Origin of the sequence: Pseudomonas sp. MEJ086 (assembly GCF_030209025.1) — a bacterium.
Classification (GTDB): Bacteria; Pseudomonadota; Gammaproteobacteria; order Pseudomonadales; family Pseudomonadaceae; genus Aquipseudomonas; species Aquipseudomonas fulva_A.
In genome coordinates this window covers 1-56,288 of sequence record NZ_JARVSV010000017.1, presented here as the reverse complement: position 1 = coordinate 56,288, position 56,288 = coordinate 1, and the positions used below count along the sequence as shown (strand labels likewise).

The following is a 56,288-nucleotide window of genomic DNA, read 5'->3' as shown; positions in this document are numbered from 1 at the left end:
GATCAGCTCGCTATTGGCCTTCGCTGTCACGCTGGTGTCTGCCTTGCTGCTGTCACGCCTTGGCCCCCTCACCCTGGCTGGAGTAGTCGTGGGCAGCGCCACCCTGGCCTTGTTGTGTGTGACAAGTGTCGGCCGTGGCACCACGCCCCTCTGCACCGCACAAGGATGAGCAACATGGTCCATGACATCAAGAGTCTGCGGATCATCAGTGAGTCGGTCTGGACTGCCGGGCAGCCCAGCAAGACGGAGCTTGTGGCACTTCATGAGCTCGGCTTTGCCCTGGTGATGAACATAGCGCCTATTGATCCTCGGTACTCGTTGCCTAACGAGCAGGAACTGGTGCAGAGCTTAGGGATGCGTTATGTGCATCAGCCGGTCAGCTTCCAAAACCCCACGATCGCCGACTTTGAGCTTTTCGCCGCCACGCTGGATGAGCTGAGGAGTGAGCGGATGCTCATTCACTGCGCCGCCAACTATCGGGTCAGTGTGTTCTACGGTGTGTACGCCATGAGCGCACTGGGGTGGTCCGCGCAGCAATGCCAGGCGTTGATCGGTGACGTATGGAATATCGAAGAGTTTCCCGTGTGGGATGCATTGGCTCGAAAACTCATGGCACTGCAGGAGCAAGCCTGATGAATGAAAATCGCAAGAACTGGATTGGAGCGGCCATCGAGATCATCGAGCCGTTCTTGTTGCGTGCTACCGGTGACCGCTTTGAAGAGCGGGGGCGCAACGCACTGGCCAAGCAGCTTGCAGTGTGCTTCGACCAGCAGCGGCCACTGCGTCTATTGTTCCCCGGATTTCCCTGCAAGTCGCCCAATAGCCGTGACAAGAGCCTGGGAGTATTGCCCGACTATGGCGAGGTCATGGCCATCCAGCGGCTAGACCAGTTAGGCAGCGCCCTGGCGGATCATCATGCGCCAGGCTGCATAGTGACCATCGTCAGTGACGGCACAACCTTCAACGATATCGTCGGTGTCGATGACGAATGCCGCGAGAAGTACAACGACGCCCTACGCGACTTGTGTCACACCCATACCATCGTTTGGGCGAGTCTGGCCGACTGTTTGCCAGCGACTGATTCACCGGCGCAGCAGCGGCGTGAGCTGCTGCGCCACGCCCAATTACCCTATGCATCTATCGACAGGCTGATGGCTCTGGGCAAGCAGGATCATGAGCTGGCGGCAAGTCACGATAAGCTATGCAGCTACCTGTACAACGATCTGCGGCTGGGCAAACAGGCCGATCAGTCAGAAGACCAGTATCTGGAGGATATTTCCACTAAGGCCTGGCAAATGATGCAGCGCGGGCACGCACTGAATGCTGTCCTCAAGCGCGCGTTCCCTGATGACATTCGTCTTTCAGTCCACCAATACGATAACGCGGGCCCTAAATATACCGTTTCTCTGCAGACTGGCCTGCAACGACCTGTCAGTCCTTGGCATATGGTCCCGGTGTGCGGTCTGGATGGCCCCCAGGCACTGCGATGCCGCAATCAGGTCGATGCGCAAAAACATGTGTTGGTGACTTATCAAGGTCGGCCCTGGCTGTATCACCAGGTGGATGATCCCCGGGCTCTGGAATTCGAGTACGAACTCCAGAAGCTGCCGCTGTTCGGGTTGGCGGTACGAGACCCGCTTGGAAAAGGCTTCGATACGTTGTCTAGCGTTCTTCTCGCCTCGCTGACCGAAACTTTCGGTTTTGTGTGCCTGAGTGGCTACGCGTTTACCGATCAAGAAGCCTTCACTCGCCGCTGTGAAGGATTCGGAAAAATCTACCAGTGGAAATTTGGCGCCGTGCATGTGGTCAAGCCCGAAGATGAGCCGGAAGGGTTCGTGCATTCGCTGGAGAAAACGCCTTTGCATTGGGATTTGAGCATGTTGCCCTTGACCCATGAGGACGTAGTTGGAAATGAAAAATTCAGCGCCAGCAAGTTCATGCTCTATTGCAAGACACCACCATGTGTGGGGGAGGGCCAAACTACGATCGTCGACGGCCGTAATGTATTGGCTAAGGCCGGGCTGGCAAAGGTGCGCGAGTGGGCTAGAACCCGCGTCACCTACTTTACGAAAATGACTTACTTTGGAGGCAATCCGCGCAGCTACCCACTGGTCGATACGCACCCCTTCGATGGCCGGCTGATCTTTAGATATCAGGAGGGCAGCGATTCGGCACTGCAAACCTTCGACTTAAACATTGATGATATGTCGACGGCAGAGCAACGCAGCATCCTCGGCGAAGTGAACAGCCTGGCTTATGACCCCGATTGCATTATCGAGCACCAGTGGGCGCAGGATGATCTGGTACTTATCGATAATTGGCTAATGCTCCATGGCCGTCTGCCGATGACCGAGCGTTCGCGGTCGCGTGAACTGTGGCGCATCCAAATCTATTGATCGTCGAACCGGCGAGGTCCGCGTAACCAGCGCTTCAACTCTCGCAGGCTTCGAGGAATTGATATGCCAGCAAAAAAAATACTCATTTTCGCTGAGGCCGTCACGCTCGCGCATTTGGTTCGCCCCTACCAGTTGGCCAAGGTACTCGTGCAATCTGGCTACCGGGTGCACTTTGCCAGTGCCGATCGATTCCAGTTCGTATTCGACCAGCCGGATATCGAGCATCACTGGATTGAGTCGGTAGCGCATGGGCGCTTTCTAGAACGTGTAGAAACCGGCCGCTGCCTTTACTCGGCCCAAGAGCTTATCGACTATGTGGGTGAAGAGGTCGAGTTGATCAGGCGGCTGTCGCCCGACCTGGTCATGGGCGACTTCAGGCACTCGTTATCGATAAGCACGCGTCTGGCTCGCGCCCTGTATATCAACCTGATCAATGCCTATTGGAGCCCTTGGCAGCATCAAATGGTGCTGCCCGTTCCACAGTTGCGACAGGTTGCGCTACATCGCATTCCCGGTATGAAACACGTAATGCCACTGATGAGCAGAATCATATTCCATGTTCAAGGCAGGGCCTTGAATCAAGCCCGTGAGCACTTCGGCCTCCCGCCGTTTTCACATTGCTTGCATGGTTGGACTTTCGGCGACCATACGGCCTACTACGACGTGCCTGCGCATTTCGATTTGCCAGCGCTACCTGCCAACCATCATTTCATCGGTCACGTGCCGTGGCAGCCGACCGCGGTGCCTCCTTCGGATCAATTGCTTGATGGGCTGGCCGACCCCTTTGTGTATGTGGCACTCGGGTCATCGGCGGGGGCGGGAGTGCTTGGGGCGGTGGTCGAGCGCTTGATGCGCTTGGGGCTCGAATTAGTCGTCAGCGGTGTTGCCAAACAGGATCGACCGGCTAGCTGGGATCATAAAGTCAGGTCTGCGCCTTTGGTCGCTGGTGAAGTGATCGCCAGACGCGCCAGCTTGGTCATTACCAATGGCGGCAGTCCTTCGTCTTATCAGGCTCTGGCCGCGGGCACGCCTGTATTGGGAGTTGCGGTGAACATGGACCAGTTGTTGGCCATGAGCAACCTGCAGCGCCTGGGAGGTGGATATCTGTTGCGTCCCGGCGAAATCGCCTCCGGCCGTTTCGATAGCCGGGTGCAGTCATTGCTCAATGGCGAATGCCAGCACAGCGTGCGAGTCCTGGCCGAGCAACTAGGGTCTATGGACTACCGCCAGCAACTGCCGCAGTTAGTGCAGCGTGTCATCGATTTCGATGATGCATCCGCCAGCAGAGAGTCGACGGATGCTTCGAAACGTGCAGAGCAAGCCAGCCTCAGCGCCGCATCATGGACGTTGCGCCCCATTTTGCGCAGCAGTCTAATCAATGCACCAATGCGCGAAGACGTACACTGACGCCTTCGGCGACGTGGTCGAAATATGCCATATCGTCCAGGGCGCGTGCGCCAATCATCGCGCCATTGAGCGATGCAAGTATCTGTGCAGCTATCTTCCCTTGTTCGTCACGGCTGAGTGATGAGGCCATGTTGAGGATGATTTTTCCGATCCAATCCAGGTTCAGCCTATAAAAGTTCTTCAGGGAACTGACAACGCTGTCAGGGAGTATCTCGATATCCGCGCCCAACATCATGCACAGTGTCATGGTTCGATGGCTGGTAATTTCTTCGCGGTACATGTTCATGTAGCGCTCCGCACGTTGCAGCGGCGTACCGGGCTGGCTGTCAAGGTTGTTAAGAGCCAGCTCGAAGCGGGCCAGATAGCGCTTCATGACCGCTTCCACCAGGTCTTTCTTTGCGGGGAAGTGATAATGAATACTGGCGCTCTTGATGCCGATGATCTCGGCAATTTCTCTGAACGCGAACCCTTGATAGCCTCGTGAACGGATCAGGCGCTCCGCAATGTCGAGAATTCGTTCGGCAGTATTGTTCATGTCTTCATTGGCTCCAGACCCACAGTTTCATATCTGACTCGAGTTCAATGCGAGTTTATGGCCGGGCGATGCCCATCATGCGATCCGGATTGGCTTTCTGAGGCCGCCAGCATGGGTTGAGTGCTGGCGATTTTTTTGTCAGTGGCGGCTGGTTGGCGCCGGCATCGCCAGCAGCTGCTTTTCCTGATTCCAGTCGAACGGTTCGTCGTTTTCTTCGGCGTAGAAACGACGCTCGTCGAGTTGCTGATACAGTTCGATCTCTTCGTCGGGCATGAAGTGCAGGCAGTCGCCGCCGAAGAACCACAGCAGGTCACGGGGCACCAGGTGGGCGATCTGCGGGTAGCGCTGGAAGATCTGGCTGATCAGGTCCTGACCCAGGTACTGGCTGCGTTCGAAATCCACGGGCAACTCGGCCAGCAGTTCGTCATAGCGCTCGAGGAAGTTGGCATGGCTGTCATCGAGAATCTGCTCGGCTTCGCCCAGGGCGACCAGAATGGTGCGCAGGTGGTTGAGCAGGGCGATGTGGTGATCGAGATGGGTGTTGGCCATGTCCGGTGATCCTGAAAGTAAAACGGGCGCCGGAGTATAAAGTCCACGGTGCCCGCTGTCGTGCCTGCAGTATGCCTACCTGACTTTACCCTCGCTCGGCAGCAGCTCTTCCTTGCTGAAGTCATCGACATCGATCACCACACGACGGGCGACCTCGGCCCGTTGCAACTGCTGGCCTTCCTCGGCGGTGAGTACGCCGGCAGCGACTGCCGTTTCGATCTCGTTCTGCCCCGGCGTTTCCCGAACCTGCCCGGCCTTGACGGCCTTGTGCAGCTTCTTCTGCAGCGGTTGGGTTTCCTGCAGCAGATTGAAGGCGTGTTGCAGGGCGCCAACCGGATCGTCCGTGGCGCTTGGGCGGAAGCAGCCTTCGAGCAGCTCTTCGAGTGCCGGATCGCCAGCATTGCGGCCGATGATCGCTGCGACCTGAGCGTCGAGGTGATCGTCTGGGCCCTGGTGACGACGGCCGAAGGGAAAGACCAGCAAGCGCAGGGCGCTTCCCAGCAAGCGATTGGGGAAGTTGCTGAGCAGGGCGTCGATGGCGTCCTCGGCCTTGCCCAGGCTCTCCTCGAGCGCCCAGTGCAGCAGCGGGCGGACATGCTCCGGGTAGTCCTGATCGTGATAACGCTTCAGTGCCGCGGAGGCCAGATACAGATGGCTGAGTACGTCACCCAGGCGTGCCGACAGGCGCTCGCGACGCTTCAACTCGCCGCCCAGCAGCATCATGCTGAGGTCGGCGAGCATGGCGAAGGCGGCGCTCAGGCGGTTCAGGGCGCGGAAGTAAGGGCGGCTGATGCGGTCGCCCGGCACCTTGCCGAGCATGCCCAGGCTGAGGCTGAGAATCAGCGTGCTGGCGGCATTGCTGACGGCGAAGCCGATGTGTTGCATCAGCAACTCGTCGAACTCCACCAGCGCCTGGTCGCGGTCTTCGCGATTGGCCAGGGCCATTTCCTTGAGTACGTAAGGATGGCAGCGGATCGCCCCCTGGCCGAAGATCATCAGGTTGCGCGAGAGGATGTTGGCGCCCTCGACCGTGATGAAGATCGGCGCCCCTTGCCAGGAGCGGCCCAGGTAGTTGCTCGGGCCCATGATGATGCCCTTGCCGCCGTGCACGTCCATGGCGTGGGTGATGCACTCGCGGCCACGCTCGGTCAGGTGGTACTTGAGGATCGCTGAGAGCACCGAAGGCTTCTCACCCAGGTCCACCGCATTGGCGGTGAGGATGCGTGCGCTGTCCATCAGCCAGGCGTTGCCGCCGATGCGTGCCAGGGCCTCCTGAATGCCTTCGAAGGCCGAGAGCGGCACGTTGAACTGCTCGCGTACCTGGCTGTACTGGCCGGTGACCAGGCTGGTGTACTTGGCGGCGCCGGTACCGACGGCGGGCAGGGAGATGGAGCGACCTACCGACAGGCAGTTCATCAGCATCATCCAGCCCTTGCCGAGGTAGTCCGGCCCGCCGATGAGGTATTCCAACGGCACGAATACATCCTTGCCGCAATTGGGGCCGTTCATGAAGGCAGCGCCCAATGGCAGGTGGCGGCGGCCGATTTCCACGCCAGGGGTATCGGTGGGAATCAGTGCCAGGCTGATGCCCAGTTCCTCCTTGTCGCCGAGCAGATGATCCGGGTCATAGGCCTTGAAGGCCACGCCAAGCAGTGTCGCAACCGGGCCGAGGGTGATGTAGCGCTTTTCCCAGTTCAAGCGCAGGCCGACGACTTCCTCGCCGTTCCACTGGCCTTTGCAGATCACACCGCTATCGGGCATGGCGCCGGCGTCGGAGCCAGCCAGTGGGCCGGTCAGGGCGAAGCAGGGGATATCGTCGCCACGCGCCAGGCGCGGCAGGTAATGGTTGCGCTGCTCTTCGGTGCCGTAATGCAGCAGCAGTTCGGCCGGGCCGAGGGAGTTGGGTACCATCACCGTGGAGGCGAGGTCACCGCTACGGGTGGCCAGCTTCATCGCCACCTGGGAGTGGGCGTAGGCGGAAAAACCCTTGCCGCCGTATTCCTTGGGAATGATCAGGGCGAAGAAGCCATGTTGCTTGATGTGCGCCCAGGCTTCTGGCGGCAGATCCATGCGCTGGCCGATTTCCCATTCGCTGACCATCGCGCACAATTCTTCGGTCGGGCCGTCGATGAAGGCCTGCTCCTCTGCGGTCAGCCTGGCTTTCGGGTAGGCCAGCAGCTTGTCCCAGTCGGGGCGGCCGCTGAACAGCTCGCCGTCCCACCATACGGTGCCTGCTTCGATGGCGTCCTTTTCGGTGGCCGACATCGGCGGCAGCACCTTCTGGAACCAGGCGAACAGCGGCGCGGTGAAATGCTTGCGGCGCAGCTCCGGTAGCGCCAGGGGGATGGCGACAGCCAGCCAGAGCAGCCAGAAGATCACCAGCAGCCAGCCAGGCGCATGGCTGTAGGCGCCCATCACGAGCAGGTAGGCGGCAACTATTGCCAGGGCGGGTAGGGGCGCCGTGCGGCGGTGGGCCAGATAGGCCGTACCGATGACCAGAACGAGCAACCAGACAGCGAGCATGCAGAATCCTCCATGATGGCGATGGCAGAACGACTACCGACGCCATAATCGTAGTCGGCAAGCGCAAAGGCTGCCGACAGGGGCGTTACAGATCACTTCCGGGTGGTCACGACCTGCCGCGTTCACGATAGTGACCCCTACCGAGGCCGCGTAGTTCGGCTAACAAATTGCGTCTGCGGATGACCTGTTGGTCAGCTCATGAATGGCCCGTACTCGGGCTACATGAACGGGGTCGATAGCCAACATCAGTATGTCTGGCTTTCTTCTTGCGGGCAGAGTGGTAGGGTTGTCAGCGTCTCGGCTGGCGGGATTCTGATAAGGACGATTGGCATGCTGAAAATATGGGGCCGCAAGAACTCCAGCAACGTGCGCAAGGTGCTGTGGTGTGCTGAAGAGGCCGGTGTCGGCTATCAGCGGCTGGATGCCGGTGGGGCGTTCGGCGTGGTCGATCAAGCGGAGTTTCTGGCGCGCAACCCGAATGGGCGGGTGCCTGTGCTCGAGGATGGTGACCTGGTGCTCTGGGAGTCCAACAGCATCGTGCGTTACCTGGCCGCGGCGTATGCGCCGGGCAGCCTCTATCGTGAAGATCCAGCCAGCCGGGCGCAGGGCGACAAGTGGATGGACTGGACCACGTCCACCTTTGCCGGTGAATTCCGCGATTTGTTCTGGGGCACCCTGCGTACCCCTGTGGAGCAGCGCGACGTGGCGGCGATCGACGCTGCCCGGCAACGCTGCATCGCGCTTCTGGCGTTGCCCGAGCGGGCACTGGGCGAGCATGACTACTTGTCCGGCGAGGCCTTCGGCATGGGCGACATCCCGCTCGGCAGCTTCATCTATGCCTGGTTCGAGATGCCCATCGAGCGACCGCCACAGCCCAATCTGCAAGCCTGGTATGCGCGGCTGCGCGAGCGACCCGCCTACCAGAGTGCGGTGATGACCGCCCTGACCTGATTGCACAATGTCGTTGCAATGCAGGTGCTTCACCCCCATCTAAACCCTGTCACTTTTCATGCGTGCGTATCCTTTATGAGTACTGCTCTGTCGATCCGACAGCTGACCAAAACCTATGGCAACGGCTTCCAGGCCTTGCACGGCCTCGATCTCGATGTGGCCGAAGGGGATTTCTTCGCCTTGCTTGGCCCTAATGGCGCTGGCAAATCCACCACCATCGGTATCCTCTCGACGCTGGTGAACAAGTCCAGCGGCACGGTCAACGTGTTCGGCCATGACCTGGACGCCCAGCCTGCCGCGCTCAAGCGCTGCATCGGCGTGGTGCCTCAAGAATTCAACTTCAACCAGTTCGAGAAGGTCTTCGACATCGTCGTGACCCAGGCCGGCTACTACGGCATTCCGGCGCGCCTTGCCAAGGAACGTGCCGAGCAATACCTCAACCAGCTGGGGCTGTGGGACAAGCGTGACGTGGCCTCGCGGGAGTTGTCCGGTGGCATGAAGCGCCGGCTGATGATCGCCCGCGCGCTGGTACATCAGCCGCGGCTGCTGATCCTCGACGAGCCGACCGCCGGTGTCGATATCGAACTGCGCCGCTCGATGTGGAGCTTCCTCACCGATCTCAACGAACAGGGCATCACCATCATCCTCACGACTCACTACCTGGAAGAGGCCGAGCAGTTGTGCCGCAACATCGGCATCATCGACCACGGGCGGATCGTCGAGAACACCAGCATGAAAGCGCTGCTGGGCAAGCTGCATGTCGAGACCTTCCTGCTGGACCTGAAGCACGACCTGACTGCCGTGCCCCAGCTTGTCGGCTATCCGGCCAAGCTGGTCGATCGTCACACGCTCGAAGTGCAAGTGGACAAGAGCCAGGGCGTCACCGAGCTGTTCCGCCAATTGTCGGCACACAACATCGAGGTGCTGAGCCTGCGTAACAAGAGCAACCGTCTGGAGGAGCTGTTCGTGTCACTGGTCGAGAAGAACCTGTCGAAGGTGGCCGTATGAATCGCGAGCAGTCCGAATTCAGCGCCAACATGGTGGCGTTGCGTACCATCGTCTACCGCGAAGTTCGCCGCTTCATGCGTATCTGGCCGCAGACCCTGCTGCCGCCAGCGATCACCATGGTCCTGTACTTCGTGATCTTCGGGAACCTGATCGGTCGGCAGATCGGCGACATGGGTGGCTTCACCTACATGGAGTACATCGTGCCGGGGCTGATCATGATGTCGGTGATCACCAACGCCTATGGCAACGTGGTGTCGAGTTTCTTCGGTAGCAAGTTCCAGCGCTCGGTGGAGGAGTTGATGGTCTCCCCGGTATCGCCGCACACCATCCTGATCGGCTACGTCACCGGCGGCGTGCTGCGCGGCCTGGCCGTGGGCGTGATCGTGACGATACTGTCGCTGTTCTTCACCCATCTGCAGGTGCATCACCTTGGGCTGACGGTGCTGGTGGTGTTGCTGACGGCGACCATCTTCTCCTTGGGTGGCTTCGTCAACGCGGTGTTCGCGCGCAACTTCGACGACATCTCGATCATCCCGACCTTCGTGCTGACGCCACTGACCTACCTGGGCGGCGTGTTCTACTCGATCAGCCTGCTGCCGCCGTTCTGGCAGACCGTGTCGATGGCCAACCCGGTGCTGCACATGGTCAACGCCTTCCGCTACGGCATTCTCGGCGTATCGGACATCCGTATAGGCACGGCAATCGGCTTCATGCTGGTCGCCACGGCAGTGCTCTACGTGCTGTGCGTCCGTTTGCTGGTCAGTGGGCGCGGCATGCGGCAGTGAGCATGTCGTCGGGCCCCTTGCTTGGCGTCAGGCCCGAAAATCGCCGGCAAGCCGGCTCCTACGCAGCAGCGCTGCCACCCATTCTGTAGGAGCCCGCTTGCGGGCGATGCGCTGGCGGCCATGCCGCAGCAACGCGTCAGGCACGGGAATCGCCGGCAAGCCGGCTCCTACGCGACAGCTATGTCACCCATTCCGTAGGAGCCCGCTTGCGGGCGATGCGCTGGCGGCCATGCCGCAGCAACGCGTCAGGCCCGGGAATCGCCGGCAAGCCGGCTCCTACGCAGCAGCGCTGCCACCCATTCTGTAGGAGCGCGCTTGCGGGCGATGCGATGGCGGCCATGACTCAGCAACGTGTCAGGCACGGGAATCGCCGGCAAGCCGGCTCCTACGCGACAGCTATGTCACCCATTCCGTAGGAGCCCGCTTGCGGGCGATGCGCTGGCGGCCATGCCGCAGCAACGCGTCAGGCCCGGGAATCGCCGGCAAGCCGGCTCCTACGCAGCAGCGCTGCCACCCATTCTGTAGGAGCGCGCTTGCGGGCGATGCGATGGCGGCCATGACTCAGCAACGTGTCAGGCCCGGGAATCGCCGGCAAGCCGGCTCCTACGCGACAGCGATGCCACCCATTCTGTAGGAGCCCGCTTGCGGGCGATGCGCTGGCGGCCATGACTCAGCAACGCGTCAGGCCCGGGAATCGCCGGCAAGCCGGCTCCTACGCAACAGCGCTGCCACCCATTCTGTAGGAGCCCGCTTGCGGGCGATGCGTTGGCGGCCATGACTCAGCAACGCGTCAGGCACGGGAATCGCCGGCAAGCCGGCTCCTACGCGACAGCTATGTCACCCATTCCGTAGGAGCCCGCTTGCGGGCGATGCGCTGGCGGCCATGCCGCAGCAACGCGTCAGGCCCGAAAATCGCCGGCAAGCCGGATCCTACGCAGCAGCGCTGCCACCCATTCTGTAGGAGCCCGCTTGCGGGCGATGCGCTGGCGGCCATGCAGCAGCAACGCGTCAGGCCCGGGAATCGCCGGCAAGCCGGCTCCTACAAAGCAACGCAGCCAGCAATTCCGTAGGAGCCCGCTTGCGGGCGATGCGATGGCGGTCATGCTGCAACAACGTCTCAGGCCCGGGAATCGCCGGCAAGCCGGCTCCTACGCGACAGCGATGCCACCCATTCTGTAGGAGCCCGCTTGCGGGCGATGCGATGGCGGTCATGCTGCAACAACGTGTCAGGCCCGGGAATCGCCGGCAAGCCGGCTCCTACGCGACAGCGATGCCAGCAATTCTGTAGGAGCCCGCTTGCGGGCGATGCGATGGCGGTCATGCTGCAACAACGTGTCAGGCCCGGGAATCGCCGGCAAGCCGGCTCCTACGCGACAGCGATGCCAGCAATTCTGTAGGAGCCCGCTTGCGGGCGATGCGCTGGCGGCCATGACTCAACAATCCGTCAGGGCCGAAAATCGCCAGCAAGCCGGCTCCTACGCGACAGCGCTGCCACCCATTCTGTAGGAGCCCGCTTGCGGGCGATGCGCTGGCGGTTATGACTCAGCAACGCGTCAGGCCCGAAAATCGCCGGCAAGCCGGCTCCTACAAAGCGACGCAGCCAGCAATTCCGTAGGAGCCCGCTTGCGGGCGATGGATGGCGGTTATGCCGCAACGTCAAACCGTGGCCTCCATTCTCCGGCATGTCGGCTCCTGCGGGGTTGGCTGCAGGGGCCATCTACAGCCAGCCGTAATGGCGGAAGCTGGCGTACAGGCCGACGCAGCCTGCGCCGATCACGCCCAGGACCGCGAAATAGCCGTACTGCCAGGTAAGCTCGGGCATGTTGTGGAAGTTCATGCCGTAGATGCCGGCCACGGCCGTGGGAAAGGCCAGTATGGCTGCCCAGGCGGCAAACTTGCGCTGTACCACGCTCTGTCGGGATGACTCCAGCAGCAGGCCGATCTCGATGGCGTGGTCGGCCATCTCGCGCAGGTTGGTGAGGTCTTCGAGCAGGCGATTGACGTGGATGGCGACGTCACGAAAGTACGGGCGCATGTTCTTGTCGATGAACGGGAAGTCCAGGCGCTGCAGTTCCTGGCATATCTCCGCCAGCGGACCGATGTTGCGGCGCAGGCGCAGCAGGTTGCGGCGCAGATGCTGAATGCGCACCACCTCGGCGTGGCTCATGGCGCATTCCAGCACGGCCTGCTCGAGCTGCTCCAGTTCGGCGTAGTAGATGTCCATCAGCGGTCGGTAATTTTCGATGATGAAGCTGAGCAGGGCGTAGAGTACGAAGTCTTCGCCGTGCTCGAGCAGCAGCGGCCGTGCCTCGCAGCGCTGGCGCACCCGGGAGTAGGGCGCGGACTCGCCATAGCGAGCGCTGATCACGTAGCCCTTGCCGGCGAACAACTGGGTTTCCACGAAGGTCAGTTCATCGCCGACCTGCACCGGTGAATAGAGCACCAGAAACAGCGCATCACCGAAGGTTTCGAGCTTGGGCCGAGTGTGCCGTTGCAGCGCGTCCTCCAGGGCCAGCTCATGTAGGTTGAACTGCCGCTGCAGGTTGCCGAGCTCTTCGCTACCGGGATCGTGCAGGCCTATCCACACGAAGTGCTCGGGTTTGTTGGCCCAGTCGCGCCCCTCGTCGAGATTGATATCGCTGACCTTGTGGCCCTTGCTGTAAACGGCTGCTGCGACGACTTCGCCCATGGTGTGCCCCGTGCGTTACCTGTTCGCGGCAGCTTACCTGCTTATCTCGCGTCGCTCAGCCCCTTTACGCCGGCTTCGACGTGCTCGCCAATTCGGCATCCATCGCATCGATGCAGGTCTGCATGCGCGAGCGGCACGTTTCGATCAGTTGCGGCAGGTCATCCATGCTCAGGCCGGCGGTGGGGATCTCCGGCAGTGAGCGGATCATCACCCGGCCGCTGTTCCAGGCATTGAGGCGCAGACTGCGTACGTAGCTGCTGGCACACACCGGGATGATCGGAACACCGGCGGCAACGGCCATCTGGAAGGCGCCTTTCTTGAACGGCAACATCTCGCCACCACCATTGCGGGTACCTTCCGGGAAGACCCAGATGGAAGTGTTCTCATGTTGCAGCGTATGGGTGGTCGCCAGCATCGAGCGCTTGGCCTTGCGTGCGTTGCCGCGGTCGATCAGTACATTGCCGGCCAGCCAGTACAGCTGGCCGAACAGGGGCACCCATTTGAGGCTCTTCTTGCCGATGCTTACCGTGCGTCGGGGCACCACGCAGCCGATGACATAAAGGTCGTAGTTGGACTGGTGGTTGGCGATGATCACGCAGGGGCGGTCATGTTCGGCCAGATTGCGCGTATCGGTCTGGACCTTGATGCGCAGCAGGCGCAGCGCCGGCAATGAATACAAGCGCGCGCACAGGCGGCTGTTGTCAGGGTGGAATGGGCGACACAGGCCCAGCAACAGCCCAAGAATGCCTGCGCCGATGAAATGCACGCCCATCATCAGCATGCGCAGTACGAAGAGCATGGTTGCGACCCACTCGAAAAAGGTCGCGCAGTGTAGGGGTGGCCCGGTTTTTGGGCAATTGCCAGGCCATTACCAGTGATTGCCGACGTTCAGGCATGCAGTCGATCGGGCGAAAGCATGCCTGAAACCTTACAGGGCGTGCTGCTTGTCCAGTTCGATGGACTGGGCGAGGGTTTCCAGCAGCGCAGCACGGACCTTGAGCTTGGTCTTGCGGTGGGCATTCATGTTGATCTTCTTGAACTGCGCAGCGACGGCCAGTGCAGTGACCACCAGTTGGTCAGCCGGTACCACCTTGTCGAGGAAGCCCGCATCTACTGCGCTCTGCGGGTCGAACATCTCGCCATTGATCACCGAGCGGTGAAAGGCCGACTTGCGCAGGCGGTCGCGGGCCAGTTCGATGCCCACGTGGTGCATGGTCATGCCGATCTGCACTTCATTGAGGCCAATGCTGAAGGACCCCTCGACACCGATGCGGTAATCGCTGGAGAGCAGCAGGAACGCACCCTTGGCCACCGCATGGCCCGGGCAGGCGACGATGATCGGGTAGGGGTGAGCGAGCATGCGCCGCGCCAGGGTCGAACCCGCGGCTACCAGGTCGATGGCATTCTGCGGGCCGGAGGTCATCACCTTGAGGTCATAACCGCCGGAGAGAATCCCCGGCTGTCCGGTCAGGATCACGATGGCCTTGTCCTGGGTAGCGCGATCCAGGGCCTCATTGAACGCCTCGATCACCGCAGGGGAAATGGCATTCACCTTGCCGTTGTTCAGGGTCAGGGTGGCGATGCCGTCATCGAGTTGGTAGCTGATCAGGTCGCTCATGGTCGACTCCTTGTTCTGGATATGCGGCTGACGTTACCCATCGGACGAGGTCAGGTAAAGCACGAAGGGTGACCGTAGAGTCAGGCTTCAGCCTTGGCGAATGCAGGGCCCCGTCCCAGCGTGGCGCCGATGATGGATCGCGCGGATCTGCACTGCCGTCACTCCCTCATGTGCCCGACTGCAGTCGGCACGCCCGCCTTGAGTCGGTCTTGCGCGCTCTAGCAGCATGCCGTTTATCCTGGGTCATGGCTTAAATGCATGAATCTGCTGAAAAAAGTTTGCCTTTGGGAAAACCTTCGATTACATTAGTGCGCCTCGACAGACAGCATGTCTGGCGAGATCCGGTGAAGTGTCCGAGCGGTTGAAGGAGCACGCCTGGAAAGTGTGTATACGAGAAATCGTATCAAGAGTTCGAATCTCTTCTTCACCGCCACTTTCGCAATACCTGAAGCCCTGAAAACGTCACCGTTTTCGGGGCTTTTTGCATTCCGGGTCAGGTAGCCGTCAAAGCAGTGTCGAACGCACCTTGATCACGTGCTCGTCCTGCGGCACCTAGTAGGCGAGGCGGTGCTGGACGTTACTGCGCCGCGAGCACGCGCCGTTCAGGTCCTCTGCGAGCTTTTCGTAAGTCGGTGCTGGAGGGTGGAAGAGGCCGCACTCGTCCAGCAAGGCTGCAGTCCTGCCCTGCAAGCTGCAGCAAAAGGCTCCTTGGCGTTTTCTTCAGCTTCCTAAGGCTCATACCACTTTCGACCTGGGGTAGCTCTTCTGGTAGCGCGTCAGTTCGTCTTTGCCTGGCTCGCGGTAAGGCGTGCCCGGGCCGTCATTGGCGATGAAGAACGTGTCCGATGAAGAATGCTTTGCCGCTGCCTTGGAAACCGTATCGAGCGGAGTCCAGGGCAATACGACTGAACCCTTTTTGAAAGAGGTGCAGCCGTTGATCGAAGCGAGATAGAGGGTTTTTTCCGGCGCGCCAGGTGTGGTCACCGTCACTTCACGCTCTTCGAGCAGCCGTTTGGCAAGCGCCGCACCAAGCAGTCTTGCAATGGGCACGGTGAGGTTATCGATGTTGCCAGGAACCGCCACCAGCACGTCGTCATTCTTGTTCATGGCTAGGCGCAGAACCCGGGCGAATTCGTCTGCGAAAATGCCGTGTTTGATCGTGTGATACATCATGATCCGCATCCTTACGTTGATGTTTGAGCACTCAGGCTAGAGCAGGATTGCTGGCGCTTCAAATAGATTGGCGTGTATCGACCCTCGCGAGCTCGTACGCAGGCAACAGCCATGGTTAGCTGCGACGAGCGGTTAGCCGCAGAATTGGAGCGAGCTCAGTCGTGCTGCTTCTCGGAGAATAGCTGCTAAAGCTAATGCCTTCCCGGATGCAGCAAGTTTTGTTCCAGGAAATGCAGGGGTGGCGCATGGTCTGCTGCTGCGGCAGCCTTTGCCGTGTGCGTCGATGGCGGGTGTGAGCAGGCGGGATGAAGCGAGCAATAGCCGAAGCATGGCCGTTCCTTGGCTGGTGTTATGGCAATAAGCTACTACTAACGTGGCTAGTCTGGGTAGCTGGGCTTTCATACAGCCGACCGTTGGTAACTGCGCGGGCGACTGGGTAAAGAGAAATACGCCAATGGCCAGGACGATCTTGTCCGTTTCAGGGCGCTGCTGTATCGTCCGCGCCCTGCCATGATGCGGCCTGTGGCAAGCTGAAAGAGCGGGGCGGCGTACGAGTCCCGTCTTCACAGCCACTTTCGAACAACACCAAAAAAGCCGAAAACCGACCGGTTTTCGCTGGCTTCGGGCTTCTGGTGTCCGGCTTTCTGCGGCGCCAACCCTCTCCGAGCATCCAGCACTCAGCCGAGCACAGCTCGCAGGCGAGAGTCTGCGCCTCTGCGCTTCAGGTTTCGATTGCTGCCTGTGCAACGGCACGGCACTTCCAGTTTCAGTCACCTGCCCATGGCGGGGGCGGACTCCTATCATCGTTTCTGAGGTTTTTATGTCGCAACTGCTTGGCATGGCGCTGGGGCCCTTGCTCGGTTTATTCATCATCAGTATCGGTAATGGCTTCATTTCCTCACTGACCACGCTGCGTCTGGATGCGGCCGGGGTGTCGGCGACGGTGATCGGCATCGTGTCCGCGTCGTACTTCATCGGCCTGACCCTGGGCGCGCTGTTCAACGACCGTTTGATCCTGCGCATCGGTCATATCCGTGCCTACAGCAGCTTCGCGTCGCTGACCGCAGTCAGCGTGCTTCTGCAGGGTTTGTTCTTCGATCCCTGGGCCTGGTTCGTCTTCCGGCTGATCGCCGGTTGGTCGATTCTCGGCGTATTTCTGGTGGTGGAGAGCTGGATGCTTCTGGCTGGCGATCAGAAGGTGCGCGGCCGCCTGCTGGCGTTGTACATGATGGCGTTGTACGGCTCGGGCATGCTCGGGCAGTTGCAGCTCGGTGCCATCGACGCCTGGGGGGAGACCGCTCCCTTTATGGTGGCGGGGTTGCTGGCCTCGTTGTCGGTGTTGCCGATGGGCATCATTCCTCGGGTGACCCCGCTGGTCGAGAAGGTCGAGCCGCTGTTGCCGCAGCAACTGATCCGCATGACACCGACCGGGGTGATCGGCTGCTTCGGCTCGGGTATCGCCATCGCCGCCGTGTATTCACTGCTGCCGCTGTATCTGCAACGCGTGGGCATGAGCGTCAGCGAAGTCGGCCAGATGATGGCCAGCGTGATTCTCGGCGCCATGCTGCTGCAGTACCCGGTGGGGCGCTGGTCGGACCAGTACGATCGTCAGGTGGTGCTGATCGCGTTGAGCATCTTCTGCCTGGCGATCTCCGTGGCCATCATGGTGTTGCCATCCTCGCCGCTGTTGCTGATGGTTCTGCTCTTCCTGCTCGGCGGTGGGGTGTTCGCCGTCTATCCGGTGGCGGTCAGCCACGCAGCGGATCGGGCACCTGCCGGTGCTCTGGTGCGCATGGTCCAGGGCTTGCTGTTGATCAACTCGCTCGGTTCGGCGATCAGCCCGCTAATGATTTCACCCCTGATGGAGCGTGATGGCGATGCCGGGCTGTTCATGGCATTCAGCCTGCTCAATGGTTGCCTGGTGGTGCTGTTCTTCTGGCGTCGCAAATTGCGTCCGGCGCCACAGCCTGTGGCACCATTCGAGCCGGCGACCCCTGCCTCGATGGTGGGGGCCGAGCTGCGGGTGACCGAAGACCTGGTGCAGGGCGCGCTCGAACACGAGCGCATGGAGGATCTCTCCGACGTGGTACCCGGTGTCGAGGTCGCCGAGCCCGTGGGCGATCCATCCCAGGGCGATCAGGTACGCAGCGGTGGTGGGCTTCAGGCCTGAAATGATCGAGGCCCAATGAAGGAAGTGCTGCGATGAAGTGGGACATTTTCTGCCGCGTCGTCGATAACTATGGCGATATCGGCGTGACCTGGCGACTGGCGCGGCAACTGGTGGCCGAGCACGGCGCCGAGGTACGTCTGTGGGTCGATGATCTGGTGGCGCTGACGCGGATCTGCCCAGAGGCGGATGCCGAGTTGGCGGTGCAGCGCCTGAGTGGCGTCGAGGTATGTCACTGGGCGCTGGCCTGGCAGTCGATCGAGCCAGCCGATGTGGTGATCGAGGCGTTCGCCTGCGAGTTGCCGGCCGATTACGTCGCGGCGATGGCGGCAAGCCCCACTGCCATCCTCTGGCTGAACCTGGAATACCTGAGCGCCGAAAACTGGGTCGAGGGTTGCCACGGGCTGCCTTCGATGCAAGGCAATGGCTTGCAGAAATTCTTCTTCTTCCCCGGTTTCACCGCGGGCACCGGTGGGTTGCTGCGTGAAGGCGATCTGCTGGGCGCCCGTGACGCGCTGCAGGAGGACGCTGACGCCCGTCAGCGTCTGCTCGAGTCGATGGGCGTGCGACCCGCTGCTGGTGCGCGTCTGATCTCCCTGTTCGCCTACGAAAACGCTGCACTATCCGGCTGGCTGGATGCCCTGGCGAGCGATGCCTCGCCCAGCCATTTGCTGGTGCCCGAGGGGCGGATTCTCGTTGACCTGCAGCACTGGCTGGGTCAGCCCATCGAAGCAGGCACGCTGGCCGAGCGGGGAGTACTGAGCGTGCAGGTGCTGCCCTTCATGCAGCAGGATCAGTACGACGCGCTGCTCTGGTGCTGCGACCTGAATCTGGTGCGCGGCGAGGATTCCTTCGTGCGCGCGCAGTGGGCCGGGCGGCCGCTGGTCTGGCACATCTACCCCCAGCAGGAGGGCGCGCACTGGGACAAACTGGAGGCGTTCATGACGTTGTACTGCCAAGACCTTTCAGCCGAGGCCAGCGCGGCGCTGCAGGGCCTGTGGCGCGCCTGGAATGGCAGCGAGCCCATGGCGCAGGGCTGGAGCGCATGGCTGCAGTGCCGCGATGAGCTGACTGCCCATGCCCAGGCCTGGGCGAAGCGCCAGGCGGTACGTGCAGATCTTGCCGCAGCGCTGGTGCAGTTTTACCGAAATTGGCTATGATACGCGGCCTCGAATTTTGTAAATCCATTCAGATCCGGATATTCGTATGAAAACCGCACAAGAAATGAAGCCTAACAGCGTGGCCCTGATCGATGGCCAGCCATGGCTGATCCAAAAGGCCGAGTTCACCAAGTCCGGTCGTAACAGCGCCATCGTGAAGATGAAGCTGAAGAACCTGATGAACGGCTCGAAGACTGAAACCGTCTACAAAGCCGACGACAAGATGGAACCGGTCATCCTTGAGCGCAAGGAAGTGAACCTGTCCTACATCAGTGGCGACGACTACGTTTTCATGGATCCGGAATACAACTCCTACGAGCTGCGCGCCGAAGATCTGGAAAGCGTTCTGCCATTCATCGAAGAAGGCATGAACGACGTCTGTGAAGCCGTGTTCTTCGAAGGCAAGGTCATCTCCGTCGACCTGCCGACCACCATCGTGCGTCAGTTGGCCTACACCGAAGGTTCCGCCCGTGGCGACACCTCCGGCAAGGTGATGAAGCCTGCCAAACTGAACAACGGTACCGAAGTGAAAGTGGCTGATTTCTGCGAAATCGGTGACTGGATCGAGATCGACACCCGCACCGGCGAATACAAGTCCCGCGCCAAGGCGCCGGTCTGATCGTCAGGTTAGCTGTGTGTTGAAAACCCGGCCTTCGAGCCGGGTTTTTTACATCTGTGATTCAAGGGGAGTGCGCGTCGGGCTGCCGAGCGCGGCGGATCACTCGTCGCGGCCGTCCATCATGGTGCGTTTGAGTATCACGTAAACCGCACCGGTGCCGCCGTGTTTGGCGACGCATGAGGTAAAGCCAAGCACCTGCGGGTGCTGGCGCAGCCAGGTGTTCACGTGGCTCTTGATCATCGGTTTGCGGCCGTCGGTGCGTACCGCCTTGCCGTGTGTCACGCGCACGCAGCGAACTTCCAGCCTGGTGGCCTCGGCGAGGAACTCCCAGAGGGTGTCGCGGGCCTTTTCCACGTTCATGCCGTGCAGGTCGAGGCTGCCGTCGAAGGGGATCTGGCCGAGCTTGAGCTTGCGCATCTGGCCGTCCTGCACGCCATTGCCGACCCAATACAGGGCGTCTTCGGCGCCGACGTCGATGACGAACTGATCGGAGAGGCCGTCGACCTTGATGGTGTCGGTGCGCAATGTGGCAGCCTGGCGCAGGGTAGCCAGGCGAGCACGGTCGCTCTTCGGCTTGCCGGTGTCGGCACGATCATGCTTGATCGGCTTCACGCCTTGCAGCTGTGCCTTGAACAGGGAAAGGTCATCGTCTTGCATTGGAGCCTCCGCAGGGGGCGACAAGTTTACCAAGCGGAGAAGGGCGGGTCAGTCGCGTTTCTTCATCAGGTGCGGAGACATGGCCAGGTCGGCCCTGCGCTGGCGCATGCGACGTCGGCATTTGCGCCAGCCCACCACGCCCCCGCAAAGCAGTACCAGACCAAGCATCAGCAGAACGCCCGCATCGCTGGTGGAATCGTTCAGATTGCCAAGTGCAGGTGGTCTGCCCAATAACGTTGCAGTACCCGCCATGGCCAGCAGAATACCGAATGTCGCGAAAAGCGCCGCCAGGGCGGCGGCAACGCGCAGTCGCCAGTGGCCCGATCCTCTCGGGCGTAGGCGTCGGGCATCGAAACCGTCTGATTGCTTCATGGGGCGACACTTCCTCGAAGGATCTTTTCGCTATGACTGGCAGGAACGAAGCGGGTTCAAACCAATGCGGCGCCTGGCGCCGCATTGGCAGCGGAGTTACAGCAGCGCGCTGGCGTCCGGAACCCAGGCCGCGAAGTTGTCTGCCAGGGCGATCATCTCGAAGCGGTGCATCTCGGCGGCGCTGATCACGTTGCCATCCGGCGTTGGCAGATCGCGGGTGGCACAGGCGGCGTCGACCACGGTACAGCGATAGCCGTAATCCTTGGTAGCGCGAATGGTGGTGCTGATACTGGAGTGAGTCATGAACCCGCAGACGATCAGGTCGAGGTGCCCCAGAGACTGCAGCTTCTCGTGCAGGTCGGTACCGGAAAAGGCGTTCGGCATGCGTTTCTCGACGACGATTTCGCCCGGCAGTGGTGCCACTTCCGGGAGGTGCTCGCCACGTGGGCCGCGGGGGTCGAGCAGGCCGCCAGGGATCCCCAGGTGCTTGACGTGAACGATGGCGCCACCCTGGGCGCGAACGGCATCCAGCAGCTTGGCGATTTCCGCCAGGGCTGCATCCAGGCCAGGCAACTGCACCACACCACTGCGATATTCTTCCTGGGCATCGATGACCAGCAGAGTCGCATTGCTCAGGTTGGCAGGCGCGTGGCCACGACCAGTGAGCTGATAGAACGTTTGCGGGTGGGACGACATGTACGACTCCTTGCTGGCGCGGTTAACGGTGCATATTGTCCGCCTCTATGACGCTGCTGTGAACCTCTCTGTTGGTTGTATTGCAGCGTAGCGGTCTCGGTAGCCCAAGTGAATCGTTTCAGCTCCCGGGCTCCGTTAGCCGCCGGCCCACCCAACAGGTGGCTGGCAGCGCTGGATTGCCGGGGTAGGCCTGCTAAACTAACGCCTTTTGCCCGGAGCCAAGTTGTGACCGATGCCCGCCCAGCCCTGAACACCCGCCTGCGCACCTTGCGCGATTACATCCGCTGGGCCGTGAGCCGCTTTCAGGCAGAGGAGCTGTTCTTCGGCCATGGCACCGACAACGCCTGGGACGAGGCACGGCAACTGGTGCTCGGCGCCCTGCATCTGCCCTGGGAAATCGCCGACAGCTATCTCGATTGCCGCCTTGAAGAAGACGAGCAGCAACATCTGCACGCCTTGCTGCAGCGCCGCATCGCTGACCGTGTTCCCACCGCCTACCTGCTCGGCGAGGCGTGGTTCTGCGGTTTGCCTTTCATCGTCGACGAGCGTGTGCTGGTGCCGCGCTCGCCGATCGCCGAGCTGATCGAGCAGCGTTTCAGCCCCTGGCTGTCCGCAGAGCCGGCGCGGATTCTCGACCTGTGCACCGGTTCGGGCTGCATCGGCATTGCTTGTGCTTATGAATTCCTCGACGCCGAAGTGGTGCTCGGTGACCTGTCCTACGAGGCATTGGAGGTGGCCAACCGCAATATCGAGCGCCATGGCCTCGATGAGCGGGTGTATACCGTGCAGGGTGACGGTTTCGCTGGTCTGCCAGGGCAGCGCTTCGATCTGATCGTTTCCAACCCGCCCTATGTGGATGCCGAAGATTTCGCCGACATGCCCGCCGAGTATCAGCACGAGCCGGAAATGGGCCTGGCCTGCGGCGATGATGGGCTGGATCTGGTGCGCCGCATGCTGGCCGAAGCGGCCGATCACCTGACCGACAAGGGTCTGCTGATCGTCGAGGTGGGCAACAGCCAAGTGCACGTCGAGGCGTTGTATCCCGAAGTGGATTTCGCCTGGTTGGATTTCGCCCGCGGTGGCCACGGCGTGTTCATGCTGTCGGCCGAGCAGTGCCGCGAGCATCAGGCGCTGTTTCGCGGCCGCTGCTGAGGCGACATTACGTTCCGTTAGCTCGAGTCACGGGCCCGCTATGTGACGTAAGCGATCGTAAGGCCACTGCCTGTGGGAGCGGGCCATGCCCGCGAAAGATCACGGGCATGGCCCGTTCCCACAATGAATCGTCAGGCGCTTGCAGTCGAACGCTCAGGTAATGCACGGCAGGTCATGAATGGGCCGCGGTCGGAGTCCGTGAGTCTGGCTCAGGCCTCGCGCCCGCCGCGGCGCAGTAAGTAGCTGTCCATGATCCAGCCATTGGCCTGGCGTGCGGCAGCGCGGGTCGTGACGATTTGCTCGGCCACTTCGGCCAGCTTTCCTGAGATAAGAATCTCGTCCGGCGTGCCGACGTAGGCGCCCCAGTAGATATGCAGATCTTCGCCCACCACATGGCGATAGCTGTCCTGCGCATCGAGCATCACCACCACGCTGTCCACGCCCTCTGGCCAGCCTTCGCGCAGGCGGCGGCCGGTGGTGATCTGCACGGCACGGCCGATCTGGTTCAGCGCAATGCGGTGGCGCGCGGTAAGCGCCTGGACGCTGGTGATACCGGGAATCACCTCATAGTCGAGCGGCATGCCACTGGCGATAACGCCGTCGAGAATGCGAATGGTGCTGTCGTACAGTGACGGGTCGCCCCAGACTAGAAAGGCACCGGTTTCGCCCTCCTGCAACTGCTCGAGCAATTGCTCGAACACGGCCTGCTTGTCACGATTGAGACTGTCGATGCTGGCTTCATAGTTGGCTACATCGCGTTCGCGTTCCGGATTGGTCGCTTCGAGGATTCGATAATTGCGACCAGGCTCGATATAGCGATCGAGGATCAAGCGGCGCAGGGCGATCAGTTTGTCCTTGGCTTCACCCTTGTCGAGGATGAAGAACACGTCGGCGCGATTGAGCGCCTTGATCGCTTGCGTGGTGAGGTAGTCAGGGTCACCGGCACCGATGCCGATGATCAGGATGTCTTTCATGCTGCGCGTCTCGTACTTGCAATGACGCGCAGCATATCAGTTGCAGACCGCGGAGCAGGGTAGAACACCACTTGTGGGTGCGGGCGGGGACGCTCAGTCCATGCCCACGAAGCTGTCGCGGGCATGGCCCGCTCCCACAGATCTATTAACTTGGCTCAGCCGGCCGCCAGCTTCAGCACCGTCTCTTCCTCCGGCTCGGCGACGCCGGCGAGGAACTCGTCACCCCAGCGGCGAATATCGTTGTAGTTGACGATATCGAACAGCTCGCGCATCCGTGCACGGGCTTCGGACTTGGGCATGTTCAACGCCAGGTAGCAGGTGTGCGCCAGGTCGGCGGTATCGTGGGGGTTGGTCAGCAGCGCGCCCTTGAGCTCCGCTGCAGCACCCGCGAATTCCGAAAGCGCCAGCACGCCCTGGCCTTCGAGCAGGCCCTGGGTGGCGACGAACTCCTTGGCCACCAGGTTGAGGCCGTCGCGCAGCGGCGTGATCCACATGACATCGGCCATGGCGTACCAGGCCACCACTTCGTCGAACGGAAAGCTGCGGAAGAAGAACTGCACGGGCGTCCAGCCAATGCGGGCGAAGCGACCGTTGATGCGCCCCACGGCTTGTTCGATCTGCGATTGCAGCTCGTCGTAGATGGTCATTTCGCGGGCCGCCGGCACGCAGATGCTGACCAGGGTGATTTTCTTGTGCAGCTCCGGGTTGTCGGCCAGCAGGCGCTCGTAAGCCTGAAGTTTTTCGAGGATGCCCTTGGTGTAGTCAAGGCGTTCCACCGAGAGAATCAGCCTGATACCGCGCAGCTCGTCACGCAGTTGGCTCATCTGCTCGCGGGTCTTGTCCTGGGCAAGGGCGTTGCGCACGCGGTCGATATCGAGGCCAACCGGATGGGCACCAAGCTTGACCACGCGGCTGCCGGTGTCCACGGCGGTGGTCATGCGCTCCAGGCCCACGGCGCAGCCATAGGTGACGAAACGCGGTGCGCAGTTCTGTCGACTGACGGTTTGCAGCGGCGTGACGCCACGGGCCACGTCGACGAAGTTCTCCACCTGACGCGGGATATGGAAACCGATGTAGTCGCATTGCAGAAGGCTGCCGATGATCTGCCGGCGCCACGGCAGTACGTTGAATACGTCGGCCGATGGGAAGTAGGTGTGGTGAAAGAAAGCGATGCGCAGGTCCGGGCGCAGTTCGCGCAGGTAGCCCGGCACCATCCACAGGTTGTAGTCGTGCAGCCAGACGATGGCGCCTTCCGCGGCTTCCTTGGCGGTGCGCTCGGCGAAGGCACGGTTGACCTTGAGAAACACCTGCCAGTCATCCTCGTCGAAGCGTGCGCGCTCCCAGAAGGTGTGCAGGGTCGGCCAGAAGGCTTCCTTGGAGAAGCGCTTGTAGAAGATGTCGACTTCTTCCTTGCTCAGTGCCACCCGCGCGGCGGTGAGTTTCGGGTAGCGCTCGGCATCCACGGTGGTATGGGTTTCGAATGGCTCGTCGCCTTTCTCGTCGACCGCCCAGGCGACCCATGAGCCAGGGCGCGAATCACCGAAGAAACTCATCAGGGTCGGAATGATGCCGTTGGGCGAGGTTGGGCGACGGCGCTGCACTTTGCCGTCCACGCGGTGTTCTTCGTAGGGCAGGCGGTGATAGACCATCACCAGCTCGGCACGGCCCGGCTTGGTTGCCGTGCGCTTCTCCGCGGCTATGCCATGTTCACCGAGAAAGCCGAAATGCACGAAGGCCTGCAAGATACCGCCGCAGCCAGGGCGATCGGCCTGCAGGATCCACGACTGGTGCTCGGTCGCCTTGATCAGGTTCGGCTCGGACTCGCCAACGCAGACGCCCTTGTAGGTGCCGTCGAGCATGTTCAGGTCATTGAGGGTATCGCCACAGGCCAGCACCTGACCGGCGTCGATTCCCAGCCAGTCGACCAACGCCTTGAGGCTGGCGCCCTTGTTGATGCCCTTGGGCAGAAAGTCGAGGTAGCGATCCGCGGAGTAGAGCAGATCGCAACCTAGCGTTTCTGCGACCTGGGCCAGGACCGGGTCGGCAGCCTGTTCGGGCGTGCAGAAATAGGAGCAACGGCGCGCCTGGGGGACGTCCTGGCGCTCCAGGCCGAAGCCTTCCACGGCCTGGGCTACCTGGCTTTCACCCGGCCAGCGAGCATCGACCTGGCTCTGCAGCAGTTGGATCGGTTGCAGGGTGTCGCCATGCACGAAGGTGGCGCCGACGTCGGCGATGATGAAGTCCGGTTGTGGCAAGGTCGGGTCGGCCAGCAGCGGCAATACCGCTTCGAGGCTTCGGCCGGTGACGTAGGCCAGCTGAATTTCCGGGTGGGCGGCGATGGTCTGGTAAAGGCTGAGACGATCCTCGGGATCGCCAGCGAGAAAGGTTCCATCAAGATCGGTTGCAAGTAGCATGCGCTGTCTCCCTGTCCATGAGTGGTGCAGTGACGCGCCGACATCAGCCGACGAGCAAAGCGGGTGCCTTTAGGCACCTCTGTTCTGTAGGCGTCGTGCCTACGATGAGGCGGTGACGGGCTCCCGCTCGTCACCCTGGTTATCGTTGTCCGTGTCGTTTTCATCGTCCGAGGGCGGCGCGTCGGGCATCAGTTCCAGCACGGTATGACTGGTGCGTAGCATCGGCACGAAGTGCGCCTGTTCACCCGAGACCAGATCGCTGACGTGACGCAGACGATAGAAGGTGTAGGCCGCCAGCAATCCCAGGGTGGCCGCGAAGTACAGCGGCAGGGCGGCGGCGCCGGTGTACTGCATCAGTAGCCCGGCGAGCAGCGGCCCGCAGACGGAGCCGATGCCATTGACCATCAGCAGGCTGCTGGAGCCGGCAAGGATCTCGTCGCTGTGCAACTGGTCGATGAGCTGCGCCACGGCGACGGGATAGATGGCGAACGACAGTCCGCCAAACAGGAACATCAGGGCCAGCAGCGGCCGGCCGGCCGGCAGCAGGCTCATCAACAGGGCGACGAGCACCGCAGCGCTGACCACCCAGAACAGCACCCAGCGTCGATCATGGGTGTCGGAAAAGCGCCCGATCGGCCACTGCAGCAGAGCGCCGCCGAGAATGGTCGCGCTCATCATCAGGCCGACTCCGGCGGCATCGAAGCCATTGAGGCTGGCATACACCGGCGCCATGCCCCAGAACGCACCGAGTGCCAGGCCAGACAAGCCCGCTGCAGCAATCGACAGTGGCGCGATGCCGGCGATGGCGCGCAGGTTGGTATGCAGGGTATCCGGCACGCTCGGCTGCGGCTGGCGGGTCAGGGTGATGGGCATCAGTGCCGCACTGATCAGCATCGCCGCCAGGGCGAAGAGCAGGAATTCGCCAGGGTCTGCCAGGTTCAGCAATTGCTGCGCGGCAGCCAGAGCACCCAGATTCACCGCCATGTACACCGCGAACATCTGTCCGCGTTTGTCGTTGGGGACCTGAGCGTTGAGCCAGCTCTCGATGACCATATACAGGCTGACCAGCGCCAGGCCATAGAGCACCCGCAAGCCCAGCCAGACCCAGGGGTCGACGATCAGCACATGGAGCAGCGCGGTGATCGCGGCGAGGGCGGCGCAAAAGGAGAACGCACGAATATGCCCAACGCGACGAACCAGCGGAATAGCCAGCCAGGTGCCGAGAAGAAAACCGACGAAGTACCCGGACATGATCAGTCCGAGCATCCCGGTGGAGTAGCCTTCGGCGACGCCACGCAGGGTCAGTAGAGTGTTGAGCAGACCGTTGCCGAGGAGGAGTAACGCGACCCCACCCAGCAACGAGCTGATAGGGGCAATCAAGGACCACATGGCGAACAACCCTAGGGGACTATGCCGATGATGGCAAGCAGGAAGCGCGCCAGTGATCTTTGCGATGGTTGTCTAGGTTCTTGATAATTAAGATTAATTTTTGCCGACGAACGGTCTTTGCGTTTTTTCCGGGAGTGAAAGGCACCAGCGCAGTGCGCTAAGGAGCGACTTTTTCCCGTTTACGGGGCAGATCATTTGCGCCCATCGGCACCCTTGGCCAACTCGTCGGTGCGTGCCGCCATGATGAAATCGTTGCGATGCAGGCCCTTGATCGAGTGGCTCCACCAGGTCACCGTGACCTTGCCCCATTCGGTGAGCAGGGCGGGGTGATGGTTCTCCGTTTCGGCGATCTCGCCCACCGCGTTGGTGAAGGCCAGCGCATGTTTGAAGGTGCGAAAAGCGTAGGCCCTTTCGAGCTGCATCACGCCGTCGCGAACCTCGATGTTCCAGTCGGGAATCTGCCGCAGCAGCTCCGCCAGCTCGGTTTCGCTGACTTTGGGGGCGTCGGCGTTGCAGGCCTCGCAGGTGGCTTTGGTGAGATCAGTCATAGATGGCTCCGCTGGTAAGTGGTCAGGACTATGCGAATTGAACATCGTGTAGGAGCCCGCTTGCGGGCGATCGCTCTACCGCCAATCATCGCCCGCAAGCGGGCTCCTACGATCCAGATTTTTATCTGTTCCATCAAGCCGCCCTGGGCGGAAACTTCGGCTCGTGCAGGCCCAGGCGCATCGCCTCCTGAACGTGGCCCATGATGTCTTCCTGGGCCAGGGCGTACAGCCGTTGCAGATCCGGCAGCACGAAATACAGCGGCTGCAGGATGTCGATACGGTAGGGCGTACGCATGGTTTCGACAGGATCGAAGGGCAGGTGTTCGGGCTCTGCGGACAGACAGTACAGCGCTTCCTTGGGTGAGGAGAGAATTCCGCCGCCGTAGATGCGCTTGCCCGCCGGGGTATCTACCAGCCCGAACTCGATGGTCATCCAGTACAGGCGAGCGAGAAACACCCGCTCCTGAGGCGTGGCGGCCAGACCCAGGCGGCCGTAGGTGTGGGTGAACCCGGCGAACCAGGGGTTGGTAAGCAACGGGCAGTGACCGAATATCTCGTGGAAGATGTCCGGCTCCTGCAGGTAATCCAGCTCCGCTTCGCTGCGGATGAAGGTGGCCACCGGAAACTGCCGATTGGCGAGCAGTTCGAAGAAGCGTTGAAAGGGAATCAGCGCCGGTACCTGCGCGACTTGCCAGCCGGTGGCGGCGCGCAGCACGCGGTTGATGTCCGGCAACTGGGGAATCCGGTCACGGGGCAGGGCGAGCTCGTCCAGGCCATCGAGATAGGGTTGGCAGGCCCGTGACTCGATCACCGCGAGCTGGCGCTCGATCAGCGTCTGCCAGGTGCGATGCTCGACCTCGTCATAGTGGATAAAGCCGCTCGCGTCAGGCTGCCTGGCGACGTACTGGCTGGCTTTCATCGGGCGATCTCCCTGGTCTGTCACGGCTCGGTTTACGGGCTATCGAGGGGGCGGGTACGCGACGCATCAAGGCCGCTGCAGCTGGCGTCGCCAACCCTTTCCATGGCCTGCAGCATGGCCCAGGCTGGAGATATCGGGGAGCGCATGCGCGATCCGTTCCAGCGTCTTGGGCGGGCTTTTCGTAAAGAAAGGATTACGTCTTGTGCGAAACCTTGTCCTGAGCCAGGTCGCATCCACTAGACTGGCAAGAAACCTTGACGAAAATAACAAGAGCGGCCGTCATGCGTATCAAGATCCACTGCCAGAACCGTGTTGGCATCCTGCGCGATATCCTCGAACTGCTGGTCGACTATGGCATCAACGTCGCACGCGGCGAGGTCGGCGGCGAGCAGGGCAACGCCATTTACCTGCATTGCCCCAACCTGATCAATCTGCAGTTCCAGGCGCTGCGCGCCAAGTTCGAAGCCATCACCGGCGTGTTCGGCGTCAAGCGCGTGGGCCTGATGCCCAGTGAGCGTCGCCATCTGGAGCTCAACGCCTTGCTCGGTGCGCTGGAATTCCCGGTGCTGTCCATCGACATGGGTGGCAGTATCGTCGCCGCCAACCGGGCCGCTGCCGGTCTGCTTGGGGTACGGGTGGACGAAGTACCGGGCATCGCGCTGTCGCGCTACGTCGAGGATTTCGATCTGCCGGAGCTGGTCCGCGCCAATCGCTCGCGCATCAATGGCCTGCGGGTGAAGGTCTGTGGCGACGTGTTTCTCGCCGATATCGCACCGCTGCAAAGCGAGCACGACGACAGCGAGGCCATGGCCGGTGCGGTGCTGACCCTGCACCGTGCCGACCGTGTCGGCGAGCGCATTTACCAGGTGCGCAAGCAGGAACTGCGTGGTTTCGACAGCATCTTCCAGAGTTCCCGAGTGATGGCGGCCGTGGTGCGTGAGGCGCGGCGCATGGCGCCGCTGGATGCACCGCTGTTGATCGAGGGCGAAACCGGCACCGGCAAGGAACTGCTGGCCCGCGCCTGCCACCTGGCCAGTCCGCGGGGCCAGTCGCCGTTCATGGCACTCAACTGTGCCGGCCTGCCGGAGTCGATGGCGGAGACCGAACTGTTCGGCTATGGCCCAGGCGCCTTCGAGGGGGCTCGCGCCGAAGGCAAGCTGGGCCTGCTGGAACTGACGGCGGGTGGCACCCTGTTTCTCGATGGTGTCGGCGAGATGAGCCCGCGCCTGCAGGCCAAGCTGCTGCGCTTTCTGCAGGACGGCTGCTTCCGCCGCGTCGGCAGTGACGAGGAGGTGTACCTGGATGTGCGGGTGACCTGCGCCACCCAGCTCGACCTCTCCGAGCTGTGCGCCCGTGGCGAGTTTCGCGAAGACCTGTACCACCGGCTCAACGTGCTGAGCCTGCACATCCCGCCGCTGCGTGAATGCCTGGATGGCCTGCAGCCGCTGGCCGAGCATTTTCTCGACCGCGCCAGCCGACAGATCGGCTGCCCGCTACCGGGTCTGGCGCCCGCCGCGCTGGACAAGCTGGGCCGTTACCATTGGCCGGGCAACGTGCGGCAGCTGGAGAACGTGCTGTTCCAGGCGGTGTCGCTGTGCGACGGCGCAGTGGTGAAGCCCGAGCACATTCGCCTGCCGGGCTACGGTGCGGTGCAGCCGCTGGGCGACTTCTCGCTGGAAGGCGGGCTGGACGCCATCGTCGGGCGTTTCGAGAAGGCCGTATTGGAGCGCCTGCACGGGGAATTTCCCAGTAGCCGCTTGCTCGGCAAGCGGCTGGGCGTGTCCCACACCACCATCGCCAACAAGTTGCGCGAGCATGGGGTTGGCAAGGAGTAGAAGGAAACGAGCCCGGTGATCCGGGCTCGTCTGGCGGGCGTCAGCGAGCGCTGACGGGCCGCGCGCGCGGGCCGGGCAGAATGCCGTTGACCGGGTTGCTGCTCAGCAGGCGGGCACTGGTGATGCCGGCGATCTCGTGGCCGCGATCGTTCAGCGTGTTCATCACCTGATTGACCAGCGCGGTGATCAGGATGCCGGCCAGGCCGCCGCCGCTGTTCTGCTGCTGTTCGGCGCTGCTGGCCCGGGCGATGCCTTTCCACAGTTCCTTGCCGGTGCGCAGGTCGACCAGCGTGGCACTGGCGGCCACCGCTACCTCGCTGCTGATCACCTTGTAGCTGCTGCCGTACTCGGTCACGTCGATGTACAGCACGGTGTCGGCACCGAAGATCTCGTAGAGCTTCTGCGGCGGGACTTCGCGGATTTCCTCGGCGTTGAGCATGCCGTTCTGCTTGAAGGTCTCGTTGACCACTGCCACCGGAAGCACGTAGTAGCCGGCCTCGCTCAGGGGCGCGGTGATCAGCGAATACATGCTGAAGGTGGCCTTGATGTCCGGGGATTTGTTGATCGGTGGCAGCACCAGAATGGAGGCCGGGCTGCTTTCCTTGAAGGCGCTGTAGTCGTAGGGCTGCTGGGTGGCACAACCGGCCAGCAGGGCGATGGCGGCCAGGGCCGCGAGTGTTTTGAGAGAGGTCAGTAGAGGCATGTCGGTCACTTGGCCATATTGCGCATCAGGAAGTCCATGTACTGAGCGGACTCGGGGAACAGGGCCTTCTCGGTTTCGAATTGCTGGCGCACCTGATCGGGCTTGCCAATCTCCGCGTACAGCATGCCTAGATGGGCATGGAAGCCTGGCGGCAGAGTGCGATCCGCCGCGCGGGCTTTCTGCACGCTGGCTTCAAGGGCGGCAATCTGCTCTTCGGGGCCGGTGGTGTTCTCGAAGCGCTGATAAACCTGCTGCTGATAGCCATCCCAGTAGTACAGCGATTTGGGCTGCTGGGCGCAGCCGCCCAGCGTTGCAACGGCGAGCAGGGCTGCCAGCAGAAGGGGAGTACGGGCGAATTTCATGGTCGAGTTCTCCGCGCTCACTTGACCGGGCGCCAGGCGCCGCTGTCGACACCGCTGACCAGGTTGTTCACGGCTTCACGAATCGCCAGGTCGAGCACCTTGCCATTGAGCGTCGAGTCGTAACTGGCGGTGCCGCCGAAGCCGATGACTTCACGGTTCGACAGGCTGTACTCGCCGGCGCCCTGGGTGGAATAGACCACTTCGGACGTGCTGACGTCGACGATATTGAGATTCACCTTGGCGTAGGCGATCTGCTGTTTGCCGCGGCCGAGAATGCCGAACAGCTGGTGATCGCCAACTTCCTTGCGGCCGAACTCGGTGACGTCACCGGTGACCACGAAGTTGGCGCCTTTCACCTGCTGGGCCTGCTTGGAGAAGCCCGACTCCTGCTGCAGCTCTGCCAGGTTGTCGCGGTCGAGCACATTGAAGCGGTTCGACTGCTGCAGGTGGGTGATCAGGATGGTTTTGGCCTGCCCGCCAAGGCGGTCGACGCTGTCGCTGAAAATGCCGCGCAGATAACTGGAACGGTTATCGAACTTGCCGACGGCGATCGGGCTGCGCGGACCGTTGTAATGGCTCGCTGCGGTAGTGACCTTGGCGACTTCCAGGGTGCGCGAGCTTTCGGTGGCGCAACCGGCGAGCAGCACGAGCATGCCGGCAAGGCTGGCGGTGATGATCTTGTTCATACGAATCTCGTGAAAAAGTGGGCAGGGCAAAGCCTGTAACGGACAGGAAGCTGCCGAACACTTTCACAAGGCGCTAATGCATGGGGGTAACTGTCGCGCTGGGTGCTGCGCGAGGGAGACTGCCGAAGTCTGTCCATGACGTTAAATCCGAGGTACGGGTGTACGTGCTTCCTGCGCAGGCGATTTTAATGATCATCGCCACGCATTGCCAGCGTTGCCGGTCATCGATGTGATGGGGTTGGTAAAGCGTTGCCTGAGAAGCCCGCAGGGCGGTGGCAGTCTTCCGAGGCAAGGTGCTGCTGAGCGCAGAGCCGCTCGGCAGGCATCTCGCAGCACCTTGGCAACGGTGCTGCGAGCATTGCCCCGACACTCCGGTCAGTAGGTGTACTTCAGGGCGGTCATGAAATTGCGCGGCGGGCCGTAGATGCCATTACCCGCCGACCCCATGAAGTACTCCTTGTCGAACAGGTTGTTGACGTTGAGCGAGGCGGTCAGGTTTTCGTCGATGTCATAGCGAACCATCAGGTTGGCGAGGGCATAGCTGCTTTGCGTGTAAAGATGCAGGTTGTCTCCGGTCTTGCTTTCCCAGTTGATCCCGCCACCAATCGTCAATTTATTCAGGGCACCTGGGAGACGATAGGTGGTGAAGGTCTTGACGCTGTGTCGAGGCGCCCGGGTCAGGATGCGCTCGTCGTCCTTGTTGCGGGTAACGCTGTAAACGTAGCCGCTAGTGAAGTTCCAGCCCTCTGCGAGTTCGCCATTGAGCTCGAGCTCCACGCCCTCAGTGGTCGTATCGTTGTAGAGGTCGTAAGTGCGCTCGGCGCTGCTCCAGACGGCCAGGTTGTCCTGCTCGGTCCTGAACACGGAAAAGTTGGAGTTGAGGCGACCATCATTGAAGCTGCCCTTGATGCCGGCTTCATAACTGGTGCCTTCTTCCGGCGCTGGCGACTCGACGTAGTCCTGGACGAAGGAGTCCTGTGGCTGGAATATCTGCGTGTAACTGGCATACACCGACCAGGTGTCATTCAGCGCGTGAACCAGGCCCGCGTAGGGAACGAAAATCCCGCTTTCTCGGCTGTTCTCTTTGCTCTTGAGGCCAGTCGTGTAGGACGTGGAATCCTTGTTCTGCTTCCAGTCGGTGACTCGGCCACCCAGCAGCAGACTTGTATCTTCGGTCAGGTGCAGGCGTGTGCTCAGGTACGCACCATACTGATACTCGTGAGATGTCGATTTCCCGCTGCGGTTGAAGGCAGGCCTTGGTGTCGCATCGACCCAGTCTGATGCATTCGCAACGGTGAGGGCGGATCGCAACGCGTAGCCGGGGCTGCTCGACTGCAATTGCGACAGCGTGACGCCCCCGATCAGTTCATGCTCCTGGCCGAACAGTGAGAAGGGGCCTGTCACATAGGCGTCCAGGCTGTCCTGATCGACATCGCTTGCCCAATGAACCGGGCGCACGCTGCCACCTGTTCCCGTTGCCTGGTCGATGTTGCCTGTCAGGTTTCCAGTGATGGTGTCATAGCTGTACTCGGTGTGCGTGAGCTCTGCCTTGGCATTCCAGCCTGACTCGAAACTGTGTTCGAGCGATGTGAAGACGCTGCTCAGTTCATGGTCGTAGTACTGCCACTTGGGCGTATCGTTGTCTTGTGCATCGAAATGGATGCGCTGGCCGTTGCTGTAGAACATCAGGCTGGGCCTTACAGGAGAGTCGGTGTCTCGGGTGATATGGCTGAAGCCGAGCGTGAGCAAGGTGCTGTCATTCAGATCCACTTCGGTAATGCCATAGAGGGTGAAGTAGTCCTGCTGGTAATTGTCTGTCCAGGCTCCCTGCTGCTTGTAATCGACGACTGCCCGAGCACGGATATTACCGTTCTCCGTCAGGGGGCCGGAGACGTCCACGCCTGTTCCATATCGTTGCCAGTTGCCTGCTTCGGCATTCAGGATGACTTGCGGCTCGTAGGTTGGGCGTTTGCGGATCATGTTGATCGTCGCGGATGGCGTTCCCAGCCCGCTCATCATGCCGGTAGCGCCACGCACGATCTCGATGCGGTCGAAGATCGCCGTGCTTTGCAGGTAGTTGCTCAGTGATGACGAGGTCGGCACGCCATCGATCTGGAAGCTTTTGATGGAAGAGCCGCGCGCCCAGATTTGCGGGGCGTCAGCCCCCATGCCCAGCGGTTTGACGGTAACCCCGGGGGTGGCATCCAGCACGTCACTTAAGTTGGTCAGGCGTTGGTCATCCATGCGTTGCCGGGTTATCACCGCAATCGACTGTGGTGTTTCCTTGGGCGACAGGTTGAGGCGCGTGGAGCTGCTCGTCGACCAGGTCGTGTAGGAGCCGGTGCCCTCGGTCGTCGAGCCAGGCGCCTTACCGGAAATGCTTAGGGCCGAGAGCTCCAGGCCATTGCTGGTTGGTAGCGGCTTTAGCTCATAACGATTCTCGCCGGTTTTCACCGCTTCCAGGCCGCTGCCCTCAAGCAGGATCGCCAGCGCCTGTTCGATGCTGTAGCTGCCGTCCAGAGCGCGACTGTGCTGGCCGCTGGTCAGGCTGGCATCGCCGGCCAGGAAAATGCCGGCTTGAGCGGCGAGGCGGTTGAGTTGCGTGGCCAGCGGGCCGGATTCGAGTTGGTAGTGTTCGGCGGCGCTGGCCAGTGGTGCGAACAGGGCCAGGGCGATGGCCAGGCTCAGGGGGCGTAGAGAAACCGAGGGGCGAGGGGACATGGGTGTTCCTTGGCTGATGGTATGGCAGTGTCATCAGCTAATTCGGATGAGACGGGAAAACCGGAACGCGGAAATGAAAATAATTTTCAAATGGATTTCTTGTTTTCTTTGAAAAGCGCTGTGGTGGCGATAGTGGTCATTCATTACGGAGACACCAAGTGGTGGGCTAAAGCCCACCCTACAGCTGGATGTGCGCAGCCCTGTAGGTTGGATGGCAAGACGGTATCTGCCGAGGAGCTGGGCTTCAGCCCACCAGATCGAATGTCCGCCACAGCGTTTGATCGAGCGGCTACCGCCTGGCTTCGAGGCTGATCCACCACGGCAGTGGCCGTTCGATGCGGATCGGCAGCACGCTTTGCAGCATGCTCAGGCTCTGTGGCAGATCGTTCAGCGGGAAGGTACCCATCACCCGCAGATCGGCGATTTCCGGTGCGACACCGATATGGCCATGGTGATGGCGGGCCAGTTCGGTGATCACGTCGCCCAGCGGTCGTTCATCGGCCTGCAGAATCCCTCGCGACCAGCTCTGCCGTCCGTTACTGGCCGCTTCCTCCGTGTTCAGCTGTGCGGCATCGAAACGGCGCTGGCGGCCAGCGGGTACCACCGTGGCTACCTCGCTCTGATCGCCCAAGCGAATGGCAACCTGGCCCTCGAATACGTCGAGTCTCGTCTGGTCTGCTTGCTGACCAATACTGAAGCGGGTACCCAGCGGCTGCAGGCTGCCTTGAGCGGTTTCGACGAGAAAAGGTCGACTATCCCTGGCGGTCTCGATCAGCACTTCGCCCTGAATCAGGCGCAACACGCGTCGTTGCGCCGTGTAGGCAATGTTCAGCGCGCTGCTGCTGTTCAGCCAGAGGCGTGTACCGTCTTCCAGGCTAAGCGAGCGGATTTCACCGACAGCGGTGCGCTGGTCGGCACGCCAGGCCAGCAGACTCTGCCGCGCCGGCGCCCAGCCGAGGCGGGCGAGCAGGGCGCCGCCGGCAAACGTGGCCAGGCCCAGCAGCACCTTGCGTCTGGAGTGTTTGAGGCGCCTGGCAGCGCTCAGGGTTTGCTGGGCGGTGTCGCGATCGTCCTGCAGAGGCGAAAAACGCATGCCGATACGCTCGACGTATTGCCAGGCCAGGCGATGACTGTCGTGCTGGGCGTACCAGCTCTGCCAGTCGGCGCGCAGCGCTGCATCGGCGTCGCCCTGAAGTTGCGCGTACCAGTACGCAGCCTGTTTGAGCACGGCGTGATCCGGGGCATCAGACGAGCGCTTCATCCAGCTCCATCTCCAGCAGCAGGCACTGGTACATGGCCTGGGCCAGGTACTTGGTCACGGTGCGTTCGGATACGCCCAACTGCACGGCGATCTCGCGGTAGGTAAGGCCCTGCAACTGCGCCAGCAGAAAAGCCTCGGCGACCCGCTCCGGCAGGCGGGCGAGCATGCCGTGAACCTGCTGCAGCGCTTCGAGCACCATGGCCCGATGTTCCTCGGAAGGGACGCAGACATCCGGACGACTCGCCAGCACATCGAGCCAGGCCTGCTCGACCTCGCGACGGCGCCAGAAGTCGACGCACAGGTGTCGTGACATGGCGTGCAGATAGGCGCGGGCGTGACTGTCGCTGTCGAACTTGCGAGGTTTGCTGAGCAGGCGCAGAAACACGTCGTGAGCCAGGTCCGCCGCATCGCTGACATTGCCCAGGCGCCTGCTCAGCCAGGCGTGAATCCAGCCGTGGTGGGCGCTGTAGTAGCCCTCCACCTGGCGTGCGTAGGAGTCGTCCAGGGTAGACATCGAAATCAATCACATATGCGAAGTGTTCGCATTTTATTGAAGTGCGATGGTACCGGCAATCCCGCCTTGGCCTACGGCGTGGAGGATTCCGGCAGCAACGTGGCGATCAACGCCCGCACGCTGCCCGGCAGGGCTTCGAGGTCGCGTACCAGCATGCTGCGTTCGCGTACGGCCCAGGCCTCGTTCAACTCGATGGTGTGCAGCTTCATGGTGCGGCGGTGTCGGCTGGCGGCCGACTCGGGGATGATGCCGATGCCGACGTTGGCTTCGACCATGCGGCAGATGGCTTCGAAGCTGGACATCTGGATGCGCAGCGACAGCGTGCCGCCCAGGGTTTCCACGTGTTCACGCAAGAAGGTCAGCAGCGTGCTGCCGTCGTGCAGGCCGATATGCTGGTACTGCAGGGTGTCGCGCAGGCTGACCTGATCACGGCCGGCCAGGGGGTGGTTGTCCGGCACCACCAGCACCAGGCGGTCGGTGCTGAAATGCAGCACTTGCAGGCCAGCGGCCTCCACCGGCCCGGCGATGATGCCCAGGTCGGCACCGCCGTCGAGCACGCCGCGGACGATATCGCGGCTCAGGCGCTCCTGCAGGTCCACCGTCACGCCGGGGCGCTCGGCGAGGAAGCCGGCCAGTACTTCGGGCAGAAATTCGGTCACTGCCGTGGTGTTGGCGAAAATGCGGATATGCCCGGCCGAATCGCTGCCGTATTCGGTGAACTCGCTTTTCAGGTAATCGACCTGACGCATGATCAACCGCGCGTGCTGCAGCAGGCGCTGACCGGAGGGTGTCAGCTCCACGCCACGGCTGTCGCGGTACAGCAGGCGGGTGTCGAGCTGGCCTTCCAGCGCCTTGATACGCGCGCTGGCTGCGGCGGGCGAGAGCGACGCACGGCGTGCGCCCTGAGTCAGGCTTGGCGACTCGGCGATATGGATGAAAAGGCGCAAATCCGGCAGATCGAAGTGCATGGCAGTCCTGTTCAGGCAGCGGTAGCGGTGTTCAGCATAACCGAACGCCGGTTTATGCAAATGCAAATTCACAGAACGATAAGCGGATTGCATGCTGGCGGCACATAACAAGACAGCTGGAACCCACCATGAGCGACTCTGCTTTTTCCGCCTGGATAGGCCGCACCGAAGAATCCCACGATCAACTGAGCCGCAACCTGGTCAAGCGCATCGCCGCGACCCTGGGCGAAGACACGCCCGCTCATGGCGAGGCGCTGCCGCCACTCTGGCACTGGGCATTCTTTCAGGACCCCATCGCCGAAAGCGGCCTGGGGGGCGACGGTCATCCGGCACGCGGTGGCTTCCTGCCGCCGGCCGATAACCGCAACCGCATGTGGGCCGGCGGTCGCGTCGAGTTCATCGCCGCGCTGCGGCTCGGCGGGGAAGCCACCCGTGTGTCGACCATCAAGCACATCGAAGAGAAACATGGCCGCACGGGCGCGCTGCTGTTCGTCACCGTGCAGCACGACTACTTGCAGGATGGCGAGCTGGCGATCCGCGAGGAGCAGGATATCGTCTACCGCGAGCCCCGCCCGCCCAAGAGCGGTGCCGGCGAGGCGCTGCCGAGCGGTGACTGGCGCGAGGGCGTGGTACCCAGCCCGACACTGCTGTTCCGCTACAGCGCGGTGACCTTCAACGGCCATCGCATTCATTACGACTGGCCCTATGTCACCGACACCGAAGGCTATGCCGGGCTGGTGGTGCATGGCCCGCTGATCGCCACCCTCAACCTGCGCGCGTTCTGCCGCGCTAACCCGCAGGCCCGTTTGCGTCGTTTCGCCTATCGCGGCCTGCGCCCGCTGGTTGCGCCAGAGCCCTTCGAGGTGGCCGGGCGCATCAGCACGCCGGGCAAGGCGCAGCTGTGGGCCGGTAATGAAGCCGGCATGGCCCAGCAGGCCGACGTGGAATTCGACTGACGGATGCCGGGTAGGGCGGACGGCGCTCCACCTGCGTGGCGCGATCCGTCCACCGTTCTGCAATTGCAATGGTGGACAAAAAGAGCGTTGTCCACCCTACGCAGCTTGCGATCGTTGAGAGGCTCTTAGGCTGAAACACAACAAGAAGAATCGAGGAATCGAGATGACCCCGGAACAGAACGAAGAACTGAATTTCATCCGTGAAGGCGTACGCGGCTTGTGTGCCGAATTTCCTGCCGAATACTGGCGCAAGATCGATGAAGAGAAGGGCTTCCCGGAGGCCTTCGTGGCGGCCATGACCGAAGCCGGCTGGCTGTCGGCGATGATCCCGGAACAATACGGCGGCTCCGGCCTGGGCCTGGCCGAAGCCTCGGTGATCCTCGAGGAGGTGAACCGCTGCGGCGGCAACTCCGGCACCATCCACGGGCAGATGTACAACATGTTCACCCTGCTGCGTAACGGCAGCGACGAACAGAAAAGCTATTACCTGCCGAAGTTGGCCAGCGGTGAGCTGCGCCTGCAGTCCATGGGCGTGACCGAGCCCACCACGGGCACCGACACCACCAAGATCAAGACCACCGCCGTGCGCCAGGGCGACAAGTACGTGATCAACGGCCAGAAGGTGTGGATCTCGCGCATCCAGCATTCCGACCTGATGATTCTGCTGGCGCGAACCACGCCGCTCGCCGAGGTGCAGAAGAAATCCGAAGGCATGTCGATCTTCCTGGTCGACCTGCGTGCGGCCATCGGCAACGGCCTGACCGTGCAGCCGATCGCCAACATGGTCAACCACGAGACCAACGAGCTGTTCTTCGACAACCTGGAAATCCCTGCCAGCAGTTTGATCGGCGAGGAGGGCAAGGGCTTCCGCTACATCCTCGACGGCCTGAATGCCGAGCGCACGCTGATCGCTGCCGAGTGCATCGGCGATGGTCGCTGGTTCATCGAGAAGGCCAGTGCCTACGCCCGTGATCGCGTGGTGTTCGGCCGCCCGATTGGTCAGAACCAGGGCGTGCAGTTCCCTATCGCCAAGGCTCATATCGAGGTCGAAGCCGCCGACCTGATGCGCTGGCGCGCCTGCGAACAGTACGACCGTGGCGAGAACGCCGGGGCCAGCGCCAACATGGCCAAGTACCTGGCGGCGGAGGCCTCCTGGGCGGCGGCCAACGCCTGCCTGCAGACCCATGGCGGCTTCGGCTTCGCCAATGAATACGACGTCGAGCGCAAGTTCCGCGAGACCCGCCTGTACCAGGTGGCGCCGATCTCCACCAACCTGATCATGTCCTACGTGGCCGAGCATCTGCTCGAGCTGCCGCGTAGTTTCTGAGGAGCCTACTTATGAACTGCTGCGCGTCGGCCATGCTGCGTTGTAATCGGGCTCGGAATGCTCATTTACAACTCGTAAACTCCGCTTCCTCGCCCGCTTACGCCTTGCCTGGCTCTAGCTCGCGAGTTCATAAGCAGACTCCTGGGAGCGGCTTATGAGTACAAATACTCAACAGCTCGCCGTGTTCCTCGCCGAGTTGCGTTACGACGATCTGCCTGACTACGTGCTCGATCGCACCGAAGACCTGTTCCTCGACTGGCTCGGTTCGGCCCTGGCCAGTGAAGGCGCGCGGCCGATTCCGCTGTTCGAAGCCTATGCGCAGAAGATGGGCCCGGCCGATGGCCCGGCGCGCATTCTGGTCAACGGTCGCGGCACCTCGGCGTACTTCGCGGCCCTGGTCAACGGCGCTTCGTCCCATCTGGTCGAGCAGGATGACCTGCACAACAGCTCGGTGCTGCACCCGGCCACCGTGGTGTTCCCGGCGGCCCTGGCAGCCGCGCAGGACCTGGGCAAGACAGGCCGCGAGCTGTTGCTGGCCTCGGTGGCCGGCTACGAGGCGGGCATTCGTATCGGTGAATTTCTCGGTCGTTCCCATTACCGCATCTTCCACACCACGGCCACGGTCGGCACCCTGGCCGCTGCCGTGGCGGTGGGCAAGCTGCTGAACTTCGACAAACAACAGTTCATTCACCTGCTCGGCAATGCTGGCACCCAGGCAGCCGGGCTCTGGGAGTTCCTGCGCGACGCCGCCGACTCCAAGCAACTGCACACCGCCAAGGCCGCCGCCGATGGGCTGCTGGCCGCGTACTTCACCGAGCAGGGCCTGACCGGTGCACAGAACATTCTCGAGGGCGAGCAGGGGATGGCCGCCGGGATGTCCAGCGATGCCAACCCGAGCAAGCTGTCGGATCGCCTCGGCAGCCGCTGGGCGCTGGCGGAAACCTCGTTCAAGTTCCATGCTTCCTGCCGGCATACCCACCCGGCCGCCGATGCCCTGCTGGGCCTGATGCAGCGCGAAGGCCTGCGGCATGGCGATATCGCCCAGGTGATCACCCAGGTGCATCAGGGCGCCATCGATGTGCTGGGGCGTGTGGTGGTGCCGCAGACCGTGCACCAGGCCAAGTTTTCCATGGGCACCGTGCTGGGCCTGATCGCCGTGCATGGCAAGGCGCAGCTCACCGAGTTCGATAACCTGTCGCTCATTGACGCTGACGTCAGCGAATTCAGGGACAAGGTCAGCATGCGTCTCGACCCCGAGGTGGATGGCGCCTATCCGGCGCGCTGGCTGGGGCGGGTCGAAGTGCTCACCAACGACGGCCGCACTTTGCGCGGCGCCATCGACGAGCCCAAGGGCGATCCGGGCAACACCCTCAGCCGCGCCGAGCTGGAAGACAAGTTCCGCCGCCTGCTGGCGTTCGCCGGCAAGCGCAGCAGTGACCAGGCCGGCGAGCTGATCGCCAGGGTCTGGCGCCTGCGACAAACCGCCGACCTGAGCGACCTGGCCTGACTGCGCCGAAGAATGCGCTGGATCGCTGACGCGCGATCCAGCCGACGGATCTGGACGATTGAAACGGGAAAACCGCCATGAATAACAACAATACGCAGCCCCGGCCATTGGACGGCATCACCGTGGTCAGCCTGGAGCACGCCATCGCGGCGCCGTTCTGCACCCGTCAGCTCGCCGACATGGGCGCTCGGGTGATCAAGGTCGAGCGCCCCGGCAGTGGTGATTTCGCCCGCGGTTACGACGAGCGGGTCAATGGTCTGGCGTCGCACTTCGTGTGGACCAACCGTTCCAAGGAGAGCCTGACCCTCGACCTCAAGCAGGACGATGCCGGTGAGGTGCTCGACAGCCTGCTGGCAAAGGCCGACGTACTGGTGCAGAACCTCGCACCGGGCGCGGCGGCGCGCATGGGCCTGTCGTTCGAGGCGCTGCATGAGCGCTTCCCGGCGCTGATCGTCTGCGACATTTCCGGCTACGGCGAAGGCGGCAGCTACGAGAAGAAGAAGGCCTACGACCTGCTGATCCAGAGCGAGGGGGGCTTCCTGTCGGTCACTGGCGGGGCAGGCGACGACCAACTGGCCAAGGCCGGTTGCTCCATCGCCGATATCGCCGCTGGCATGTATGCCTACAGCAACATTCTTTCGGCCCTGCTGCTGCGCGGCAGGACCGGTCTGGGCAGCCGCATCGATGTGAGCATGCTCGAGAGCCTGGTCGAGTGGATGGGTTATCCCCTGTACTACGCGTACGACGGTGCCACGCCGCCGCCGCGTGCCGGGGCCGCCCACTCGACCATCTATCCCTACGGCCCGTTTCCCGCCGGTGACGGCGGCACGGTGATGCTTGGCCTGCAGAACGAGCGCGAATGGCAGGCTTTCTGCGAGCGAGTGCTGTTGCAGCCGGAGCTGGCCGCGGACGAGCGCTTTTCGGCCAACTTCAAACGTTCGGCCAATCGGGAAGCGCTGCGCTCGATCATCGTCGAGACCTTCGCCGCGCTGAGTGCCGAACAGGTGATCGAACGGCTGGAACGGGCACAGATCGCCAACGCCCATGTCAATGACATGGCTGGCGTCTGGGCGCATCCGCAGCTCAAGGCCCGTGACCGCTGGCGCCAGGTGAACAGCCCGGCAGGCAGCCTGCCCGCGCTGCTGCCGCCTGGCAGCAACAGCGCCTTCACGCCGCGGATGGATGCGGTGCCCGCGCTGGGCGAGCACACCGAAGCCTTGTTGGCCGAGCTGGGATATAGCGATTCCGCGATAGCGGGCCTGAAGGTCAGCGGCGCGATTTGAAGCCTAGTTCGAGGCGGCCGTGGACGCTCGGTTTTGTGGGCTGAAGCCCGCCCTACGAAAGGCATACGGGTAGGGTGGGCTTCAGCCCACCAATTGGCCGTATCACCAAACAATAAGTCTTACGCCAGGAAGCAGATTCCATGACCAGACAAACCATCCGTAGCGCCTTGTTCGTACCGGGTAGCCGGCCTGATCGCTTCGCCAAGGCACTGGCCAGCGGTGCCGACACGGTCATCGTCGATTTCGAAGATGCTGTCGAAGAACCGCTCAAACGCCAGGCCCGTGAAAACCTCGGGGTGTTCCTGGCAGCCAACCCCGAAGCGCGCCTGAGAGTGCGGGTCAACTCGCCCGAGCATGCCGAGCATGAGGCCGATCTGGACTTCTGCGCCGCCCATGCGGGCGTCATCGGCGTGCTGCTGCCCAAGGTGGAAAGCGCGGCGCAGAGCGAGCGTGCCGCCGCAACTGGCAAGCTGGTCTGGCCGATCATCGAAAGTGCCCGTGGTCTGCATGACCTGCCAGCCATCGCCAGTGCGGCAGGTGTGGAGCGATTGTCGTTCGGCGGTCTGGATCTGGGGCTCGATCTGGGCTTGAACAGCGGCACTGCGGCTGCCGAGCGCATGCTCGATCAGGCGCGCTACGCGATCCTGCTGCACAGCCGTCTGGCCAATCTGGCCGCTCCGCTGGATAGCGTGTTCCCGGCGATCCAGGATCAGGCCGGCCTCGACCGCGCCAGCCGCGATGCTCGCGACATGGGGTTCGGTGGGCTGTTGTGCATCCACCCTAGCCAGGTCGCCGTGGTGCACCGGGCGTTGGCGCCTTCGGCCGAGGAACTGGCCTGGGCGCGCCGGGTGCTGCAGGCCGGCGAGGGGGGCGACGGTGTTTTCGTGGTCGACGGACAGATGGTCGATGCACCGGTGGTCGGCCGCGCCAGACGCATCGCCGAGCGTGCCGGGGCAGCGGACTAGGCGGCGTTCGGAGATGCTGAACGCGCCTTTGCACAATGGTGAATTCCGTGCAGGGATCGCAACGTTGTAAACAGTAATCAGTGGCTCGAACGACTGCCCAACTACAAAAACAAGATGAGGTACACCCATGCTCAAGCTATCCCTCAAGGCGCTGGTCTGCGCTGTGTCGCTTTCCGTGGTTGGCGCGTTGCACGCTGCTGATCCCATAAGCATCAAGTTCGCCCACGTGGTTGCCGAGCACACACCCAAGGGCCAGGGCGCGCTGCTGTTCAAGAAGCTGGCCGAGGAGCGTTTGCCAGGTCGGGTCAAGGTGGAGGTTTACCCGAACTCCTCGCTGTTCGGTGATGGCAAGGAAATGGAAGCGCTGCTGCTCGGTGACGTGCAATTGCTGGCGCCTTCGCTGGCCAAGTTCGAGCACTACGCCAAGCCGATCCAGATCTATGACCTGCCGTTCCTGTTCGACAACATGGAGGCGGTCGACCGCTTTCAGGCCAGCGAGCAGGGCAAGGCACTGCTGACCAGCATGGAAGGCAAGGGCATCACCGGCCTGGCCTATTGGCACAACGGCTTGAAGCAATTGTCGTCCAACAAGGCGATGCACGAGCCCAAGGATGCTCGTGGCCTGAAATTCCGCGTACAGGCTTCCGCGGTGCTCGACGAGCAGTTCAAGGTGCTGCGTGCCGCGCCACGCAAGATGAGCTTCGCCGAGGTCTATCAGGGCCTGCAGACCGGGGTGGTCAACGGTACCGAGAACACCTGGTCGAACTACTTCAGCCAGAAGGTGCATGAGGTGCAGCCGTTCTTCACCGAATCCAACCATGGCCTGATCGATTACATGGTGATCACCAATACCAAGTTCTGGAACAGCCTGCCGGAGGATGTACGCAGCGAGCTGGACACGATCATGGTCGAGGTGACTGCCGAGGTTAACCGGCAGGCCGACGAGCTCAACAAGGAAGCTCGTGCCGCCATCGTCAAGGCGGGCACCAGCGAGATCATCCAACTGACCCCAGAGCAACGCGAACAATGGCGCGAAGCCATGCGCCCGGTATGGAAGAAATTCGAAAGCGATATCGGTGCCGACCTGATCAAGGCTGCCGAGGCGTCCAACCAGGCGCAGTGATCGACTACCGTTCGTGCAGCACCGCAGGCCGCTTCCATCAGGAGGCGGCCTTTGTTTTGATGGGCTATTCATCACCAGCGAGGAGAGCGGATGAACGTCAGCCAGGCACTACGTGAGCGGCGCAGCACACGGGCCTTTCTGGATCGCCCGGTGGCGACTGAACTGCTGCGCGGATTGCTCGAGCAGGCAGCCCGCGCGCCTTCCAGCGGCAACCTGCAGCCCTGGCGCATCCATGTGTTGCAGGGCGAGGCGCTGGAGCGTTTCCGCCAGCACATCGCCCTGCGGCTGCAGGACGATCCGCAGCCCGATCCTGCGGATTACCCTGTGTACCCGCAGCCGCTGCAAGAGCCCTATCGCACCTCACGGTTCGAAGTAGGCGAGCAGATGTACGCGCTGCTCGGCATTGGCCGTGAAGACAAGGCTGCGCGCCTGGCCTGGTTCGCCCGTAACTTCCGCTTTTTCGAGGCGCCCTGTGCGCTGTTCTTTTCGGTCGACCGCTGCATGGGGCCGGGGCAGTGGGCCGATCTGGGCATGTATCAGCAGAGCCTGATGTTGCTGCTCAAGGAGCACGGCCTGGACAGCTGCCCGCAGGCTTGCTGGGCGCGCTACCACCTGAGCGTCGAGCGTTTCCTGCAGATACCCGCCGAGCACATGCTGCACTGCGCCATCGCCGTGGGCTATGCCGACCCTGAAGCGCCGGTCAATCGACTGGTCAGCGAACGCTTGCCCCTGGAGGCGTTCTGCACCTTCGTGGAATGAGCAGGGCGGAGCGACCAGGGAATGGCTGGGTCTGAACCAATCCCTGGGTGTCGCTACGCTCGACGCCGGCTACCCGATCGCAGCCAGGGTCGAGCCTGCGACACCCAGGGCAATCGCTACCGTTCCAATTCCCTCCATCACCCCCGTAACAGTCGTCCCCGCCAAATTCCCCTGAACCCATCGAACCCCCGGGCAGTCCTTTCAAAACCACCAAATATTTCAAAGTATTTCTGAAGTTGATAACAAGTATTACGAAATGTAATTGGGTTATTCGCTGCCTGGGCAGTAATCTGCATGGCATTCACTGCCTGGGCAGGTAATTTTCGATGCCACATTTCGACCGCGAACGGTTCTCGCTGCAGCACTCACCCGGCCACCTCATTGCGCTGATCAATCAGCTCAAGGACCGCATGCTGGAACGCCATCTGGTGGATCACGGCGTGACTGCCGCGCAGTTCAAGGTGGTGCTGCTGATCAGCCAGAACCGCGCCAGCACGCCCGCCGATCTGGTCCGTTTGCTCAGCCTCGACAGCGGGGCGATGACCCGCATGCTCGACCGCCTGGAGCAGAAGGGCCTGCTGACTCGCGAACGCAGCTCGGAGGATCGCCGCCAGGTGCGCCTCACGCTCACCGAGGCGGGCAATGCCCTCGGCGTGCGAGTGCCGCAGATCGCCGCGGATGCCACCAATGAGTTGACCGGCTGCCTGAGCCGCACCGAACTCGACGAATTCCAACGCCTGTTGAAAAAAATGCTGATGGCCGCCGATGCGTTGCCGCACGTGCCAGGAGAATGATGAACACCATGCCGTTGCGTACCCCACTGACCCTGATTTTCAGTGCTTTGCTGCTGGCCGCCTGTGCCTCGCAGGAGGGCCTGCATACCGAAGGTCATACCCTGGATACCGCCAGCCTGCAGGGGAAGACCTTTACCGCCAACCTGTCGCCGGCTGCCTGGCCAGCGAGTGACTGGTGGAATCGCCTGGGTGATCCGCAGTTGAGCGGGCTGATCGAAGAAGCCCTGCGCAGCAACCCGGATCTGCAGGTCGCCGATGCCCGTGCCCGCCAGGCCAACGCTGCCGTGCTGGCTGCCGATGCGCAGCGCCAGCCGACCCTGGACGCCAATGCCAACGTCACCCGCTCACGCTCCGCCCGGGTCGACGACCCCAGCGGCCAGGGCGGGCGCTACGGCACTTTGCGCAGTCTGTCGCTAGAGGGTGGCTACCGCTTCGATCTCTGGGGTGGCGAGCGTGCCGCCTGGGAAGCGGCGCTGGGCCGTGCCCGTGCCAGTGAGGTGGATCGCCAGGGCGCGCGCCTGACCCTGGCCGCCGACGTGACCCGCGCCTACAACGACCTCGGCCTGGCCTACGCCACGCAGGATCTTGCCGAGCAGGACCTCAAGCGCAGCCGCGACATGCTCGACCTGGCCCGCAGCCGGGTCGATGCCGGCCTCGACAGCGAATACCAGTTGCAACAGACCCAAAGCCTGGAAGCCGCCGCCGAAGCCAGCCTGACCGCCGCCACCCAGCAGGTCGACAGTGCGCGCATTCGCCTGGCCGTGATGCTTGGCCAGGGCCCGGATCGCGGTGCCACGCTGCCCCGGCCGCAATTGATAGCCCCCACGGCGGTCAGCCTGCCGGCCAACGTGCCGGCCGAGTTGCTTGGCCGTCGTCCCGACCTGGTCGCCGCCCGTTGGCGCGTCGAGGCAGCCACCCGCGATATCGATGCCAGCAAGGCCGATTTCTACCCCAACCTCAATCTGAGCGTTGCCGCCGGCAGCAAGTCGCTGCTTGGCGATGCCATGTTCGGTGGTGCCAGCCGTTTCTTCAGCGTTGGCCCGGCTCTCAGCCTGCCGATCTTCGACGGTGGCGCCCGGCGCGCCGCGCTGGCTGGGCGCAACGCCGATTACGACGTGGCCGTGGCGCAGTACAACCAGACCCTGGTTGGCGCGCTCGGCGATATCGGTGACGGCATCAGCCGCATTCGCTCCCTCGAGCAGCAGATCGAGCAGCAGCAACGGGCCCGTGACATCGCCCGCAGTTCCTACGACATCGCCATGCAGCGCTATGCCGATGGCATCGGCAATTACCTCGATGCGCTGAGCGTCGAGCAGCAACTGCTGCAGAGCGAACGTCAACTGGCCAATCTGCGTGCCGAGCGTATCGACGCGTCGGTGCTGCTGATGCAGGCCCTGGGTGGTGGCTTCGAGGCCGCCGCTCCGTCATCCACTTCCGCACGCTGAGTACTCGCCATGACCGAATCTCAAGCCACTCCCGCCGCCCCTAATTCGGGCAAGCGCAAACGCCTGCTGCTGGGCCTCGGCGTCATCGTCGTGCTGTGCAGCGTGGCGATCTTCGCCTACCACGAGCTGTACGGCCGTTTCTACGAAGAGACCGACGACGCCTACGTCGGCGGCAATCTGGTGCAGATCACCCCGCAGATCACCGGCACCGTCACACGCATCGCCGTGGATGACGGTGACTATGTCGAAGCCGGTCAGCCGCTGGTGTGGCTGGACCCGGCCGATACCCAGGTGGCCCAGCAGAGCGCCGAGGCCAACCTGGCGCGTACGGTGCGCCAGGTGCGCGGGCTGTACAGCAACGTCGACAGCTACAAGGCCCAGGTGGCCTCGCGCAAGATCGACGTGCAGCGCGCCAAGGCCGACTATCAGCGACGCGTGACCCTGGCCAGCAAAGGCGCGATTTCCCGTGAGGAACTGGCCCACGCCCAGGACACCCTGAGCAGCGCGCAGAGTGCGTTGACCTCCGCCCAGCAGCAGTTGGACACTAACCAGGCGCTGGTCGATGACACCGTTATCGCTTCCCACCCGGACGTGAAAAGTGCCGCCGCACAACTGCGCCAGGCCTTTCTCAACAACGCCCGCAGCACCCTGGTGGCACCGGTCAGCGGTTACGTGGCACGCCGTTCGGTGCAGGTCGGTAGCCGCATTCAGCCCGGTACCGCGCTGATGGCCGTGGTGCCGCTGCACGAAATCTGGATCGACGCCAACTTCAAGGAAACCCAGCTGCGCGAGATGCGCATCGGCCAGCCGGTGACCGTCGAGGCCGATCTGTATGGCGATGAAGTGACCTATCAGGGCCACGTCGAGAGCCTCGGCGTAGGTACCGGCAGCGCCTTCTCCCTGCTGCCGGCGCAGAACGCCAGCGGCAACTGGATCAAGATCGTGCAGCGTCTGCCCGTGCGCATCCGCCTGGACGAAGAAGCGCTGCAGAGCCATCCGCTGCGCATCGGCCTGTCCACCGCGGTAACCGTGGACCTGCACGACCAGAGCGGTGCCCAGCTGTCCACCCAGATGCCGAGTGAGCCGCGCTTCAGTACCGCCGTCTACGACGCGCCGCTGGTCGAGGCCGATGCGCTGATCGAACGCATCATCCACGCCAATGGCCCGGCCCAGGCCTCCACGGCTCGGGGCTGACATGAGCGACGCCAACTTTCGCCCGGCCAGCATGCTGCTGGCCACCATCGGCATCTCCCTGGCGACCTTCATGCAGGTGCTCGACACCACCATCGCCAACGTCGCCTTGCCAACCATTTCCGGCAATCTGGGTGTCAGTTCGGAGCAGGGCACCTGGGTCATTACCTCGTTCGCCGTGTGCAACGCCATCGCCTTGCCGCTGACCGGCTGGCTGGCGCGGCGCTTTGGCGAGGTGAAGCTGTTCCTCGCCGCGGTGGTGCTGTTCGTGATCACCTCGTTTCTCTGCGGCATCGCCCGTTCGATGCCCGAACTGGTGGTGTTCCGCGCCCTGCAGGGGCTGGTCGCCGGCCCGCTGTATCCCATGGCGCAAACCCTGCTATTGGCGATTTTCCCCAGCGCCAAGCGGGGCATGGCCCTGGCGCTGCTGGCGATGGTCACGGTGGTCGCGCCGATCATCGGGCCGATTGCCGGCGGCTGGATCACCGACAGTTACAGCTGGCCGTGGATCTTCTTCATCAACATACCGATCGGCATTCTGGCCACCTTCGTGGTCTGGGCGCAGTTGCGCAAACGGCCGGAAACCATCGTCCACCAGCCCATCGACTACATTGGCCTGGCGTTGCTGGTGCTGGGGGTCGGCATGCTGCAGGTGGTGCTCGACAAGGGCAACGACCTGGACTGGTTCGAGTCGACCTTCATCCAGATCGGTACGGCCGTGTCGGTGGTCTCGCTGGTGGCGCTGGTGATCTGGGAACTGACCGATCAGCATCCGATCATCAACCTGCGCCTGTTCATGTACCGCAACTTCACCTTCGGTACCCTGGCGCTGGTGCTCGGTTACTCCGGGTTCTTCGGCATCAACCTGCTGCTGCCGCAGTGGCTGCAGACCCAGTTGGGTTACACGCCGATCTGGGCCGGGCTCGCGGCAGCGCCGATCGGCATCCTGCCGCTATTCCTGTCGCCGCTGGTGGGCAAGTACGCGCACAAGTTCGACCTGCGCCTGCTGGCTGGCGGATCGTTCCTGGTGATTGGCGCGTCGTGCTTCATGCGGGCCTCGTTCAACACCGAGGTGGACTATCGGCATATCGCCGAGGTGCAGGTGTTCATGGGCCTGGGAATCGCGCTGTTCTTCATGCCCACCACCAGCATCCTGCTCTCCAGCCTGCCGCCGAAGGACATCGCCGACGGCTCCGGCCTGGCCACCTTCCTGCGCGTACTGGGCGGTAGCTTCGCGTCGTCGCTGACCACCTGGATCTGGCATCGCCGGGAGATCTATCACCACGCGCAACTGACCGAGCACGTCACGCCCTACGATCCGGCCACCCACCAGTATCTGGAGCAGCTCGGCGGCGCCTCGCAATCGGCCTACCTGCAGATCGACCGGGTGGTGGAGAGTCAGGCCTACATGCTCTCGACCGTGGATTACTTCACGCTGATGGGCTGGCTGTTCTTTGGCCTGATTCTGATCATCTACCTGGCCAAACCACCGTTCTCGGCCAAGGGCGCAGCGGAGTCGGGCGGGGGGCATTGAAAGCCGCGTTCACGCGCTCGCTAATGAATGAGCCGGTAGGAGCCGGCTTGCCGGCGATTGGTGGCCGTGATGCGGCTTGGGCTAAATGGCCGCAATCGCTTCGCCCGCAAGCGGGCTCCTACATCCAGCATGTAGCCCGGCGTTGAGCGCAGCGATACCCGGGGATGGCGGTGGAATAACCGCCACATCCGCGATCAGGCGCTCGCCTCGCTCATCCATTTCGGTTTCGGATAACGGCGTTCTGATGTGCCGGCCTTGAGGATCGCACCTGGCACGTCGTGGCCGATCAGCCCAGGCAGGGTGGCAGCGGCGGCCAGCAGGGCATCCAGATTCACACCGGTATCCAGGCCCATGCGCTGGAACATGTGCACCAGATCTTCCGTGCAGATATTGCCGCTGGCGCCCGGCGCATAGGGGCAGCCGCCGAGCCCGCCGAGCGATGCGTCGAAGCGGTCGATACCGGCGTTCAGCGCTGCCAGGGCGTTGGCCAGGCCCATGCCACGGGTATTGTGAAAATGCGCGGTGAACACCACCTCGGGCCAGCGCTGCAGCGACTCGCGACAGATGCGTTCGACCTGGGCGGGATCGGCCATGCCGGTGGTGTCGCAGAGGGTCACGCCCTGCACGCCGAGATCGAGCAGGCGCTGGGTCAGCTCATGGACGCGCACCTCGGGCACCGCGCCCTCGAAGGGGCAGCCAAAGGTGGTCGACAGCGAGGCGTTGATGAACACCGCGCTGCCGCGAGTGACCTCGATGATCTCGCGAAACTGCGCCAGGGACTGTTCCGGTGTCATGCGCAGGTTGGCCAGGCCGTGGGTGTCGCTGGCCGACATCACCAGGTTGATCTCGTCCACCTGGCACGAAAGCGCCCGTTCGCAGCCGCGCACGTTGGGTACCAGCACGGTGTATTCCACGCCGTCGACACGCTGGATGCCACGCATCACTTCTTCGGCGTCGCGCAGGTTGGGGATCGCCTTGGGCGAGGTGAACGAGGTGACTTCGATCTTCGCCAGGCCGGTCTGCGACAGTTTGTCGATGAGGGCGATCTTGGCTTCGCTCGGCACGAAGGCCGCTTCGATCTGGAAGCCGTCACGGGTGGCGACGTCCTGGATATAGAGGCGTTTGGTCATGGTGAGATCCTGATTATGTCGGTGCGTAGCATGGGTATCGCCGCGCTCAATCCAGGCTACGGGCTGCGGCTCGTAGGGTGGATCGGGGCACGTAGCTGATGCTTCATCCGTCCACCACAGCGATTGCATGTAAGAGGCTGGCCAAGCTTCCTTCGCTCTGCGGCACATTTGGTGGACAAGCTCCGCGTTGTCCACCCTACGAATCCGTTGTGGCGTAGGGTGGATGGCGTTTTATCCATCCACCGTTACAGGGCATGTCGGGATTTCTCAGATAATCCCGCGCTCGCGCAGGCCCTTGACCTGCTCGTCGCTCAGGCCCAGACCGGCCAAGACGTCATCGGTGTGTTCGCCGAGCTGCGGGCCACCTTCGCCGATGCGGCCTGGCGTGCGGCTGAGTTTCGGCAGCACGCCCGGCACCTTCAGCGGGCCGGCGCTGGTGCTTACCGTCTCGATCATCTGCCGGGCCAGGTAATGGGGGTCGCTGACGATATCGGCGGCGGTGTAGGGATAGCCCGCCGGCACCCGCGCGCCCTTGAGCGCGTCGATCACCTCATCGCGGCCGCGCTGGGCAGTCCATTCGCCAATGGCGGCATCGATCATCTCGGCGTGCTGGCTGCGCCCGTCGTTCTGCGCCAGGCGCGGATCGTCGGCCAGATCGGTGCGGCCGATCAGGTTCATCAGACGCTTGTAGATGCTGTCGCCATTGCCGGCGATCAGCACGTAGCTGCCGTCGTTGCACGGGTAGGAGTTGGAGGGCGTGATACCGGGCAAGGCGCTGCCGGCCGGTTCCCGCACGTAACCGAAGGCATCGTATTCGGGCACCAGGCTTTCCATCATCGCGAACACCGATTCGTACAGGGCGACGTCGATCTGCTGGCCCTGGCCGCTGTGGTTGCGCTCCTGCAGGGCGAGCAGTACGCCGATCACCCCATACAGCGATGACAGCGAGTCGCCGATGCTCACCCCGACCCGCACCGGCGCCTGGCCGGGGTAGCCGGACAGGTGGCGCAGGCCGCCCATGGCTTCGCCGATCACGCCGAAGCCTGGTAGGTCGCGGTAGGGGCCGGTCTGCCCATAGCCGGAGATGCGCAGCATGATCAGCCGCGGGTTGATGCGTGACAGTTCGTCCCAGCCCAGGCCCCATTCCTCCAACGTGCCGGGGCGGAAGTTCTCCACCAGGATGTCGGCTTCGGCGACCAGGCGGCGGACGATGTCCTGGCCTTCGGCTTCCTTGAGATTGAGGGTCAGCGACTGCTTGTTGCGTGACTGCACGTGCCACCAGAGCGAGGTGCCGTCCTTGATCTTGCGCCATTTGCGCAGCGGGTCGCCGATACCTGGCGGTTCGATCTTGATCACCTCGGCACCGAACTCGCCGAGCATCTTGCTGGCGAACGGGCCGGCAATCAGCTGGCCCATTTCGATGACCTTGAGCCCGGCCAGGGCCATGGGTGTAACGGTTGAGTCGACAGACATGTGCGAATTCCCGATGACTTGGGTCGATGGCGGCGAGCATCGCCCACGGCGGGCCTGGCCGCAATCAGTCAATCGTCAAGTCTGGCTTCGTATCTCGCGAAGGCTTATGGTGTTGCCGCTCCTGCCCGGCGCCAGCCGCTGCGGTGAGCCTTTCGCCAATCACGAAGCGGAGCTTGCCATGCGCGTGGATTTTCTGACCCTCAAGCTGTTCGTGGCCATTGCCGATGAGCGCAGCCTGACCCGGGCCGCCGAGCGCGAGCACCTGGCGCTGGCCGCGGTGAGCAAGCGCATCAGCGACCTCGAAGCGCACCTGCGCACGCCGTTGCTGTATCGCCAGCCAAAGGGCGTAGCCTTGACGCCAGCGGGCGATGCGCTGCTGCACCACGCGCGCAACCTGCTGGACAACATCCAGCACATGCAGGCCGACCTCAGCGAGTTCAGCGAAGGTATCAACGGCCATGTGCGCATCCACGCCAACACCTCGGCGGTGATCGCCTTTCTGCCCGAGGATCTCAGCGCCTTCACCGCCCAGCACCCGCAGATTCGTATCGATCTGGAAGAGCGGGTCAGCAGCGAGATCGTCCACGCCGTGCGCGAGGGGCTGACCGATATCGGCATCTTCGCCGGCCATGTGCAGGCCGATGGCGTGCAGGTCTTTCCCTACCGCCGCGATCGGCTGGTGCTGGTGGTGCCGAGCGAGCATCCCCTGGCGACGCGTGAACGAGTGACGCTGCTGGAGACCGTGGGCTACGACTTCATCGGCCTGCAGAAAGAGGCGTCGCTGCACGCCCTGATCAGCGAGGCCGCGCAGCAGGTAGGCGCGCATTTGCGGGTGCGCATCCAGGTACGCAGCTTCGAGGCGATCTGCCGAATGATCCACACCGGCATGGGGATCGGCATCCTCCCCGAGCAGGCGGTGCGCACCTATCTGCCGGGCATGGCGGTACGTGCCGTGGAGATCGAGGATGCCTGGGCGATCCGCGAGTTGAACATCTGCGTACGGCACTACGACAACCTCTCGTTGATCGCTCGGCAGATGGTCGATCATCTCGCTAGCGGCTCTGCCTTCGGCAATGGCGAAGGCAGGCTTGGCCAATCAAGAATTTAGTCGCCCTCGGCGCTGCAGTAGAGTTCGTCGCGAACAAAGGCATCCGGCAGGGCACTGACCCGCCGCACTAACAACAACAGGAGATCGCCTCATGTCCCGCCTACTCTCGCGCAGCTTGTCCTGCGTGCTGCTTTCCACCGCCATGGCCTTCGGCGGCGCCGCGCAGGCGGAAGAAATCGTCATCAAGTTCGCCCACGTCGCTTCCGACCAGACGCCCAAGGGGCAGGGCGCGCGCATGCTGCAGAAACTGGTCAAGGAACGCCTGGCGGGCAAGGCGCGCGTGGAGGTGTACCCGAACTCTTCGTTGTTCGGCGATGGCAAGGAGATGGAGGCGCTGTTGCTCGGTGACGTGCAACTGCTGGCGCCTGCGCCGGTGAAGCTGGAGAAGTATCAGCCACGGGTGCAGATCTTCGATCTGATGTTCCTGTTCGACAACGCGGCTGCGTCCCAGCGTTTCGAGCAGTCGGCCAAGGGCCAGGAGTTGCTGCACAGCCTGGAGAACAACGGCATTCTTGGCCTGGCCTACTGGCTCAACGGCATGCGCCAGTTCACCGCCAACAAGCCTTTGCACGTGCCGAGCGACGCCCGGGGCATGAAATTTCGCGTGCAGCCTTCGGACCTGCAGGCCGCGCAGATCAGCGCACTGCGTGCGGTGCCGCGCAAGATGGCCTTCGCGGAGATCTATCAGGGCCTGCAGACCGGGGTGATCAACGCCTCCGACAACCCCTGGTCGAACATCTACAGCCAGCGCCATTATGAAGTGCAGCAGTACATGATCGAATCCAACCATGCCGTCGGCAACTACATGCTGATCACTAACGCGGCATTCTGGAACGGCCTGCCAGAGGATGTGCGCGGAGAGCTGAAAACCATCATCGACGAGGTCACCGTCGAGGTGAATCGCCAGGCGCTGGCGCTCAACGAGAAGGACAAGGAGCAGATCCTGGCCAGCGGCAAGCATGAGCTGATCACCCTCAGCGACGAGGAGCGGGCCCAATGGCGCGAAGTCATGCGGCCGATCTGGAAAGACTATGAAGGGAAGATCGGCAGCGACCTGATCGAAGCGGCCCAGGCTGCCAATGCTGCCGCCAACTAGAACGGAGACCGCCATGCTCGACCATCTTGATCATCTGGTACTGACCGCTACCGACGCCGATGCGACCACGCACTTCTATGTCGAGGTGCTGGGCATGCGCCTGGAGACCTTCGGCAATGGCCGCAAGGCGTTCTGCTTCGGTAATCAGAAGATCAACCTGCACGTGCGTGGCCAGGAGTTCGAGCCCAAGGCTCACCTGCCGGTGCCGGGTGCGCTGGACCTGTGCTTCATCGCCAGCCAGCCTCTGGAAGAGGTGATCGCGCATCTGCAGCGAGTCGGCTGGCCGATCATCGAAGGACCGGTGATGCGCACCGGCGCCACGGGTCCGATCCGTTCGGTGTACCTGCGCGACCCTGACCTGAATCTGATCGAGATAGCTGAGTTGGTCGGGCAGCGGAACGTGTAGAAGCGGCCGGTGGCATGACCTGTAGGGGCTTGGGGGGCGCCTAGCCCTTGCTGGCGATGCGATTGTTGATACAACACCGTATCGGCGGTGGCTCTGATCGCCAGCGAGCTGGCTCCTACACGAGAACTGCGGCCGACCGCTATCGCCACTTTCTAGCCGTAAGGTTTTTCCGCACGGATGCCTCCAGTGCTTTGCCACTGAAGGCTATTCGCCCACGCCGAAGGCCGCGTTTACCAATCGTGAATATCTGCCCGCCAGACGGCGGGGTTAGAGTCGGCTTGCCAAAACAATTACAACAACTCTCTCTGGGAGACCGCTGATGACAGCTTTGCAGCGCCTGTGGGATCAGCTGGAGGAAATCGCCGTGGCGTTTCTCCTCGCGGCGATGACCCTGGTCACCTTCTCGTACGTGGTATTCAACAACCTCTACGGCGTTTTCT

50 protein-coding genes, 1 tRNA gene and 1 pseudogene (1 of these 52 running past the window's edge) are annotated in these 56,288 nt (G+C 62.5%); 28 read left to right on the top strand and 24 right to left on the bottom strand.

Annotation, left to right across the window (positions count from 1 at the left end; translation table 11 throughout):
- The 4 genes from QRN22_RS11615 to QRN22_RS11600 all read left to right on the top strand — a co-directional run.
- Window positions 1-169, top strand: partial view of a Bcr/CflA family efflux MFS transporter gene (locus tag QRN22_RS11615; protein ID WP_042556640.1) — the end only. It extends 1,037 nt beyond the left edge of the window; the window shows 169 of its 1,206 coding nt (coding positions 1,038-1,206); its start codon lies off the left edge, out of view; its stop codon occupies window positions 167-169.
- A 5-nt stretch (window positions 170-174) separates the two neighbouring features.
- Entirely contained in the window at window positions 175-633 is a 459-nt protein-coding gene (locus QRN22_RS11610) for a protein tyrosine phosphatase family protein (RefSeq protein WP_052493874.1), read from the top strand.
- A complete protein-coding gene (locus tag QRN22_RS11605) occupies window positions 633-2,396 on the top strand; it encodes an isocyanide synthase family protein (protein ID WP_042556638.1) in 1,764 nt (587 codons plus the stop codon). The genes QRN22_RS11610 and QRN22_RS11605 overlap by 1 nt, the downstream gene beginning before the upstream one ends.
- Before the next feature lie 63 nt (window positions 2,397-2,459).
- Window positions 2,460-3,803: a glycosyltransferase gene (locus QRN22_RS11600; RefSeq protein WP_052493873.1), complete on the top strand. Its 1,344-nt coding sequence runs from the start codon at window positions 2,460-2,462 to the stop codon at window positions 3,801-3,803.
- On the opposite strand, the gene QRN22_RS11595 is transcribed toward QRN22_RS11600, so the two are convergent.
- From QRN22_RS11595 to QRN22_RS11585, 3 genes are all read right to left on the bottom strand, one after another.
- Complete coding sequence (locus QRN22_RS11595; protein WP_042556637.1) at window positions 3,772-4,338, bottom strand: TetR/AcrR family transcriptional regulator; 567 nt, start codon at window positions 4,336-4,338, stop codon at window positions 3,772-3,774. The genes QRN22_RS11600 and QRN22_RS11595 overlap by 32 nt on opposite strands.
- Before the next feature lie 138 nt (window positions 4,339-4,476).
- A complete protein-coding gene (locus tag QRN22_RS11590; protein ID WP_042556636.1) occupies window positions 4,477-4,887 on the bottom strand; it encodes a PA2817 family protein in 411 nt (136 codons plus the stop codon).
- Window positions 4,888-4,962: 75 nt separating this feature from the next.
- Window positions 4,963-7,410 (bottom strand): acyl-CoA dehydrogenase, encoded by a 2,448-nt coding sequence (locus QRN22_RS11585; protein ID WP_042556635.1) that lies wholly within the window; start codon window positions 7,408-7,410, stop codon window positions 4,963-4,965.
- Between the two features lie 330 nt (window positions 7,411-7,740).
- On the opposite strand from QRN22_RS11585, the gene QRN22_RS11580 reads away from it, so the two are divergent.
- The 3 genes from QRN22_RS11580 (at window position 7,741) to QRN22_RS11570 (ending at window position 10,154) form a co-directional block, all read left to right on the top strand.
- A complete protein-coding gene (locus tag QRN22_RS11580) occupies window positions 7,741-8,361 on the top strand; it encodes a glutathione S-transferase family protein (RefSeq protein ID WP_042556634.1) in 621 nt (206 codons plus the stop codon).
- Window positions 8,362-8,436: 75 nt separating this feature from the next.
- Window positions 8,437-9,369, top strand: a complete 933-nt coding sequence (locus tag QRN22_RS11575) for an ABC transporter ATP-binding protein (RefSeq protein WP_042556633.1) — start codon at window positions 8,437-8,439, stop codon at window positions 9,367-9,369.
- The gene (locus QRN22_RS11570) at window positions 9,366-10,154 is read left to right on the top strand and encodes an ABC transporter permease (RefSeq protein WP_042556632.1); all 789 of its coding nucleotides are present in this window, start codon (window positions 9,366-9,368) and stop codon (window positions 10,152-10,154) included. Before QRN22_RS11575 ends, QRN22_RS11570 begins: the two co-directional genes overlap by 4 nt.
- Before the next feature lie 1,717 nt (window positions 10,155-11,871).
- Here the strand turns inward: QRN22_RS11570 and QRN22_RS11565 are convergent.
- From QRN22_RS11565 to QRN22_RS11555, 3 genes are all read right to left on the bottom strand, one after another.
- Window positions 11,872-12,843: a magnesium and cobalt transport protein CorA gene (locus QRN22_RS11565; protein ID WP_042556129.1), complete on the bottom strand. Its 972-nt coding sequence runs from the start codon at window positions 12,841-12,843 to the stop codon at window positions 11,872-11,874.
- 64 nt (window positions 12,844-12,907) lie between these two features.
- Window positions 12,908-13,642, bottom strand: coding sequence for a lysophospholipid acyltransferase family protein (locus QRN22_RS11560; protein WP_042556128.1), 735 nt, complete (start codon window positions 13,640-13,642; stop codon window positions 12,908-12,910).
- A gap of 129 nt (window positions 13,643-13,771) precedes the next feature.
- Window positions 13,772-14,461 (bottom strand): crotonase/enoyl-CoA hydratase family protein, encoded by a 690-nt coding sequence (locus tag QRN22_RS11555; protein ID WP_042556127.1) that lies wholly within the window; start codon window positions 14,459-14,461, stop codon window positions 13,772-13,774.
- Window positions 14,462-14,804: 343 nt separating this feature from the next.
- Here QRN22_RS11555 and QRN22_RS11550 point away from each other — a divergent pair.
- A tRNA-Ser gene (locus QRN22_RS11550) sits at window positions 14,805-14,894 on the top strand.
- A 302-nt stretch (window positions 14,895-15,196) separates the two neighbouring features.
- On the opposite strand, the gene QRN22_RS11540 is transcribed toward QRN22_RS11550, so the two are convergent.
- Complete coding sequence (locus QRN22_RS11540; RefSeq protein ID WP_042556126.1) at window positions 15,197-15,634, bottom strand: hypothetical protein; 438 nt, start codon at window positions 15,632-15,634, stop codon at window positions 15,197-15,199.
- Window positions 15,635-16,454: 820 nt separating this feature from the next.
- Here QRN22_RS11540 and QRN22_RS11535 point away from each other — a divergent pair.
- Genes QRN22_RS11535 through efp form a run of 3 tightly spaced genes read left to right on the top strand, consistent with a single transcriptional unit; the run spans window position 16,455 to window position 19,580 of the window.
- A complete protein-coding gene (locus QRN22_RS11535; protein ID WP_042556125.1) occupies window positions 16,455-17,804 on the top strand; it encodes an MFS transporter in 1,350 nt (449 codons plus the stop codon).
- Window positions 17,805-17,836: 32 nt separating this feature from the next.
- A complete protein-coding gene (earP, locus tag QRN22_RS11530; protein WP_042556124.1) occupies window positions 17,837-18,961 on the top strand; it encodes an elongation factor P maturation arginine rhamnosyltransferase EarP in 1,125 nt (374 codons plus the stop codon).
- A 46-nt stretch (window positions 18,962-19,007) separates the two neighbouring features.
- Complete coding sequence (efp, locus tag QRN22_RS11525; RefSeq protein ID WP_042556123.1) at window positions 19,008-19,580, top strand: elongation factor P; 573 nt, start codon at window positions 19,008-19,010, stop codon at window positions 19,578-19,580.
- Between the two features lie 99 nt (window positions 19,581-19,679).
- On the opposite strand, the gene QRN22_RS11520 is transcribed toward efp, so the two are convergent.
- The 3 genes from QRN22_RS11520 to QRN22_RS11510 form a co-directional block, all read right to left on the bottom strand.
- Complete coding sequence (locus tag QRN22_RS11520) at window positions 19,680-20,237, bottom strand: Smr/MutS family protein (protein WP_042556122.1); 558 nt, start codon at window positions 20,235-20,237, stop codon at window positions 19,680-19,682.
- A 48-nt stretch (window positions 20,238-20,285) separates the two neighbouring features.
- Window positions 20,286-20,609: a hypothetical protein gene (locus QRN22_RS11515; RefSeq protein ID WP_042556121.1), complete on the bottom strand. Its 324-nt coding sequence runs from the start codon at window positions 20,607-20,609 to the stop codon at window positions 20,286-20,288.
- A gap of 96 nt (window positions 20,610-20,705) precedes the next feature.
- On the bottom strand, window positions 20,706-21,305 hold the full coding sequence (locus QRN22_RS11510) for a cysteine hydrolase family protein (RefSeq protein ID WP_042556120.1): 600 nt from the start codon (window positions 21,303-21,305) through the stop codon (window positions 20,706-20,708).
- A gap of 246 nt (window positions 21,306-21,551) precedes the next feature.
- On the opposite strand from QRN22_RS11510, the gene prmB reads away from it, so the two are divergent.
- Complete coding sequence (gene prmB, locus QRN22_RS11505) at window positions 21,552-22,457, top strand: 50S ribosomal protein L3 N(5)-glutamine methyltransferase (protein ID WP_042556133.1); 906 nt, start codon at window positions 21,552-21,554, stop codon at window positions 22,455-22,457.
- Window positions 22,458-22,666: 209 nt separating this feature from the next.
- Here the strand turns inward: prmB and cobF are convergent, their stop codons facing one another.
- From cobF to phhA, 5 genes are all read right to left on the bottom strand, one after another.
- Window positions 22,667-23,431: a precorrin-6A synthase (deacetylating) gene (gene cobF, locus QRN22_RS11500; protein ID WP_042556119.1), complete on the bottom strand. Its 765-nt coding sequence runs from the start codon at window positions 23,429-23,431 to the stop codon at window positions 22,667-22,669.
- A gap of 155 nt (window positions 23,432-23,586) precedes the next feature.
- A complete protein-coding gene (gene ggpS, locus QRN22_RS11495; RefSeq protein WP_042556118.1) occupies window positions 23,587-25,845 on the bottom strand; it encodes a glucosylglycerol-phosphate synthase in 2,259 nt (752 codons plus the stop codon).
- A 99-nt stretch (window positions 25,846-25,944) separates the two neighbouring features.
- Entirely contained in the window at window positions 25,945-27,234 is a 1,290-nt protein-coding gene (locus QRN22_RS11490) for an MFS transporter (protein ID WP_042556117.1), read from the bottom strand.
- Window positions 27,235-27,425: 191 nt separating this feature from the next.
- Window positions 27,426-27,782 carry a 4a-hydroxytetrahydrobiopterin dehydratase gene (locus tag QRN22_RS11485; protein WP_042556116.1) on the bottom strand — a complete coding sequence of 119 codons (357 nt, stop codon included), beginning with the start codon at window positions 27,780-27,782 and terminating at the stop codon, window positions 27,426-27,428.
- A 133-nt stretch (window positions 27,783-27,915) separates the two neighbouring features.
- Entirely contained in the window at window positions 27,916-28,701 is a 786-nt protein-coding gene (gene phhA, locus QRN22_RS11480) for a phenylalanine 4-monooxygenase (protein WP_042556115.1), read from the bottom strand.
- A 281-nt stretch (window positions 28,702-28,982) separates the two neighbouring features.
- On the opposite strand from phhA, the gene QRN22_RS11475 reads away from it, so the two are divergent.
- Window positions 28,983-30,536: a sigma-54-dependent phenylalanine hydroxylase transcriptional regulator PhhR gene (locus tag QRN22_RS11475; protein ID WP_042556114.1), complete on the top strand. Its 1,554-nt coding sequence runs from the start codon at window positions 28,983-28,985 to the stop codon at window positions 30,534-30,536.
- Window positions 30,537-30,576: 40 nt separating this feature from the next.
- Here the strand turns inward: QRN22_RS11475 and QRN22_RS11470 are convergent, their stop codons facing one another.
- From QRN22_RS11470 to QRN22_RS11440, 7 genes are all read right to left on the bottom strand, one after another.
- Window positions 30,577-31,239 carry a DUF799 domain-containing protein gene (locus QRN22_RS11470; protein ID WP_042556113.1) on the bottom strand — a complete coding sequence of 221 codons (663 nt, stop codon included), beginning with the start codon at window positions 31,237-31,239 and terminating at the stop codon, window positions 30,577-30,579.
- A 5-nt stretch (window positions 31,240-31,244) separates the two neighbouring features.
- Window positions 31,245-31,601 (bottom strand): DUF4810 domain-containing protein, encoded by a 357-nt coding sequence (locus tag QRN22_RS11465; protein WP_042556112.1) that lies wholly within the window; start codon window positions 31,599-31,601, stop codon window positions 31,245-31,247.
- A gap of 17 nt (window positions 31,602-31,618) precedes the next feature.
- Complete coding sequence (locus QRN22_RS11460) at window positions 31,619-32,287, bottom strand: CsgG/HfaB family protein (RefSeq protein ID WP_042556111.1); 669 nt, start codon at window positions 32,285-32,287, stop codon at window positions 31,619-31,621.
- Between the two features lie 375 nt (window positions 32,288-32,662).
- Window positions 32,663-35,008, bottom strand: a complete 2,346-nt coding sequence (locus tag QRN22_RS11455) for a TonB-dependent siderophore receptor (RefSeq protein WP_042556110.1) — start codon at window positions 35,006-35,008, stop codon at window positions 32,663-32,665.
- Between the two features lie 289 nt (window positions 35,009-35,297).
- Complete coding sequence (locus QRN22_RS11450; RefSeq protein WP_042556109.1) at window positions 35,298-36,269, bottom strand: FecR domain-containing protein; 972 nt, start codon at window positions 36,267-36,269, stop codon at window positions 35,298-35,300.
- Window positions 36,253-36,783 (bottom strand): sigma-70 family RNA polymerase sigma factor, encoded by a 531-nt coding sequence (locus tag QRN22_RS11445; RefSeq protein WP_042556108.1) that lies wholly within the window; start codon window positions 36,781-36,783, stop codon window positions 36,253-36,255. The genes QRN22_RS11450 and QRN22_RS11445 overlap by 17 nt, the downstream gene beginning before the upstream one ends.
- Before the next feature lie 71 nt (window positions 36,784-36,854).
- Entirely contained in the window at window positions 36,855-37,751 is an 897-nt protein-coding gene (locus QRN22_RS11440; RefSeq protein ID WP_042556107.1) for a LysR substrate-binding domain-containing protein, read from the bottom strand.
- 128 nt (window positions 37,752-37,879) lie between these two features.
- On the opposite strand from QRN22_RS11440, the gene QRN22_RS11435 reads away from it, so the two are divergent.
- The 11 genes from QRN22_RS11435 (at window position 37,880) to QRN22_RS11385 (ending at window position 50,635) form a co-directional block, all read left to right on the top strand.
- Window positions 37,880-38,707, top strand: coding sequence for an HTD2 family dehydratase (locus QRN22_RS11435; RefSeq protein WP_042556106.1), 828 nt, complete (start codon window positions 37,880-37,882; stop codon window positions 38,705-38,707).
- A gap of 163 nt (window positions 38,708-38,870) precedes the next feature.
- Complete coding sequence (locus tag QRN22_RS11430; protein WP_042556105.1) at window positions 38,871-40,034, top strand: acyl-CoA dehydrogenase family protein; 1,164 nt, start codon at window positions 38,871-38,873, stop codon at window positions 40,032-40,034.
- A gap of 154 nt (window positions 40,035-40,188) precedes the next feature.
- Window positions 40,189-41,541 carry an MmgE/PrpD family protein gene (locus QRN22_RS11425; protein WP_042556104.1) on the top strand — a complete coding sequence of 451 codons (1,353 nt, stop codon included), beginning with the start codon at window positions 40,189-40,191 and terminating at the stop codon, window positions 41,539-41,541.
- A 77-nt stretch (window positions 41,542-41,618) separates the two neighbouring features.
- The gene (locus tag QRN22_RS11420; protein WP_042556103.1) at window positions 41,619-42,824 is read left to right on the top strand and encodes a CaiB/BaiF CoA transferase family protein; all 1,206 of its coding nucleotides are present in this window, start codon (window positions 41,619-41,621) and stop codon (window positions 42,822-42,824) included.
- Between the two features lie 140 nt (window positions 42,825-42,964).
- On the top strand, window positions 42,965-43,789 hold the full coding sequence (locus QRN22_RS11415) for an HpcH/HpaI aldolase/citrate lyase family protein (protein WP_042556102.1): 825 nt from the start codon (window positions 42,965-42,967) through the stop codon (window positions 43,787-43,789).
- Between the two features lie 127 nt (window positions 43,790-43,916).
- Entirely contained in the window at window positions 43,917-44,912 is a 996-nt protein-coding gene (locus QRN22_RS11410; protein ID WP_042556101.1) for a TRAP transporter substrate-binding protein, read from the top strand.
- 90 nt (window positions 44,913-45,002) lie between these two features.
- Window positions 45,003-45,671: a nitroreductase gene (locus QRN22_RS11405; protein ID WP_042556100.1), complete on the top strand. Its 669-nt coding sequence runs from the start codon at window positions 45,003-45,005 to the stop codon at window positions 45,669-45,671.
- Between the two features lie 326 nt (window positions 45,672-45,997).
- On the top strand, window positions 45,998-46,465 hold the full coding sequence (locus tag QRN22_RS11400; protein ID WP_042556099.1) for a MarR family winged helix-turn-helix transcriptional regulator: 468 nt from the start codon (window positions 45,998-46,000) through the stop codon (window positions 46,463-46,465).
- Complete coding sequence (locus QRN22_RS11395) at window positions 46,465-47,910, top strand: efflux transporter outer membrane subunit (protein WP_197077060.1); 1,446 nt, start codon at window positions 46,465-46,467, stop codon at window positions 47,908-47,910. The genes QRN22_RS11400 and QRN22_RS11395 overlap by 1 nt, the downstream gene beginning before the upstream one ends.
- A 9-nt stretch (window positions 47,911-47,919) precedes the next feature.
- Window positions 47,920-49,104 carry an HlyD family secretion protein gene (locus QRN22_RS11390; RefSeq protein WP_042556098.1) on the top strand — a complete coding sequence of 395 codons (1,185 nt, stop codon included), beginning with the start codon at window positions 47,920-47,922 and terminating at the stop codon, window positions 49,102-49,104.
- A gap of 1 nt (window position 49,105) precedes the next feature.
- The gene (locus QRN22_RS11385; protein ID WP_042556097.1) at window positions 49,106-50,635 is read left to right on the top strand and encodes a DHA2 family efflux MFS transporter permease subunit; all 1,530 of its coding nucleotides are present in this window, start codon (window positions 49,106-49,108) and stop codon (window positions 50,633-50,635) included.
- Window positions 50,636-50,829: 194 nt separating this feature from the next.
- On the opposite strand, the gene QRN22_RS11380 is transcribed toward QRN22_RS11385, so the two are convergent.
- Window positions 50,830-51,765, bottom strand: a complete 936-nt coding sequence (locus QRN22_RS11380) for a hydroxymethylglutaryl-CoA lyase (RefSeq protein WP_042556096.1) — start codon at window positions 51,763-51,765, stop codon at window positions 50,830-50,832.
- Between the two features lie 267 nt (window positions 51,766-52,032).
- Window positions 52,033-53,238: a CaiB/BaiF CoA transferase family protein gene (locus QRN22_RS11375; RefSeq protein ID WP_042556095.1), complete on the bottom strand. Its 1,206-nt coding sequence runs from the start codon at window positions 53,236-53,238 to the stop codon at window positions 52,033-52,035.
- A gap of 178 nt (window positions 53,239-53,416) precedes the next feature.
- On the opposite strand from QRN22_RS11375, the gene QRN22_RS11370 reads away from it, so the two are divergent.
- From QRN22_RS11370 to QRN22_RS11355, 4 genes and pseudogenes are all read left to right on the top strand, one after another.
- Complete coding sequence (locus QRN22_RS11370; RefSeq protein WP_042556131.1) at window positions 53,417-54,346, top strand: LysR family transcriptional regulator; 930 nt, start codon at window positions 53,417-53,419, stop codon at window positions 54,344-54,346.
- A gap of 91 nt (window positions 54,347-54,437) precedes the next feature.
- Window positions 54,438-55,442 (top strand): DctP family TRAP transporter solute-binding subunit, encoded by a 1,005-nt coding sequence (locus tag QRN22_RS11365; protein ID WP_042556094.1) that lies wholly within the window; start codon window positions 54,438-54,440, stop codon window positions 55,440-55,442.
- A gap of 13 nt (window positions 55,443-55,455) precedes the next feature.
- Entirely contained in the window at window positions 55,456-55,848 is a 393-nt protein-coding gene (locus QRN22_RS11360) for a VOC family protein (protein WP_042556093.1), read from the top strand.
- 319 nt (window positions 55,849-56,167) lie between these two features.
- Window positions 56,168-56,288: pseudogene (locus tag QRN22_RS11355) on the top strand (C4-dicarboxylate ABC transporter); the annotation flags it as partial.

Excerpts from the sequence above, each read along its gene's own strand:
- QRN22_RS11610 (WP_052493874.1), top strand. The coding sequence starts at position 175 with ATGGTCCATGACATCAAGAGTCTGCGGATCATCAGTGAGTCGGTCTGG.
- QRN22_RS11605 (WP_042556638.1), top strand. The coding sequence starts at position 633 with ATGAATGAAAATCGCAAGAACTGGATTGGAGCGGCCATCGAGATCATC.
- QRN22_RS11600 (WP_052493873.1), top strand. The coding sequence starts at position 2,460 with ATGCCAGCAAAAAAAATACTCATTTTCGCTGAGGCCGTCACGCTCGCG.
- QRN22_RS11595 (WP_042556637.1), bottom strand. The coding sequence starts at position 4,338 with ATGAACAATACTGCCGAACGAATTCTCGACATTGCGGAGCGCCTGATC.
- QRN22_RS11590 (WP_042556636.1), bottom strand. The coding sequence starts at position 4,887 with ATGGCCAACACCCATCTCGATCACCACATCGCCCTGCTCAACCACCTG.
- QRN22_RS11585 (WP_042556635.1), bottom strand. The coding sequence starts at position 7,410 with ATGCTCGCTGTCTGGTTGCTCGTTCTGGTCATCGGTACGGCCTATCTG.
- QRN22_RS11580 (WP_042556634.1), top strand. The coding sequence starts at position 7,741 with ATGCTGAAAATATGGGGCCGCAAGAACTCCAGCAACGTGCGCAAGGTG.
- QRN22_RS11575 (WP_042556633.1), top strand. The coding sequence starts at position 8,437 with ATGAGTACTGCTCTGTCGATCCGACAGCTGACCAAAACCTATGGCAAC.
- QRN22_RS11570 (WP_042556632.1), top strand. The coding sequence starts at position 9,366 with ATGAATCGCGAGCAGTCCGAATTCAGCGCCAACATGGTGGCGTTGCGT.
- QRN22_RS11565 (WP_042556129.1), bottom strand. The coding sequence starts at position 12,843 with ATGGGCGAAGTCGTCGCAGCAGCCGTTTACAGCAAGGGCCACAAGGTC.
- QRN22_RS11560 (WP_042556128.1), bottom strand. The coding sequence starts at position 13,642 with ATGCTCTTCGTACTGCGCATGCTGATGATGGGCGTGCATTTCATCGGC.
- QRN22_RS11555 (WP_042556127.1), bottom strand. The coding sequence starts at position 14,461 with ATGAGCGACCTGATCAGCTACCAACTCGATGACGGCATCGCCACCCTG.
- QRN22_RS11540 (WP_042556126.1), bottom strand. The coding sequence starts at position 15,634 with ATGATGTATCACACGATCAAACACGGCATTTTCGCAGACGAATTCGCC.
- QRN22_RS11535 (WP_042556125.1), top strand. The coding sequence starts at position 16,455 with ATGTCGCAACTGCTTGGCATGGCGCTGGGGCCCTTGCTCGGTTTATTC.
- earP (WP_042556124.1), top strand. The coding sequence starts at position 17,837 with ATGAAGTGGGACATTTTCTGCCGCGTCGTCGATAACTATGGCGATATC.
- efp (WP_042556123.1), top strand. The coding sequence starts at position 19,008 with ATGAAAACCGCACAAGAAATGAAGCCTAACAGCGTGGCCCTGATCGAT.
- QRN22_RS11520 (WP_042556122.1), bottom strand. The coding sequence starts at position 20,237 with ATGCAAGACGATGACCTTTCCCTGTTCAAGGCACAGCTGCAAGGCGTG.
- QRN22_RS11515 (WP_042556121.1), bottom strand. The coding sequence starts at position 20,609 with ATGAAGCAATCAGACGGTTTCGATGCCCGACGCCTACGCCCGAGAGGA.
- QRN22_RS11510 (WP_042556120.1), bottom strand. The coding sequence starts at position 21,305 with ATGTCGTCCCACCCGCAAACGTTCTATCAGCTCACTGGTCGTGGCCAC.
- cobF (WP_042556119.1), bottom strand. The coding sequence starts at position 23,431 with ATGAAAGACATCCTGATCATCGGCATCGGTGCCGGTGACCCTGACTAC.
- ggpS (WP_042556118.1), bottom strand. The coding sequence starts at position 25,845 with ATGCTACTTGCAACCGATCTTGATGGAACCTTTCTCGCTGGCGATCCC.
- QRN22_RS11490 (WP_042556117.1), bottom strand. The coding sequence starts at position 27,234 with ATGTGGTCCTTGATTGCCCCTATCAGCTCGTTGCTGGGTGGGGTCGCG.
- QRN22_RS11485 (WP_042556116.1), bottom strand. The coding sequence starts at position 27,782 with ATGACTGATCTCACCAAAGCCACCTGCGAGGCCTGCAACGCCGACGCC.
- phhA (WP_042556115.1), bottom strand. The coding sequence starts at position 28,701 with ATGAAAGCCAGCCAGTACGTCGCCAGGCAGCCTGACGCGAGCGGCTTT.
- QRN22_RS11475 (WP_042556114.1), top strand. The coding sequence starts at position 28,983 with ATGCGTATCAAGATCCACTGCCAGAACCGTGTTGGCATCCTGCGCGAT.
- QRN22_RS11470 (WP_042556113.1), bottom strand. The coding sequence starts at position 31,239 with ATGCCTCTACTGACCTCTCTCAAAACACTCGCGGCCCTGGCCGCCATC.
- QRN22_RS11465 (WP_042556112.1), bottom strand. The coding sequence starts at position 31,601 with ATGAAATTCGCCCGTACTCCCCTTCTGCTGGCAGCCCTGCTCGCCGTT.
- QRN22_RS11460 (WP_042556111.1), bottom strand. The coding sequence starts at position 32,287 with ATGAACAAGATCATCACCGCCAGCCTTGCCGGCATGCTCGTGCTGCTC.
- QRN22_RS11455 (WP_042556110.1), bottom strand. The coding sequence starts at position 35,008 with ATGTCCCCTCGCCCCTCGGTTTCTCTACGCCCCCTGAGCCTGGCCATC.
- QRN22_RS11450 (WP_042556109.1), bottom strand. The coding sequence starts at position 36,269 with ATGAAGCGCTCGTCTGATGCCCCGGATCACGCCGTGCTCAAACAGGCT.
- QRN22_RS11445 (WP_042556108.1), bottom strand. The coding sequence starts at position 36,783 with ATGTCTACCCTGGACGACTCCTACGCACGCCAGGTGGAGGGCTACTAC.
- QRN22_RS11440 (WP_042556107.1), bottom strand. The coding sequence starts at position 37,751 with ATGCACTTCGATCTGCCGGATTTGCGCCTTTTCATCCATATCGCCGAG.
- QRN22_RS11435 (WP_042556106.1), top strand. The coding sequence starts at position 37,880 with ATGAGCGACTCTGCTTTTTCCGCCTGGATAGGCCGCACCGAAGAATCC.
- QRN22_RS11430 (WP_042556105.1), top strand. The coding sequence starts at position 38,871 with ATGACCCCGGAACAGAACGAAGAACTGAATTTCATCCGTGAAGGCGTA.
- QRN22_RS11425 (WP_042556104.1), top strand. The coding sequence starts at position 40,189 with ATGAGTACAAATACTCAACAGCTCGCCGTGTTCCTCGCCGAGTTGCGT.
- QRN22_RS11420 (WP_042556103.1), top strand. The coding sequence starts at position 41,619 with ATGAATAACAACAATACGCAGCCCCGGCCATTGGACGGCATCACCGTG.
- QRN22_RS11415 (WP_042556102.1), top strand. The coding sequence starts at position 42,965 with ATGACCAGACAAACCATCCGTAGCGCCTTGTTCGTACCGGGTAGCCGG.
- QRN22_RS11410 (WP_042556101.1), top strand. The coding sequence starts at position 43,917 with ATGCTCAAGCTATCCCTCAAGGCGCTGGTCTGCGCTGTGTCGCTTTCC.
- QRN22_RS11405 (WP_042556100.1), top strand. The coding sequence starts at position 45,003 with ATGAACGTCAGCCAGGCACTACGTGAGCGGCGCAGCACACGGGCCTTT.
- QRN22_RS11400 (WP_042556099.1), top strand. The coding sequence starts at position 45,998 with ATGCCACATTTCGACCGCGAACGGTTCTCGCTGCAGCACTCACCCGGC.
- QRN22_RS11395 (WP_197077060.1), top strand. The coding sequence starts at position 46,465 with ATGAACACCATGCCGTTGCGTACCCCACTGACCCTGATTTTCAGTGCT.
- QRN22_RS11390 (WP_042556098.1), top strand. The coding sequence starts at position 47,920 with ATGACCGAATCTCAAGCCACTCCCGCCGCCCCTAATTCGGGCAAGCGC.
- QRN22_RS11385 (WP_042556097.1), top strand. The coding sequence starts at position 49,106 with ATGAGCGACGCCAACTTTCGCCCGGCCAGCATGCTGCTGGCCACCATC.
- QRN22_RS11380 (WP_042556096.1), bottom strand. The coding sequence starts at position 51,765 with ATGACCAAACGCCTCTATATCCAGGACGTCGCCACCCGTGACGGCTTC.
- QRN22_RS11375 (WP_042556095.1), bottom strand. The coding sequence starts at position 53,238 with ATGTCTGTCGACTCAACCGTTACACCCATGGCCCTGGCCGGGCTCAAG.
- QRN22_RS11370 (WP_042556131.1), top strand. The coding sequence starts at position 53,417 with ATGCGCGTGGATTTTCTGACCCTCAAGCTGTTCGTGGCCATTGCCGAT.
- QRN22_RS11365 (WP_042556094.1), top strand. The coding sequence starts at position 54,438 with ATGTCCCGCCTACTCTCGCGCAGCTTGTCCTGCGTGCTGCTTTCCACC.
- QRN22_RS11360 (WP_042556093.1), top strand. The coding sequence starts at position 55,456 with ATGCTCGACCATCTTGATCATCTGGTACTGACCGCTACCGACGCCGAT.